The organism is Streptomyces sp. NPDC001848 (genome assembly GCF_042891915.1).
Classification (GTDB): domain Bacteria; phylum Actinomycetota; class Actinomycetes; order Streptomycetales; family Streptomycetaceae; genus Streptomyces.
The window spans coordinates 398,133-455,803 of record NZ_JBIATP010000002.1; the positions used below are offsets into that span (position 1 = coordinate 398,133).

50 protein-coding genes and 1 tRNA gene (2 of these 51 cut by a window edge) are annotated in these 57,671 nt (G+C 70.8%); 27 read left to right on the top strand and 24 right to left on the bottom strand.

Translation table 11 applies throughout. The features are described from left to right. The 4 genes in view from ACFYZJ_RS04880 to ACFYZJ_RS04895 are tightly spaced (each overlapping or abutting the next) and all read right to left on the bottom strand, a layout consistent with a single transcriptional unit that may run on beyond the window. Positions 1-938, bottom strand: partial view of an NAD(P)H-dependent flavin oxidoreductase gene (locus ACFYZJ_RS04880; protein WP_388562890.1) — the 5' portion only. The gene continues 121 nt to the left of window position 1, outside the view; 938 of the gene's 1,059 nt are visible here — the first part of the coding sequence; the start codon lies at positions 936-938; the stop codon falls past the left edge of the window. Further along, the gene (locus tag ACFYZJ_RS04885) at positions 938-1,693 is read right to left on the bottom strand and encodes a CoA-transferase subunit beta (protein WP_388562892.1); all 756 of its coding nucleotides are present in this window, start codon (positions 1,691-1,693) and stop codon (positions 938-940) included. Before ACFYZJ_RS04885 ends, ACFYZJ_RS04880 begins: the two co-directional genes overlap by 1 nt. Next, on the bottom strand, positions 1,690-2,583 hold the full coding sequence (locus ACFYZJ_RS04890; RefSeq protein ID WP_388562894.1) for a CoA transferase subunit A: 894 nt from the start codon (positions 2,581-2,583) through the stop codon (positions 1,690-1,692). The genes ACFYZJ_RS04885 and ACFYZJ_RS04890 overlap by 4 nt, the downstream gene beginning before the upstream one ends. Further along, positions 2,584-3,327 (bottom strand): enoyl-CoA hydratase family protein, encoded by a 744-nt coding sequence (locus ACFYZJ_RS04895; RefSeq protein WP_388562896.1) that lies wholly within the window; start codon positions 3,325-3,327, stop codon positions 2,584-2,586. A 92-nt stretch (positions 3,328-3,419) separates the two neighbouring features. Between ACFYZJ_RS04895 and ACFYZJ_RS04900 the strand changes: the two genes are divergently transcribed. Further along, a complete protein-coding gene (locus ACFYZJ_RS04900; RefSeq protein ID WP_388563378.1) occupies positions 3,420-4,175 on the top strand; it encodes an SDR family oxidoreductase in 756 nt (251 codons plus the stop codon). After that, entirely contained in the window at positions 4,172-5,080 is a 909-nt protein-coding gene (locus ACFYZJ_RS04905; RefSeq protein WP_388562898.1) for an SDR family oxidoreductase, read from the top strand. Before ACFYZJ_RS04900 ends, ACFYZJ_RS04905 begins: the two co-directional genes overlap by 4 nt. Positions 5,081-5,161: 81 nt before the next feature. Here the strand turns inward: ACFYZJ_RS04905 and ACFYZJ_RS04910 are convergent, their stop codons facing one another. Continuing rightward, the gene (locus ACFYZJ_RS04910; protein WP_388562900.1) at positions 5,162-5,905 is read right to left on the bottom strand and encodes an ankyrin repeat domain-containing protein; all 744 of its coding nucleotides are present in this window, start codon (positions 5,903-5,905) and stop codon (positions 5,162-5,164) included. A 114-nt stretch (positions 5,906-6,019) separates the two neighbouring features. Then, positions 6,020-6,916: a hypothetical protein gene (locus ACFYZJ_RS04915; protein WP_388562902.1), complete on the bottom strand. Its 897-nt coding sequence runs from the start codon at positions 6,914-6,916 to the stop codon at positions 6,020-6,022. Between the two features lie 197 nt (positions 6,917-7,113). Between ACFYZJ_RS04915 and ACFYZJ_RS04920 the strand changes: the two genes are divergently transcribed. The 6 genes from ACFYZJ_RS04920 to pyk all read left to right on the top strand — a co-directional run bounded on the left by ACFYZJ_RS04920 (position 7,114) and on the right by pyk (position 16,121). Next, complete coding sequence (locus ACFYZJ_RS04920) at positions 7,114-7,464, top strand: chorismate mutase (RefSeq protein WP_388562904.1); 351 nt, start codon at positions 7,114-7,116, stop codon at positions 7,462-7,464. A gap of 802 nt (positions 7,465-8,266) precedes the next feature. Further along, positions 8,267-8,824 carry a two-component system response regulator gene (locus tag ACFYZJ_RS04925; protein ID WP_388562906.1) on the top strand — a complete coding sequence of 186 codons (558 nt, stop codon included), beginning with the start codon at positions 8,267-8,269 and terminating at the stop codon, positions 8,822-8,824. A gap of 56 nt (positions 8,825-8,880) precedes the next feature. Beyond that, on the top strand, positions 8,881-11,373 hold the full coding sequence (gene pepN, locus ACFYZJ_RS04930) for an aminopeptidase N (protein ID WP_388562908.1): 2,493 nt from the start codon (positions 8,881-8,883) through the stop codon (positions 11,371-11,373). A 193-nt stretch (positions 11,374-11,566) separates the two neighbouring features. Then, positions 11,567-13,057 (top strand): pyridoxal phosphate-dependent decarboxylase family protein, encoded by a 1,491-nt coding sequence (locus ACFYZJ_RS04935; protein WP_388562910.1) that lies wholly within the window; start codon positions 11,567-11,569, stop codon positions 13,055-13,057. Further along, positions 13,054-14,466 (top strand): lysine N(6)-hydroxylase/L-ornithine N(5)-oxygenase family protein, encoded by a 1,413-nt coding sequence (locus tag ACFYZJ_RS04940; protein ID WP_388562912.1) that lies wholly within the window; start codon positions 13,054-13,056, stop codon positions 14,464-14,466. The genes ACFYZJ_RS04935 and ACFYZJ_RS04940 overlap by 4 nt, the downstream gene beginning before the upstream one ends. Before the next feature lie 218 nt (positions 14,467-14,684). After that, positions 14,685-16,121 (top strand): pyruvate kinase, encoded by a 1,437-nt coding sequence (pyk, locus tag ACFYZJ_RS04945; RefSeq protein WP_388562914.1) that lies wholly within the window; start codon positions 14,685-14,687, stop codon positions 16,119-16,121. Positions 16,122-16,125: 4 nt separating this feature from the next. Here pyk and ACFYZJ_RS04950 read toward each other — a convergent pair whose 3' ends face one another. Further along, entirely contained in the window at positions 16,126-16,899 is a 774-nt protein-coding gene (locus ACFYZJ_RS04950; protein ID WP_388562916.1) for a transcriptional regulator, read from the bottom strand. 108 nt (positions 16,900-17,007) lie between these two features. Continuing rightward, positions 17,008-17,082, bottom strand: a tRNA-Leu gene (locus ACFYZJ_RS04955). Positions 17,083-17,181: 99 nt separating this feature from the next. Here ACFYZJ_RS04955 and ACFYZJ_RS04960 point away from each other — a divergent pair. Next, entirely contained in the window at positions 17,182-17,832 is a 651-nt protein-coding gene (locus ACFYZJ_RS04960) for an ANTAR domain-containing response regulator (RefSeq protein ID WP_388562918.1), read from the top strand. An 88-nt stretch (positions 17,833-17,920) separates the two neighbouring features. Here the strand turns inward: ACFYZJ_RS04960 and ACFYZJ_RS04965 are convergent, their stop codons facing one another. The 8 genes from ACFYZJ_RS04965 to ACFYZJ_RS05000 form a co-directional block, all read right to left on the bottom strand. Further along, complete coding sequence (locus tag ACFYZJ_RS04965) at positions 17,921-18,637, bottom strand: ABC transporter ATP-binding protein (protein WP_388562920.1); 717 nt, start codon at positions 18,635-18,637, stop codon at positions 17,921-17,923. After that, entirely contained in the window at positions 18,634-19,494 is an 861-nt protein-coding gene (locus tag ACFYZJ_RS04970) for an ABC transporter ATP-binding protein (protein WP_388562922.1), read from the bottom strand. Before ACFYZJ_RS04970 ends, ACFYZJ_RS04965 begins: the two co-directional genes overlap by 4 nt. 5 nt (positions 19,495-19,499) lie before the next feature. Further along, a complete protein-coding gene (locus ACFYZJ_RS04975; protein WP_388562924.1) occupies positions 19,500-21,317 on the bottom strand; it encodes a branched-chain amino acid ABC transporter permease in 1,818 nt (605 codons plus the stop codon). Positions 21,318-21,322: 5 nt separating this feature from the next. Continuing rightward, positions 21,323-22,252 (bottom strand): branched-chain amino acid ABC transporter permease, encoded by a 930-nt coding sequence (locus ACFYZJ_RS04980; RefSeq protein WP_388562926.1) that lies wholly within the window; start codon positions 22,250-22,252, stop codon positions 21,323-21,325. 117 nt (positions 22,253-22,369) lie between these two features. Next, a complete protein-coding gene (locus ACFYZJ_RS04985) occupies positions 22,370-23,596 on the bottom strand; it encodes a branched-chain amino acid ABC transporter substrate-binding protein (protein WP_388562928.1) in 1,227 nt (408 codons plus the stop codon). A gap of 539 nt (positions 23,597-24,135) precedes the next feature. Continuing rightward, the gene (locus ACFYZJ_RS04990) at positions 24,136-24,558 is read right to left on the bottom strand and encodes a hypothetical protein (protein ID WP_388562930.1); all 423 of its coding nucleotides are present in this window, start codon (positions 24,556-24,558) and stop codon (positions 24,136-24,138) included. Positions 24,559-24,622: 64 nt separating this feature from the next. Continuing rightward, positions 24,623-25,111 (bottom strand): PaaI family thioesterase, encoded by a 489-nt coding sequence (locus ACFYZJ_RS04995; RefSeq protein WP_388562932.1) that lies wholly within the window; start codon positions 25,109-25,111, stop codon positions 24,623-24,625. Positions 25,112-25,165: 54 nt separating this feature from the next. Then, positions 25,166-27,445, bottom strand: a complete 2,280-nt coding sequence (locus ACFYZJ_RS05000) for an FdhF/YdeP family oxidoreductase (protein WP_388562934.1) — start codon at positions 27,443-27,445, stop codon at positions 25,166-25,168. Between the two features lie 285 nt (positions 27,446-27,730). Between ACFYZJ_RS05000 and polA the strand changes: the two genes are divergently transcribed. Beyond that, positions 27,731-30,457, top strand: a complete 2,727-nt coding sequence (gene polA, locus ACFYZJ_RS05005) for a DNA polymerase I (RefSeq protein ID WP_388562936.1) — start codon at positions 27,731-27,733, stop codon at positions 30,455-30,457. A 140-nt stretch (positions 30,458-30,597) separates the two neighbouring features. Here the strand turns inward: polA and ACFYZJ_RS05010 are convergent, their stop codons facing one another. Further along, positions 30,598-31,452, bottom strand: a complete 855-nt coding sequence (locus tag ACFYZJ_RS05010; protein ID WP_388562938.1) for a DUF4184 family protein — start codon at positions 31,450-31,452, stop codon at positions 30,598-30,600. Positions 31,453-31,723: 271 nt separating this feature from the next. Between ACFYZJ_RS05010 and ACFYZJ_RS05015 the strand changes: the two genes are divergently transcribed. From ACFYZJ_RS05015 to ACFYZJ_RS05025, 3 genes are all read left to right on the top strand, one after another. After that, a complete protein-coding gene (locus ACFYZJ_RS05015) occupies positions 31,724-33,460 on the top strand; it encodes a lytic murein transglycosylase (protein WP_388562940.1) in 1,737 nt (578 codons plus the stop codon). 147 nt (positions 33,461-33,607) lie between these two features. Further along, positions 33,608-33,742 carry an SPW_0924 family protein gene (locus ACFYZJ_RS05020; protein ID WP_388562942.1) on the top strand — a complete coding sequence of 45 codons (135 nt, stop codon included), beginning with the start codon at positions 33,608-33,610 and terminating at the stop codon, positions 33,740-33,742. Between the two features lie 24 nt (positions 33,743-33,766). After that, on the top strand, positions 33,767-34,759 hold the full coding sequence (locus tag ACFYZJ_RS05025) for a DUF3068 domain-containing protein (protein WP_388562944.1): 993 nt from the start codon (positions 33,767-33,769) through the stop codon (positions 34,757-34,759). Here the strand turns inward: ACFYZJ_RS05025 and hrpB are convergent. The 3 genes from hrpB to ACFYZJ_RS05040 all read right to left on the bottom strand — a co-directional run bounded on the left by hrpB (position 34,749) and on the right by ACFYZJ_RS05040 (position 38,624). Then, a complete protein-coding gene (gene hrpB / locus ACFYZJ_RS05030) occupies positions 34,749-37,268 on the bottom strand; it encodes an ATP-dependent helicase HrpB (protein ID WP_388562946.1) in 2,520 nt (839 codons plus the stop codon). The genes ACFYZJ_RS05025 and hrpB overlap by 11 nt on opposite strands. A 25-nt stretch (positions 37,269-37,293) precedes the next feature. Then, positions 37,294-37,620, bottom strand: a complete 327-nt coding sequence (locus tag ACFYZJ_RS05035; protein WP_388562948.1) for a hypothetical protein — start codon at positions 37,618-37,620, stop codon at positions 37,294-37,296. Between the two features lie 143 nt (positions 37,621-37,763). Further along, positions 37,764-38,624, bottom strand: a complete 861-nt coding sequence (locus ACFYZJ_RS05040) for a class I SAM-dependent methyltransferase (protein WP_388562949.1) — start codon at positions 38,622-38,624, stop codon at positions 37,764-37,766. 342 nt (positions 38,625-38,966) lie between these two features. On the opposite strand from ACFYZJ_RS05040, the gene rpsA reads away from it, so the two are divergent. The 4 genes from rpsA (at position 38,967) to ACFYZJ_RS05060 (ending at position 42,689) form a co-directional block, all read left to right on the top strand. After that, on the top strand, positions 38,967-40,457 hold the full coding sequence (gene rpsA, locus ACFYZJ_RS05045; protein ID WP_103839640.1) for a 30S ribosomal protein S1: 1,491 nt from the start codon (positions 38,967-38,969) through the stop codon (positions 40,455-40,457). A gap of 184 nt (positions 40,458-40,641) precedes the next feature. Further along, entirely contained in the window at positions 40,642-41,580 is a 939-nt protein-coding gene (locus ACFYZJ_RS05050) for a PAC2 family protein (RefSeq protein WP_388562952.1), read from the top strand. 70 nt (positions 41,581-41,650) lie between these two features. Further along, positions 41,651-42,259, top strand: a complete 609-nt coding sequence (gene coaE, locus ACFYZJ_RS05055; protein ID WP_388562954.1) for a dephospho-CoA kinase — start codon at positions 41,651-41,653, stop codon at positions 42,257-42,259. A gap of 49 nt (positions 42,260-42,308) precedes the next feature. Continuing rightward, positions 42,309-42,689, top strand: a complete 381-nt coding sequence (locus tag ACFYZJ_RS05060) for a tetratricopeptide repeat protein (RefSeq protein WP_366027749.1) — start codon at positions 42,309-42,311, stop codon at positions 42,687-42,689. A 102-nt stretch (positions 42,690-42,791) separates the two neighbouring features. Here ACFYZJ_RS05060 and ACFYZJ_RS05065 read toward each other — a convergent pair whose 3' ends face one another. After that, on the bottom strand, positions 42,792-43,064 hold the full coding sequence (locus tag ACFYZJ_RS05065; protein ID WP_388562957.1) for a DUF6343 family protein: 273 nt from the start codon (positions 43,062-43,064) through the stop codon (positions 42,792-42,794). Positions 43,065-43,175: 111 nt separating this feature from the next. On the opposite strand from ACFYZJ_RS05065, the gene ACFYZJ_RS05070 reads away from it, so the two are divergent. After that, complete coding sequence (locus tag ACFYZJ_RS05070; RefSeq protein WP_388562959.1) at positions 43,176-44,162, top strand: acyltransferase domain-containing protein; 987 nt, start codon at positions 43,176-43,178, stop codon at positions 44,160-44,162. Between the two features lie 83 nt (positions 44,163-44,245). Then, a complete protein-coding gene (locus tag ACFYZJ_RS05075) occupies positions 44,246-44,938 on the top strand; it encodes a class I SAM-dependent methyltransferase (protein WP_388562961.1) in 693 nt (230 codons plus the stop codon). Position 44,939: 1 nt separating this feature from the next. On the opposite strand, the gene ACFYZJ_RS05080 is transcribed toward ACFYZJ_RS05075, so the two are convergent. Then, on the bottom strand, positions 44,940-45,443 hold the full coding sequence (locus tag ACFYZJ_RS05080; RefSeq protein ID WP_388563380.1) for an RNA-binding S4 domain-containing protein: 504 nt from the start codon (positions 45,441-45,443) through the stop codon (positions 44,940-44,942). A 364-nt stretch (positions 45,444-45,807) separates the two neighbouring features. Here ACFYZJ_RS05080 and ACFYZJ_RS05085 point away from each other — a divergent pair, with 364 nt between their 5' ends. Further along, positions 45,808-46,509 (top strand): uracil-DNA glycosylase, encoded by a 702-nt coding sequence (locus tag ACFYZJ_RS05085; RefSeq protein ID WP_388562963.1) that lies wholly within the window; start codon positions 45,808-45,810, stop codon positions 46,507-46,509. Positions 46,510-46,518: 9 nt separating this feature from the next. On the opposite strand, the gene ACFYZJ_RS05090 is transcribed toward ACFYZJ_RS05085, so the two are convergent. Next, a complete protein-coding gene (locus tag ACFYZJ_RS05090; RefSeq protein WP_388562965.1) occupies positions 46,519-47,175 on the bottom strand; it encodes a GntR family transcriptional regulator in 657 nt (218 codons plus the stop codon). A gap of 149 nt (positions 47,176-47,324) precedes the next feature. On the opposite strand from ACFYZJ_RS05090, the gene ACFYZJ_RS05095 reads away from it, so the two are divergent. Both ACFYZJ_RS05095 and ACFYZJ_RS05100 read left to right on the top strand, forming a co-directional pair. After that, positions 47,325-48,803 (top strand): NCS1 family nucleobase:cation symporter-1, encoded by a 1,479-nt coding sequence (locus ACFYZJ_RS05095; protein WP_388562967.1) that lies wholly within the window; start codon positions 47,325-47,327, stop codon positions 48,801-48,803. 2 nt (positions 48,804-48,805) lie between these two features. After that, entirely contained in the window at positions 48,806-49,516 is a 711-nt protein-coding gene (locus tag ACFYZJ_RS05100) for an aspartate/glutamate racemase family protein (protein ID WP_388562969.1), read from the top strand. A 50-nt stretch (positions 49,517-49,566) separates the two neighbouring features. Here ACFYZJ_RS05100 and ACFYZJ_RS05105 read toward each other — a convergent pair whose 3' ends face one another. After that, on the bottom strand, positions 49,567-49,965 hold the full coding sequence (locus ACFYZJ_RS05105; protein ID WP_388562971.1) for a RidA family protein: 399 nt from the start codon (positions 49,963-49,965) through the stop codon (positions 49,567-49,569). A gap of 354 nt (positions 49,966-50,319) precedes the next feature. On the opposite strand from ACFYZJ_RS05105, the gene ACFYZJ_RS05110 reads away from it, so the two are divergent. From ACFYZJ_RS05110 to ACFYZJ_RS05130, 5 genes are all read left to right on the top strand, one after another. Then, on the top strand, positions 50,320-51,105 hold the full coding sequence (locus tag ACFYZJ_RS05110; RefSeq protein ID WP_388562973.1) for a nucleotidyltransferase domain-containing protein: 786 nt from the start codon (positions 50,320-50,322) through the stop codon (positions 51,103-51,105). A 41-nt stretch (positions 51,106-51,146) separates the two neighbouring features. Beyond that, positions 51,147-51,878: a hypothetical protein gene (locus ACFYZJ_RS05115; RefSeq protein ID WP_388562975.1), complete on the top strand. Its 732-nt coding sequence runs from the start codon at positions 51,147-51,149 to the stop codon at positions 51,876-51,878. A 503-nt stretch (positions 51,879-52,381) separates the two neighbouring features. Then, on the top strand, positions 52,382-53,572 hold the full coding sequence (locus ACFYZJ_RS05120) for a serine/threonine-protein kinase (RefSeq protein ID WP_388562977.1): 1,191 nt from the start codon (positions 52,382-52,384) through the stop codon (positions 53,570-53,572). A gap of 103 nt (positions 53,573-53,675) precedes the next feature. Beyond that, complete coding sequence (locus tag ACFYZJ_RS05125) at positions 53,676-56,663, top strand: SNF2-related protein (protein ID WP_388562979.1); 2,988 nt, start codon at positions 53,676-53,678, stop codon at positions 56,661-56,663. Between the two features lies 1 nt (position 56,664). After that, positions 56,665-57,671, top strand: the 5' portion of a protein-coding gene (locus tag ACFYZJ_RS05130; protein WP_388562981.1) for an Eco57I restriction-modification methylase domain-containing protein. It continues 4,393 nt past the right edge of the window; 1,007 of the gene's 5,400 nt are visible here — the first part of the coding sequence; it begins with the start codon at positions 56,665-56,667; its stop codon lies beyond the right edge, outside the window.

Below are 57,671 nucleotides of genomic sequence, written 5' to 3' on the forward strand. Positions count from 1 at the left end.
GCCATCACCCCGAGATCCGTCCGGCCCTCCACCATCGCGGCCCTGAGCAGCATCGGTGTGTTCGCCGCGAGCAGGACCTGGCCCCAGCTCAGGTCCTTGCCGTGCTTCAGGGCGAGCCCGTCACGGATCATCCGCGACCATGTCAGACCCGACAGCCTCCGGAACGCCGACGCCCGGCGCACCGCCTGCAGCAGCGCCCGCACCCGGCCCGCGCCCTCCAGCGAGTCCACGAACGGTGTGCGCAGCATGCGGTGCGGCAGCCCGTCCACCGCCCTCGTCACCGTCACCTCGTTCACCGTCGCCGCCAGGTAACACGCCTTCACCGCATCGGGCACCGTCGACTCCCGGGTCAGCAGGAACCGCGTGCCCATCGCGATGCCCGCCGCCCCGTACGCCAGCGCCGCGACCAGTCCGCGCCCGTCGTGGAAGCCGCCCGCCGCCACCACCGGGATGTCGACCGCGTCGACCACCTGCGGCAGCAGCACGCTCGTCGCCACTTCACCGGTGTGACCGCCCCCCTCGCCGCCCTGCACGATCACCGCGTCCGCGCCCCAGGAGGCCACCTTCTCGGCGTGCCGCCGCGCTCCCACGGACGGGGTCACGACGACCCCCGCCGCCTTCAGCCCGGCAATCAGCTCACCGGACGGCGCCAGTGCGAAGGACGCCACCCGCACGCCCTCCTCCACGAGGAGCCGCACCCGCTCGCCCGCATCGTGGGCGTCCGCCCGCAGATTCACCCCGAACGGCGCGTCCGTCCGGGCCCTGACCTCCCGTATCGCCTCTCGCAGCTGGTCGAGCGTCATGGTCGCGGAGCCCAGGATCCCAAGTGCGCCCGCGTTCGCCGCGGCGGAGACCAGACGGGGCCCGGCCACCCAGCCCATGCCCGTCTGCACCACCGGATGCCGGACCCCGACGAGCCGGGTGAACGCGGTGTCCATCAGCGCCCACCGCCCTCACCGACCCGATCGGGCACCTCCCGCTCCCGTATCCCCTGAGGATCGATCACTTCACGGATCAACCGCCGTTCCTCAGACGTCGGTTCACGGGTGCAGGCAACGTCGTCCGGGACCGTCAGCTCGAAGCCCGTCGCCTGCCGCACCACCTCCACCGTCACCCCGGGATGCAGCGAGGCCAGCCGCATCGAACGGTCCGGGGTCTCGAAGTCGAAGACACCGAGGTCGGACACGACACGCGCGATGTGGTGGAAGCGGGCGGTGCCCGGGTGCCGGGCCGCGCGGTCGTACCCCACCCCGCACACCATGTCGACCCGCTCGACGAACACCCGCCGTGAATGCCGCGGTACCCAGTAACTGGTCGCATGGTTGAGGGTGTTGACCGGCGCTCCGCGCACCCCCAGCAACTGCCGCCGGGGTCTGGCCCAGTCCCCGACGCACGAGATGTTCTGGTTGCCGAAGCGGTCGATCTGGCTCGCGCCCATCATCACGTGCCGCCGTCCCCCGGTCACCAGCGTCAGATGCTGCCGGTACGGCAACCAGCCCTCCACCGTGCCGTCGACGTCCACCAGCATCGCCTCGCCGTCGGTGAGCAGCAGGTCCGGGGAGAAGGTCCGCCGCGCGAGCCGCGCCGCGATCGACGGGACCGGGCCCATGGGGCTCGCGAGGATCTCCCCGGCGCCGCGCCAGACCTCGGCGCACGCGATCACGCAGTACTCCGCGCGGCTCACTCCGCTCATGACCGCTCCTCGTGCCACGTGCGGACGGCCGACTGATAGGCGTGTTCGTCCCCGGCGAGGAACCGCCCGGCGAACGCGGACCACTCCGTGGTCGCGTAGTGCCTCTGGAACGCCTCGTCCCGGTCGTGGTCGGGTGCGCAGGCCGTGAAGTGCGCGCCGTTCGGAGCTTCGACCACCCCCGTCACGGTGTGCCGCCTGATCAGCAGGGTCTGTGGTGCGGCCTCCTTCGTCAGCTCCGCGGTGTCCACGATCCGCTCGCACGAGACGTACGCCGCGTCGGCCGCCTCGCAGAACAGGTCGTCGAAGTACGGGTCCGCCCCCAGGTACTGGCCGTTGCCCAGCCGGTCGGCACGGTTGACGTGCACCAGGGCGGCGTCCATCCGCAGTGCGGGCATCGCGACGAACTCCTCCGGCGGGCCGGGCCGGGCGGTCCTGCCGTCGCCGGTGAAGGACCACCCGTCCTCGTACGGCGACGTCACCGTCCGCAGGCCGGGGTTGACCCGCAGCACGTCCGAGCCGATGCCCGCCCGCACCGGCAGGAACGGCAGCCGGTTCGCCGCCGCGCGCAGTCCCCACATGAACATCGCCTCGTCGACCTCCACCAGCTGAAGCGCACCGCTCTCCCGGGCCGCCCGGAAGTGGGGCTCGAGCGGGATCGAGTCGAGGGTCGTGAACGCGGCGACCAGCCTCCGGATCCGCCCCGCGGCCGCGAGCATGCCGACGTCCGGACCGCCGTAGGAGACGACCGTCAGATCGGTGATCCGGGAGCGGAGCAGCGCCCGCACCAGGGCCATCGGCTTGCGACGCGAACCCCAGCCCCCGATGCCGAGCGTCATGCCGCTCTCCAGCCGCGAGACGACCTCCTCGGCGGTCATCGTCTTGTCCCCCACCTATCCGCCCTCCTTCCCGAAGGTGTCCCGGACCCGGCCGGCCACACCGCTGAGGTTCGCCTCGAACGTGAAGCCCTGCTCATAGCGGTAGCTGCGGCGCACGTCCACCGGGTCGATGCCGCTGAGGGCGGCCTTGGCCAGCCGGAGCAGCTCACCGTCCTTGGCCGCGATCTCACCGGCCAGCTCCAGCGCCGCCGCCGTCAGCGCGTCACGCGGCACCACCCGCCACACCGAGCCGTGCGCGTGCAGCTCGCCCGCCGTCACCGTGCGCGCGGTGTAGTACAGGGCCCGCATGAGATGCGGTGGGACCAGCCGCGCCAGATGTGTGGCCGCGCCCAGGGCGCCCCGGTCCAGCTCGGGCAGCCCGAAGACGGCGTCCTCGCTGGCCACGATCGCGTCCGCGTTGCCGACGAGCCCTATCCCGCCGCCCAGGCAGAAGCCCTGCACCGCCGCGACGACCGGCACCTCGCACTCGTACACCGCCGCGAACGCCTCGAAGCACCCCCGGTTGGCCCCGACCAGCGCGCCGCTTCCCTCGGCCTGTATCTGCTTGATGTCCACGCCCGCGTTGAAACCGCGCCCCTGCGCGGCCAGCACGACACAGCGGACCTCCCGGTCGCGGCCCGCCGACCGCACGGCGTCGGCCAGCGCGAACCAGCCGGCCACCGGCAGCGCGTTCACCGGCGGGAAGTCGACCGTGACGACGGCGACCCCTTTTTCCGGGCACGAGGTGGAGACACCCATGGGCACATCAGCTACCTTTCCACCAAACGTTTGTTAGGTGCGATGTCGAAGCTAGCAGTCGCCGGGAGCTGGTGGGAGGGCCTGTGGAAAACCTGCGCGGCCGTACGGTCGTCGTCACCGGCGGCACCCGGGGCGTGGGCGCCGGAATCGCCCGCGCGTTCGTCGCGGCCGGCGCCCACGTCGTCGTCTGCGCCCGCCGGCCGCCCGAAGTCGCCCTGCCCGGAACCCGGTTCGCCCCGCTCGACGTACGGGACCCGGACGCCGTACGCGACTTCTTCGCCGCGCTGCCCCGCGTCGACGTACTGGTCAACAACGCGGGCGGCACCCCCTACCGGACCCTCGCCGACGCCGGAGCCGAACGGCACGCCCGGGTCGTCGAACTCAACCTCCTCGCACCCCTGACCGTGTCCCTCGCCGCCTACGAGCACCTCCGGCGCGTCCGGGGAGCGGTCGTGATGATCGGCAGTGTGAGCGGCAGTCGCCCCTCACCGGGCAGCGCGGCCTACGGGGCGGCCAAGGCCGGGCTGGAGAGCCTGGCCCGCTCCATGGCTGTGGAGTGGGCACCAGAGGTGCGGGTCAACACGCTGGTCGTCGGCATGGTCCGCACCGAGCTGTCCTGCCTCCACTACGGCGACCGGGACGGCGTCGCGGCCGTCTCCCGCACCGTCCCGCTCGGACGTCTCGCCGAGCCGTCCGACATAGGCGAGGCCGCCGTCTTCCTCGCCTCGGACGCCGCCGCGTACATCACCGGCGCGAGCCTCCTCGTCCACGGGGGAGGGGAGCGCCCGGCGTTCCTCGATGCGGCGACCGTCGACAAAAGTGCTGCAGAAGAAGGGGACATGCCGTGACCGGCGTTGCCGACGGCCGCGTAGTGGTCGTCACCGGTGCGGGCCGCGGTCTCGGACGCGCCCACGCGCTGGCGTTCGCCGCAGAGGGCGCGAGGGTCGTGGTCAACGACCTCGGAGTCGGCCTCGACGGCACACCCGGCGCCGGGAGTCCGGCAGGGCTGGTCGTCGAGGAGATCCGCGCGGCCGGTGGCGAAGCGGTCGCACACGGCGGTGACATCGCGACGAGCGCGGGGGCCGCGTCCCTGGTGGCGGCCGCCCTGGAGGCGTACGGGCGCCTGGACACCCTCGTCAACAACGCCGGCTTCCTGCGCGACCGGATGCTGGTCAATCTCGACGAGGACGACTGGGACGCCGTCGTGCGCGTCCACCTCAGGGGACACTTCCTGCCGTTGAAGCACGCGGCGGCGCACTGGCGGGCCGAGGCGAAGGCGGGGCGCCCCCCATGCGCCCGGGTCGTCAACACCAGCAGCGGCGCGGGGCTGCTGGGCTCGGTGGGACAGGGTAACTACAGTGCGGCCAAGGCCGGCATCGTCGCTCTGACGCTGGTCGCGGCGGCGGAACTCGGACGCTACGGAGTGCAGGTCAACGCCATCGCGCCCGCCGCGCGCACCCGGATGACCGAGCGGACGTTCGCCGAGACGATGGCGGCGCCCGCCGCCGGCTTCGACACGATGGCCCCGGAGAACGTCTCCCCCTTGGTGGTCTGGCTCGGCTCCGCCGCGAGCGCCGGGGTCACCGGCCGGGTCTTCGAGGCGGAGGGCGGGCGGATCAGTGTCATGGAGGGCTGGCGGCGGGGCCCGACAGTGGACAAGGGCGCACGGTGGACCCCGGCCGAGGCGGGGGAGACGGCGCTGACACTCCTGGCGGAAGCCGAGGCGCCGGGGGCTGTGTACGGGGCAGGCTGACGCCGAGGGCCGGAGGCCGAGCGCCCCGGGCCGGAGCCGTGGGGGCGCGGGCCGCGAGGCCCGCGCCCCCGCTCGCACGCCTCACCCGGTGAGGGCGCCGGGTCCCGCCTCCAGCAGGTCCACGATCAGACGGTGCCCCGTCTGCTGGTCGTTCCCCGCCGCCGGCCGGCCGTCGCGCACCAGGGCGACCTCGACCGTCACCGTGCCGGGCTCCTGCTCCCAGCGGCGCGTGACGTACTCCTGCCCCGGGCCGTACGCCGCCTCAAGGCCCGCGCGGAGCTCCGCCGCGATGTCCAGTGCCAGCCAGCGCCGCGCCTCCGCGAGGGCTTCGCGCCGCGCCCGCGCGCCATGGTCCAGCAGGGCCCGTACACAGGCGGGGGAGCCGCGACGGGCGGCCGCCACCAGCGGCGGTTCCCCGGTGGGACCGGGCAGGTCCGGCTTCGCACCGGCCGCGAGCAGCTGCCGGACGACCTCGGCGTGGCCCCGCTGCACCGCCCATGTCAGCGCCCGGAACCCGTATCCCTCCTCCAGATCCGGATCCGCGCCGGCCGCCAGCAGCGCCCGTACGACCTCGGTGTGGCCCCCGCAGGCGGCGCCGCACAGGGGAGCGTCGGCGCCCGCGCTGAGACGGTCGGGGTCGGCGCCTGCCGCCAGCAGCAACCGGGCGATGGCCGGCGCGTCGCTCACCGCCGCCAGATACAGGGCCGTCTGACCCTCCTCATCCGTCGACTCGGGGCTCGTACCCGTGCGCAGCAGCCGGAGGACCGCGTCCTCGTCCCCTGCGTACACCGCCGCGAACAGCCCCGGCGGCTCGTGCGTGTTCATGCCTCGACCCTCGCTCCGAGAGGGCCGCCGGTGCAAAGACTTATGAGGTGTTCTGTGCCACCTCTGCCCTGCCGCCCAGCTGCCGCACAGGTAGCACCGGGGGACAGCCGCACCTCATGTGTCGCACTCGAGTACGGTGCGGCACAGCCCGCAGCGCGCCCGCACCCGCCCCCGCACCGGCACCCGGATCCGTTGGTGGCAGGTCGGGCACGGGAAGCAGACGCGCAGCGGGCCGCGGCCGGCCGGGGTGAAGGAGTAGGGGACACCCGGGTGCGGGCCGACGGGCAGGTGGTCCTGCGCGGAGCGGCGGTCCCTGGCGTAGCGGCGGCGGCCCGCCCAGCCGGCCGCCGTCAGCGGCGGCTGTTGCTCGTCGCGGCGGGCCTGCGCCATGCCCTTCGTGTACGCGGTGTACGCCTGTGGGCTGGTGAACCACACCGCGGGGTCCTCCCCGAACAGCAGCGCCCGCTTGGCGAGGACGTAGCCGAACTCCTCAGGCGTGAGGTAGCCGAGCTTCTGCGACGACACCCCGTCCTCGCGGAAGGCGTCCAGCAGCAGCCAGCCCGCGCCCAGGTAGGTCGCCGCCGTGTCGGTGAGGATCTCGTTGTCGCGCGTACCGGGGAAGGACAGGCCGAGACGGTGCAGATAGACGTGCATCACCTCGTGCGCGAGAGCGGCGCCGATGTCCCGGCGATGGGTGCGGAACCGGTCGTTGAGCTCCACGAAGTACTCGGGACCCGCGGCGAGTTCGACGTTCGCCGCGTGCGTCATCTCACGGAAGCTGACGATCATCCTGGCGTCCGGCAGCCGGTAGTGCCTCACCAGTTCGCGTGCCACCCGCTGTGCCCCGAGGTGCAGGTCGTCCTGGTCGCAGAAGGCCACGTCGGCGGGGAGCACGCTGGTGGCGAAGGAGCGGATGGTGTCGTACGAGAGCCGCTTGTACAGCGCGGTGATGGCCGCCCGCACCGTGTCCAGATGTGGATAGCCGTGCTCGACCGGTCCGCCGTTCGCCACGTCCGCACCCCCTGAAGACGCCGGCTGTGCTTCCACTGTAGGCGTGCTCGCGGTGAGTGGCGGAGCGTACACGCGGGCCCACGCCACCGCAGTGGTGCGCCCCGGCGAGCGGTCGTGCGCGGGGCGCGCGGAGGGGAACGATCCGCACTTCGGACGCCGACGATCGAGGAGCGGCACGCCCCGTAGGGTGGTCGCCCATGACCACCCGCCACAGCACCACCTCAGGCGTCGACCCGGCCGTCCGCGCCGAACTGGCCCGGCTGCGTGACAGCATCGACAACATCGACGCCGCCGTCGTCCACATGCTCGCCGAGCGCTTCAAGTGCACCCAGCAGGTCGGCCACCTCAAGGCCGCGCACCAGCTGCCGCCCGCCGACCCGGCCCGGGAGGCCGCTCAGATCGCCCGGCTGCGCCGGCTCGCCGAGAGCGCGAAACTCGATCCCGCGTTCGCCGAGAAGCTGCTCAACTTCATCATCGCGGAGGTCATCCGCCACCACGAGCGCATCGCCGAGGACGTCACGCCGGCGACGGGCACCCCCACGGAGTGACATGCCGGGGCCGGCCAAGCCTCTCCCGGACCGGCCCGCGGCGCCCGCGGCGCCTGCGCGCCGGGCGCACAAGGGTCGGCGCGGCCGGAAGGATCGCCGGCTGTCCCAGAGCCGGGCCCCGAGGCGGCACCGCCGTGGAGACGCCCGACGGGCGGCGCCCGCACCAGCCATCGGCTGCGCGACGGCTGGTGCGTGGTCGGTCGGGTCCGCTGCGGTCGGATCCGCGGCGGTGGGTGTGCGTCGGTCGGGTCCGCGTCGGTCGGGTCCGCGGCGGTCGGATCCGCGTTGGTCGGGTCCGCGTCGGTCGGGTCCGCGTCGGTCGGGTCCGCGTTGGTCGGGTCCGCGGCGGTCGGGTCCGCGTCGGTCGGGTCCGCGGCGGTGGGTGTGTGGCGGTTGCATCCGCTGCGGTCGGATCCGCGGCGGTGGGTGTGTGGCGGTTGCATCCGCTGCGGTCGGATCCGCGGCGGTGGGTGTGCGGCGGACGCATCCGCGGCGGACGCATCCGCGGCGATAGGGCCCGCGGCGGTCGGATCCGCGGCGGTGGGTGTGCGGCGGACGCATCCGCGGCGATAGGGCCCGCGGTGGTCGCAGCCGCTGCGGTAGGGCCCGCGGCGGTCGGAGCCGCGGCGGTAGGGTCCGCCGAACGGAGGTCAGGTGGTGCACATCTGCTCGATCGATCGAACGCCCGTCGGTCACGCGTACGCCTTCCGAATCGGCCGAAAGGCTCTTTGTCCGGTCAAAGGTGCGCGCGGTAAGACGGTTCCGGCATAAGCTGGTTGCCCAAGCGAGGGGACCTCGGGCCATGCCGTCTGATGCCAGGATTCTCATCGTCGACGACCATGTGGACACGCTCTACGCGCTGGAAAGCGCCCTCGCCCCACTGGGCTACCGCGTGACCCGTGCGACCAACGGCGACGCCGCGCTCAAGGAAGTCCTGCGCGGCCAGGTCGGCCTTCTGCTCCTGGACGTGCGCATGCCCAAAGTCAGCGGTCTCGACGTCGTACGCTACATGCGGCGCGTGGAGCAGACCCAGCACATCCCCATCATCCTGCTCACCGGCTTCGGCATCGACGCCGAACTCACCTCCACCGCCTTCGCGCTCGGAGTCGCCGACCTCGTGACCAAGCCCGTCGACCCCTGGGCCCTGCGCACCAAGGTCCGCTACCTCTACAACGCCCACCAGCGCTCCCGGACCCTGGAGCAGGAGGTCCGCGCCCTGCGCGCCCGGCTCAAGGAAGGCACCGCACCCCCCACGCGCGCTCTGCCCCACCCGGAGCCCCGCCTCCCGGGCCAGCGCGACGACCACGCCACCGAGCCGCCCCGCGCACCCACCAGCGCACGCGACGACGGACGGACATAGGCCGTGTACCGGACCGCCCCTGTGCCCGCTCGGCGGCATCGGGCAGCATGTCCCCCATGTCCGTACTCACGCGCGACGAAGCGCAGACCCGTGCCCGGCTCCTCGACGTCCACCGCTACGCGATCTCCCTCGACCTGACCGGCGGCGACGAGACCTTCGACTCCCGCACCGTCATCGGCTTCACCGCCCGCACGGCCGGGGACACCTTCGTCGAACTCAAGCCCGCCGAGCTGCGCTCCGCGACCCTGGACGGACAACCCCTCGACCCCGCCACCCTCGTCGAGAACCGGCTGCCGCTGAAAGACCTCACCGCCGGCGAACACGAACTGCGCATCGAGGCCGTCATGCGCTACTCCCGCACCGGCGAGGGCATGCACCGCTTCACCGACCCCACCGACGGCGAGACCTACGTCTACACCCAGCTGTTCCTGGACGACGTCCAGCGCGTCTTCGCCGCCTTCGACCAGCCCGACCTCAAGGCCGTCTTCGACCTGACCGTCAAGGCACCCGAAGGCTGGACCGTCCTCGCCAACGGCATCACCACCCACGAGGGCGACGGCCTGTGGCACGCCGCCACCACCCCCCTCATCTCCACCTACCTGGTCGCCGTCGCCGCCGGACCCTGGCACTCCGTCACCACCCAACACCGCGGGCTGCCCTTCGGCATCCACTGCCGCCGCTCCCTCGCCCCCCACCTCGACGCCGACGCGGACGAACTGCTGGACATCACCCGCCAGTGCTTCGACCGCTACCACGAGAAGTTCGAGGAGCCCTACCCCTTCGACTCCTACGACCAGGCGTTCGTCCCCGAGTTCAACGCCGGAGCCATGGAGAACCCCGGCCTCGTCACCTTCCGCGACGAGTTCGTCTACCGCTCCGCCGTCACCGACACCCAGCGCCAGACCCGCGCCATGGTCATCGCCCACGAGATGGCCCACATGTGGTTCGGCGACCTCGTCACCCTCCGCTGGTGGGACGACATCTGGCTGAACGAGTCCTTCGCCGAGTACATGGGCTACCAGACCCTCACCGAAGCCACCCGCTTCACCGACACCTGGACCGACTTCGGCGTCGCCCGCAAGGCCTGGGGATACGACGCCGACCAGCGCCCATCCACCCACCCCGTCGCCCCCGAAGCGGTCGACGACACCGCCTCCGCACTCCTCAACTTCGACGGCATCTCCTACGCCAAGGGCGCCTCCGCGCTGCGGCAACTGGTGGCCTGGCTCGGCGAGAAGGACTTCCTCGCCGGCATCAACACCCACTTCGCCCGCCACCGCTTCGGCAACGCCGCCCTCGCCGACTTCATCGACTCCCTGGCGAGCGCCACCGACCGCGACGTGCACGCCTGGGCCGACGCCTGGCTGCGCACCACCGGCGTCGACACTCTCACCCCGCACCTCACCCAGGCAGGGGACGGCACCTACACGCTCACCGTCGACCACGACGGCAGCCGCCCGCACCGCGTCAGCGTCGGCCTCTACGACCGCCACATCGCCGACGACGGCACCCTCGCCCTGCGCGAACGCCTCGACCTCGACATCCCGCAGGCCACGCCCCAGCCCCTCGGCAAGCGCCCCGACCTGCTCCTGCTCAACGACGGCGACCTCACCTACGCCAAGGTCCGCTTCGACCCCGAGTCCTTCGAAACCGTCCGAAGCGCTCTCGCCGGGCTGCCCCAGCCGCTCAGCCGCGCGGTCGTGTGGAACTCCCTGCGCGACGCCGTCCGCGACGGCCGGCTGCCCGCCACCACCTACCTCGACACCGCCCGCACCCACCTGCCGCACGAGACCGACCTGGCCCTCGTCGACGGCGTCCTCGCCTTCGCCTCCGGTCACATCGCCGACCGCTACCTGCCCCCGGCCGCCCGCCCCGCCGCCCTCGCCACCCTCACCGGACTGTGCCGCGACCTCATCCGCCGCACCGAGGACGGCGACAACCCCGGGCTGCGCCTGATCGCGGTGCGCCACTTCATCGACGCCGCCGCCCACCCCGACACCATCGCCGCCTGGCTCGCCGACGGCACCGTCCCCGGCGGACCCGAACTCGACCCCGAACTGCGCTGGCGCATCCTCGGCCGCCTCGCCGTCCTCGGCGCCGTCGACGAGGCCGCGATCGCCGACGAACTCGCCCGCGACCCCAGCGCCACCGGCCAGGAAGGCGCCGCCCGCTGCCGCGCCGCCCTGCCCGACGCGGAGGCCAAGCGGCGCGCCTGGGAGGCGATGTTCACCACCGACGAGCAGACCGACCTGTCGAACTACCTGTTCACCGCCACCGCCCAGGGCTTCTGGCAGCCCGAGCAGGCCGACCTCCTCGAGGAGTACGTCGACCGCTACTGGACCGACGCGCCCGCCGTCGCCGCCCGCCGCGGCCCCGCCATCGCCACCGCCGCCGGCCGCTGGGCGTTCCCGCGCCACGCCGTGAACGAGGACACCCTGCGCCGCGGCGAACAGTGCCTGCGCGAAGCGGACCCCATCCCGGCCCTGCGCCGCAGGCTCGTCGACGAACTCGACGACCTCGCCCGGGCGTTGCGCGTCCGCCAGGCCTAGCCCCCGGCCGACCGGTGCCCGGCTCACCACCGGGCGCCGACCGGTCGCGGCGCACGCCGCCCCCGCCCCGCCTCTTCTCTCCCCGCCGGGGCAGTACCTCCTTTCAGGCCAGATCGTTGTCCTCTTCGGGCGTGTCGAACCGCCTTGCCGCCAGGCTTGACTACCCTTGCCGCGCGCCCCGGGAGGACATCCCATGAGCTTGCCGCCCCTCGCCTCAGGGCCCGACGGACCGAGTGCCCTGCGGCCGTTGCTCGCCACCGTCCTCGACGCCCTGCAGGAGGGCGCACGAGCGCGCGGCGGCCCCCTGCCCGCGGGCGGCCCCGCCACGGTCGCCGCCCGGGTACGCGACGCCGTCGGCGACGTCCTGCCGGAAAAGGGCGACCCCGACGCCCTACGAGCCCTGGTGCGCGCCCTCGCCGAGGGCGCCGCCGACCCCGCCGACCCCCTGTGCGCCGCCCACCTGCACTGCCCGCCCCTGGCGGTCCCCACCGCCGCCGACCTCGCCGCCTCGTCCCTCAACCCGTCCCTCGACTCCTGGGACCAGGCCCCGGCCGCCTCCGAACTCGAAGCACTCGTCACCCGAGCCCTGGCCCACGAGGTCTACGGCGACACGGTGGCCCACGACGGCCATGGCGACACCGTGGTCCACGGCGTCAACCGCGACACGGTGGCCCACGAGGTCCACGGGGACACGGTGGCCCACGAGGTCAACGGCGACACGGGCGCCCCGGAGGCGAAAGACGCCGCCGCCCTCGTCACCACCGGCGGCACCGAAGCCAACCAACTCGCCCTCCTCCTCGCCCGCGAGGCCACCGGCACCGTCCACCTCGTCTGCGGAGCCAACGCACACCACTCCCTCACCCGCGCCGCCTGGCTCCTCGGACTGCCCCAGCCCGTCGTCCTGCCCACCCCGCGCGGCACCCTCGACCCCGCCGCCCTCCACACCGCCCTCACCGACCTGGCCGGCCCCGTACTGGTCGCCGCCACCGCCGGCACCACCGACGCCGGCCTCATCGACCCCCTGCCCGCCCTCGCCGACCTGTGCGCCACCCACGGCGCCCGCCTCCACATCGACGCCGCCTACGGAGGCGGACTCCTCTTCAGCGACCACCACCGGCCGAAACTCACCGGCCTGGAACGCGCCCACACCGTCACCCTCGACCTGCACAAACTCGGCTGGCAACCGGTCGCCGCAGGCCTCCTCGCCGTCCGCGACCCCCACGACCTGCACGCCCTGCACCACCGCGCCGACTACCTCAACGCCGACGACGACACCGACGCCGGCCTGCCCGACCTCCTCGGACGCTCGCTGCGCACCACCCGGCGCCCCGACATCCTCAAGATCGCCGTCACCCTCAAGACGCTCGGCCGCACCGGACTCGGCACCCTCGTCGACGAGGTCTGCTCCCTGGCGCACGAGTTCGCCGACCTCCTGGCCGCCCACCCCGGCTTCGAGCTGCACGCCCCACCCACCATCAGCACCGTCCTGTTCCGGCCCACCGGAGCCACCGACGACACCGTCGCCGCCGTCCGCCGCACCCTCCTGAACGACGGCCGCGCCGTCCTCGGCCGCGCCCGCCTCGACGGCCGCCTCTGGCTCAAAGCCACCCTCCTCAACCCCCACACCCGGCCCGGCGACCTGGCCGCACTCCTGAACCTGGTGGAAGGAAGCACGCCCCGATGACCACCCCGACCCACCACGAACCCGACGACGCACCCCGCGACCTCGTCGGCATCGGCATCGGCCCGTTCAACCTCTCCCTCGCCGCCCTCGCCCACCCCCTCGCCGAACTCGACACCGCCTTCTACGAACAACGCCCCGGCTTCGACTGGCACCCCGGCCTCCTCATCGACGGCGCCACCCTCCAAGTCCCCTTCCTCGCCGACCTGGTGACCCTCGCCGACCCCACCAGCCGCTGGTCCTTCCTCAACTACCTCAAGACCCGCGACCGCCTCTTCCCCTTCTACTTCGCCGAACGCTTCCACATCCAGCGTGCCGAATACGACGCCTACTGCCGCTGGGTCGCCGGCAACCTCCCCGGACTCCACTTCGGCCACCAGATCGACGCCGTCCGCTGGAACCCCGAGACCGACGTCTTCGAAGTCGACTACACCCAACTCGACACGGACGGCCGAGCCCACGCCCTCGGCCGCACCCACGCCCGCAACATCGTCCTCGGCGTCGGCACCGAACCCCACGTGCCCGAACCGCTCCAACCCCTCGTCAAAGCCCCCGGCATCCCCGTCATCCACGCCGCCGACTACCTCCGGCACCGCGACACGATCCTCGCCGCCGACCACATCACCGTCATCGGCGCCGGCCAGTCAGGTGCCGAAGTCTTCCTCGACCTGCTGCGCCACCGCCCCGCCGGCCGCGAGAGGATCCACTGGATCGGCCGCACCGAAGCCTTCGCCCCCATGGAGTACTCCAAGCTCGGCCTCGAACACTTCACCCCCGACTACACCCGCTACTTCCACGGCCTCGCCGAACCCGTACGCGACCGCCTCGTCTCCGCCCAATGGCAACTCCACAAGGGCATCGACGCCGGCACCATCGCCGCCATCCACGACGAGCTCTACCGCCGCACCCTGCACGGCGGCTGGCCCGACACCGTCCTCACCCCCGCGGTCCGCGTCCGCACCGCCGGACGCGTCGGAACCACCCGAATCGAACTCCACCTCGAACACGTCCAGCAGAACACCCGGTCCCGCCTCACCACCGACGCTGTCGTCCTCGCCACCGGCTACCGCGAACGCCCCCTCGGCCGCCTCCTCGCCGGACTCCACCCCTACCTGCGCCGCGACGCAGGCGGCCGCCCTCGCATCGACGACCACTTCCGCATGGTCCTCGACCCCACCGTCACCGGACACGTCTACGTCCAGAACGCCGAACTCCACACCCACGGCGTCGGCAGCCCCGACCTCGGCCTCGCCGCCTGGCGCAGCGCCACCATCCTCAACTCCCTCACCGGCAAAGAGCCCTACCCCCTACCCCGCCGAACCGCCTTCACCACCTTCGGACTCCAGCAACCCGACCGCATCCCGCCCACCCGACGGCCCGAAATCCTCACCCCGCTGGTCGACGAACGGTGACCGGCCGGACGCACCGAACAGCTCCTTGGCCGAGAGGGCCACGCCCGATTCACCATGTCACCGCCGCGACTGCGAATATGCCACGGAAACTTCTCCGGATGCTCATCGGAGCGGGCCATTGCACAATTCAACACTTGATGGCAAGCCTTCACTTAAAGGTTGTTGAGTGGTCACGCAGGACGAATTCTCTACCCGTTGGTAAGTCATAGGCTCAGACCATGCGCCGAGCAAAGATCGTCTGCACTCTGGGCCCCGCCACCGACTCGTACGACCAGATCAAGGCACTCGTCGAAGCCGGAATGGACGTCGCCCGCTTCAACCTCAGCCACGGCACCCACGCCGAACACGAGGAGCGCTACCAGCGCGTGCGAAAGGCCGCCGACGAAACCGGCCGCAGCGTCGGAATCCTCGCCGACCTTCAGGGCCCGAAGATCCGACTCGGCCGCTTCACCGAAGGTCCCGTACTCCTTGAACGCGGAGACACCTTCACCATCACCGTCGAGGACGGCGTGGAGGGAGACCGCCAGACCTGCGGAACCACGTACGCCGGCCTGGCCGCCGACGTCACCCCCGGCGAACGCATCCTCGTCGACGACGGCAAGGTCTGCCTCCAGGTCACCTCCGTCGACGGCCCCCGAGTCCACACCACGGTCGTCGAAGGCGGCGTCGTCTCCGACCACAAGGGACTCAACCTCCCGGGCGTCGCCGTCTCCGTCCCCGCGCTCTCCAAAAAGGACGAGGACGACCTCCGCTGGGCCCTGCGCACCGGCTTCGACATCATCGCGCTCTCATTCGTCCGCAGCGGCCGGGACATCAAGGACGTCCACCGCATCATGGACGAAGAAAGCCGCCACCTCCCCGTCATCGCCAAGGTGGAAAAACCCCAGGCCGTCGAGAACATCGACGACATCGTCGCGGCCTTCGACGGCATCATGGTCGCCCGCGGCGACCTCGGCGTCGAAATGCCACTCGAACAGGTCCCGCTCGTCCAAAAGCGCGCCATCAAGCTCGCGAAACGCAATGCCAAACCCGTCATCGTCGCCACCCAGATGCTCGACTCGATGATCGAGAATTCCCGCCCCACCAGGGCGGAGGCGAGCGACGTCGCGAACGCGGTCATCGACGGCACGGACGCCGTGATGCTCTCCGGCGAGACCAGCGTCGGCAACCACCCCATCGAAACGGTCAGGACGATGGCCCGCATCGTCGAGGCGGCGGAGGAGGACCTCCTCGCCAAGGGCCTGCCGCCCCTCACCGACAACAACAAACCCCGCACCCAGGGCGGCGCCGTCGCCCGCGCCGCAGCGGAGATCGGCGACTTCCTCGGCGCCAGGTTCCTCGTCGCCTTCACCCAGTCCGGCGACACCGCCCGCCGCCTCTCCCGCTACCGCTCCCCGATCCCGCTCCTCGCCTTCACCCCCGAGCCGGCGACACGCTCGCAGCTGAACCTGACGTGGGGCGTGGAGACGTTCCTGGGCCCGCACGTGGACTCCACGGACGCGATGGTCGACCAGGTCGACGAGCTGCTGCTCAAGTACGGCCGCTGCGAGAAGGGCGACGTGGTGGTGATCACGGCCGGCTCGCCCCCGGGGGTGTCGGGCTCGACGAACCTGGTCCGGGTCCACCACATCGGGGAGGACGACAGCCCGAAGTAGGGGGTCAGTATTTCGGGCCTACGTGGGCGTCGAGGAGGGCGACGGAGGCTTTGCGGGCGATGGAGATGTTGAACGGGTCGTTGCCGCGGGCGAGGGTGGTCCATTCGACGCCCACTTTGTGGAGGGCGTCCGTGAAGAGCTTCCGGATGTCGTCCGACTTGTTGGAGAAGAAGTAGCGGGGATATTCGTAGCGCTTGCGCTCACCGCCGACGAGCCGGGTGGTCCAGTTGGTGATGCGGCAGCCGTCGGAGTGGATGAGACCTCGGATGAACTCCCAGGGGTGGGCGTCGACGATAATTTGCTGCCAGGGTTCGAGAGCGATCTTTCGCGTGTGCTTCATGCCTGGGCCGCGCTGGGGGAAGAGGCAGGGCCAGTGCTTGCTGCTACTGCTGACTGCTACGCACCCCTGCTTCTGTACCCGGAAGACGCTGTTGTCCGGGCGTACGGCGCGCATTGCCACCTCGCACGCGTCGATGATGCCAGGCCAGGCGTTGTCCAGGACAACGCGCATGAAGTAGACGCCTCTGTGATGCGCGTTGATGCAGCCGTCGCCGAGGTAGAGGCCGAGGAGGTACGCGTAGGCGGCTGGGTTCTGAGGTGGACCGGGGACCTCCTGGCATCGCGGGCAGGGCCTGCCTGCGCGATCGAGGGGCTCGATGCGTGTCTGCCAGGAGCGAATCGCGTAACGGGATATCCCCATCTCCCTGCTGACGGAATTCAAGCTGCGGCCCTGCCCCACCAGCGCGAGCGCTCGCTTCCGTGTGCCCATGTCGTACATGTGGTCACTCTGTGCTACCGGAAAGCCTCCGGGTGCAGCAAAAAGCGGAGGTCCACACGAACGTGGACTTCCGCTTTGCGATTCGAGACCTTGGAATCTAAGGAAAAGTGCCCCGGGTGGGACTCGAACCCACACTGTATGGTGTTTGAGACCATCGTCTGCTGCCAATTGGACTACCGGGGCCCTAGGAATCGAAGGTTAACGCCGACTCCGTGCTCACTACCTTACCGCAGCTAGGTAGGCTCATGTCAGCAGTACCCCTGCCCTGAACGAGGAGCCCCCGTGACCGCCGCCGAGTCGCCCCAGCCCGTACCCGACGACGACAAGTCGCACGTGCCTCCGCTGACGACCCGTGTCGTCATCGCCGAGGACGAGGCGCTCATCCGGCTCGATCTCAAAGAGATGCTCGAGGAGGAGGGCTACACCGTGGTCGGTGAGGCCGGCGACGGTGAGCAGGCCGTCGAGCTGGCCCGTGAGCACAAGCCCGACCTCGTGATTCTCGATGTGAAGATGCCGAAGCTCGACGGTATCTCCGCGGCGGAGAAGATCGCCGAGGAGCGTATCGCCCCGGTGCTGATGCTGACCGCGTTCTCGCAGCGCGACCTGGTGGAGCGGGCGCGGGACGCGGGTGCGATGGCGTATCTGGTGAAGCCGTTCAGCAAGAGCGATGTCGTTCCGGCCATCGAGATGGCCGTCTCGCGGTTCACGGAGCTGAAGGCGCTGGAGAAGGAGGTCGCGGACCTCTCGCAGCGGCTGGAGACGCGGAAGCTGGTGGATCGGGCGAAGTCGATCCTTCAGACGGAGTACGGGCTGACGGAGCCCGCCGCCTTCCGGTGGATCCAGAAGACGTCCATGGACCGTCGTATGTCGATGCAGCAGGTGGCGGAGGCCGTGATTCAGGACGCGGCGGAGAAGAAGGCCGCCAAGGGCTGACCTCCGTGACCGGAGCGGCGGAGAGGCCCGCATTCCCGTGGGCGCGGGATGCGGGCCTCTTCGTACGGCGTGTGGCCGGGAGGTGTGCTCAGTCCTCTCCGAGGTATGCCTTTCGTACGGATTCGTCGTGCAGGAGGTCCTGCCCGGTGCCGGAGAGGACGATCTTGCCGACTTCCATGACGTGGCCGTGGTCGGCGAGGGACAGGGCTGCCTGGGCGTTCTGTTCGATGAGCAGGATGGTGGTGCCCTGGGCCTTGAGTTCCTGGATCGTCGCCATGATCTTCTGCATCATGATCGGGGAGAGGCCCATGGAGGGTTCGTCGAGCATGAGCAGTTTGGGCTGGGACATGAGTGCGCGTCCCATGGCGAGCATCTGCTGCTCGCCGCCGGAGAGGGTGCCGGCGGCCTGCTTCCTGCGTTCTCCGAGGATGGGGAAGAGGTCGTAGGCGCGCTGGATGTCCTTTTCGATGCCTTCCTTGTCGGTGCGGAGGTAGGCGCCGAGGCGGAGGTTGTCCTCGATGGTCATGCGGGGGAAGATGTGCCGGCCCTCGGGGGAGTGGGCGAGCCCGAGGGAGACGATCTTGTGAGCGGGGATCTTCTTCAGTGACGTGCCGTCGAACCTGATGTGGCCGGAGACGGGCTGGAGCAGACCGGAGAGGGTTCTGAGTGTGGTGGTCTTGCCGGCGCCGTTGGTGCCGATGAGGGTGACGATTTCTCCGGCTTCGACCTTGAAGGAGATGCCCTTGACGGCTTCGATCTTGCCGTAGGCGACTCTGAGGTCTTCGACCTCGAGCAGTGCGGTCACTTGCCGTCCCCTTCTGTGGTGCTGTGGGCTTCGGCGGCTTCGACTTCGGCGACCTCGTCCTTGCCGGGGGCGCCTTCGAAGGGTGTGCCGAGGTAGGCGGCGATGACGCGTTCGTCCGCTTGGACGACTTCGGCGGTGCCTTCGACGAGTTTTTCGCCTTGTACGAGGACGGCGACGCGGTCGCAGAGGTTCATGATGAACCGGATGTCGTGTTCGATGACGAGGACGGCGATGCCTTTGTCGCGGATGGCGAAGACGAGTTCCTCGGTGGCCCGGGTTTCCTGCGGGTTCATGCCGGCGGTGGGTTCGTCGAGGAGGAGCAGGCCGGGTTCGCTGGCGAGGGCGCGGGCGATTTCGAGTTTGCGCTGTTCGCCGTAGGCGAGGTTGCGGGCCAGGTGGTCGGCTTTGGCGGCGAGTCCGGTGAACTCGAGGAGTTCCATGGCTCGTCGGCGGGATTCCTCTTCGGCTTTCTTGAAGCTGGGCAGGCGCAGCAGTGCCGACCAGAGGCCTTCCTTGGTCCGGGTGTGGCGGCCGACGAGCACGTTTTCCAGGACGGTCATGTTGGCGAAGAGCCGGATGTTCTGGAAGGTGCGGGCGATGCCGGCCTGGGTGACCAGGTGGGGTTTGGGGGGCAGGACGGTGCCCTTGTACTGGACCTTGCCTTCGGTTGGTATGTAGAGGCCGGTGAGGCAGTTGAAGAAGGTTGTCTTTCCGGCGCCGTTGGGGCCGATGAGTCCGACGATTTCTCCGCTGCCGACGGTGAGGTCGACGCCTCGTACGGCGGTGAGGCCGCCGAAGCGCATGGTGACTCCGGATGCGTCGAGGACCGTCTGGGTGGTGGTCGTGGTGGTGGTCATGGTGGTCACGCTCCTGCCTTGGCGACGCCGGTGGCGTTGTCGGGCAGTGGCTGGTCCTCGGGGATGTCGAGTTGGCCGGTCTCGTGGAATTCGAGTTGTTTCCTGCGGTCGGCGACGAGGCCTTCGGGGCGGAAGCGCATGAGGAGCATGAGCGCGAAGCCGAAGAGGAGCAGTTGGTAGTCCTGCATGAACTGGAGTTTGGCCGGGATGAGGTAGAGGAGTGCGGCGCCGATGAGGGGGCCGCTGATGGTTCCCATTCCGCCGAGGATGACGGCGGCGAGGAGGAAGGCGGAGTTGGGGGGTACGGAGCCGGCGAACTGGTATTGCTCGGGGGTGATGCTGTACGAGACGTGGGCTTGGACGGTGCCGGCGAGGCCGGCGAGGGAGGCGCCGAGGGCGAAGGCGAGGAGTTTGAGGCGGAAGCCGTTGATGCCCATGGCGGTGGCGGCGGTTTCGTCTTCGCGGATGGCGACCCAGGCGCGGCCGATGCGGGATTCCGCCGAGCGGCGGAAGACGAGTACGACGACGGCCGTGGCCAGCAGCATCAGCAGGTAGTAGTTGCCGGATCGGGTGAGTTGGGTGCCGAGGACGTTGTGGGGGAGCCCGAGGTTGAAGCCGAAGAGTTGCAGGTCGGGGATGTTGGGGATGCCGTTGGATCCGTTGGTGACGTCGGGTCCGCTGTTCCCGTTGAGGTTGTTCATGGTGATGCGGAAGATCTCACCGAATCCGAGGGTGACGATGGCGAGGTAGTCGCCGCGCAGCCGCAGGGTGGGGGCGCCGATGACGACGCCGAAGATGAGTGAGGCGGCGGCGCCGGTGAGGACGGCTGCCCAGAAGGGGAAGTGGACGCCGATGGTGGACTGGGGTGAGCCGGAGACCAGGGCGGCGGCGTAGGCGCCGACGCCGAGGAAGGCGACGTAGCCGAGGTCGAGCAGGCCGGCGAGGCCGACGACCACGTTCAGGCCGAGGGCGACGGTGGCGAAGATGAGGATGTTGGCGCCGATGAGGGCGTACTGGTCGTTGCTCTGTGTGAAAGGGAAGCAGATCGCCGCGACGAAGGCGGCGGCCATGGTGATGTTGCGGTGTTTGGCGGTCAGGGCGGAGAGCCGCTTGATGAGGCCTGCGCGGACCACGGCGGTGAAGCCGAAGCCGGCGGTGATGAGGAATCCGATGAACAGTTCGGAGTATTCGGTGCCGATGCCGTAAGCGAAGACGTACAGGCCGATGCCGAAGCCGACGGCGATGACGAGGATCTCGGCCCAGGAGGGGAGTTCCTTGGCGCGGCGGGGTTCGGGGGCGCTGAAGGAGTGGCGGATCCGGCCCCAGAGACCCGGGGTCTCGTCGTGTGGGTGGGGCTGGTCGGCGGGGAGGCCGAGGGCGCCGATGACGGCGAGGAGGGCTCCGATGCCGGAGACCCAGGCGCCTGGTTCGAGGTTGACGAGACCGCCGAGTTCGTAGGAGATGGCGCCGATGGTGTAGCCGGTGGTGCCGAGGAGGCCGAGGGCGAGGAGCCTTACGGGGCTGTTGGTGCCGCCGGGGGTGAGCCAGGTGAGGCCGCGGATGCTGTAGCCGGACAGCGTGAACAGCGCGGTGAGTGCGGCGCCGAGGAGGGTGAGGACCTGTAGTCCGCCGGGGTAGCCGGGGATGGTGAGGTTGCCGGGGAAGTCTTCGGTCCAGGTCCAGGCGAGGAAGGTGCCGACGAGGGCGATGACGGAGCCGGCGATCGTTGTGGCGCGTGCGGCGGCGGTCGGCAGGGGGATGACGGAGGCCGGTTCCGTGCCGGGGGACGTGGTGGTGTCCGTGGTGGTGGTGTTGGTGGTCATGAGTATCACGCCCGGTCCGCGACGCGTTCGCCGAGCAGGCCCTGTGGCCTGAACAGCAGGACGAGGATGAGCAGCGCGAACGCCCAGACGTCTTTCCAGGCGCCGCCGCCGAAGAGGTCCATGCCGGGGATGTCGCCGATGTAGCCGGTGGCGAGGGATTCGGCGATTCCGAGGACGATGCCGCCGAGCATGGCGCCGTAGATGTTGCCGATGCCGCCGAGTACGGCGGCGGTGAAGGCTTTGAGGCCCATGATGAAGCCCATGCGGAAGCCGACCTGACCGTTTTTCAGGCCGTAGGCGACGGCGGCGATGGCGGCGAATGCCGCGCCGATGGCGAAGGCCATGACGATGATGCGGTCGGTGTTGATGCCCATGAGCTTGGCGGTGTCGGGGTCCTGGGCGGTGGCCTGCATGCCGCGGCCGGAGCGGGTCTTGGTGACGAAGAGGCCGAGGGCGACCATGCAGACGGGGGCGGCGATGAGGACGAAGAGGTCACCGCGCTGGATGTTGGCGCCGAGGACGTCGATGGGTCCGCCTGTGAACTGGGGGAAGGGGTGGTCCTTCTTGGCGTTGGGGTACCACTTCCACACGATCTGCTGGAGGACGATGGACAGTCCGATGGCGGTGATCAGCGGGGCGAGTCGTGGTGCGCCGCGCAGGGGCCGGTAGGCGAAGCGTTCGGCGGCGGTGGCGACGGCGACGGAGACGATGATGCCGCCGATGATCATGAGGGGGACGGCGGCGCCGAGCGGGAAGCCGCCGGGGAGCCAGAGGTAGACGGTGAGGGCCCCGAAGCCCCCGACCATGAAGATCTCACCGTGGGCGAAGTTGATGAGCTGGACGATTCCGTAGACCATCGTGTAGCCGATCGCGATGAGTCCGTACATCGCGCCGAGGATGAGTCCATTGGCCAGCTGTTGCGGCAGTTCGTTCACCGCAGGGCCTCCGTGGAGTGGTTCGGATACGGCGCCGCGCGGGAGCGCTGGTGGGCGCTCCCGCGCGGCCTGGATCAATGTGTGAGGTGGGGAGTGCTCGTTGCTCGCCCCGCTCGGCTAGATCTTGGGGGCGCCGCTGTACTCGGGCGCCCACGCGTTGTTCTTGATCTTGTATGCGGTCATGGTGTGGTTCGTGGTGTCACCGAACTGGTCGAAGGAGATGGTGCCGGTGACGCCGTCGAACTTGATCTTGCTCATGGCGTCCAGGACCGCCTTGCGGCCGTCGGACGGGAGCTTGCCGTTGTTGCCCTCGACGGCGAGCTTGACGGCCTCGATGACGGCCCAGGTGGCGTCGTAGGTGAGGCCGCCGTAGACCTCGTACGCGTCCTTGTAGCCTGCGGCCTTGTAGTCCGCGATGAACTGCTTGGCGGACGCGAGCTGTTCGACGGGCTTGCCGACGGAGGTGCCGAGGTCGCCTTCGGCCTTCTTGTTCAGCTTGGGGTAGTCGCCGGAGACGATGCCGTCGCCGCCCATGAGCGGGATGTTCTGGCCGCTGTCCTTGAGCTGCTGGCTCAGGGGGGCGGCGGCCGGGTATTCACCGCCGTAGTAGACGGCTTGGGCGCCGGTCTGCTTGATCTTGGCGACGACGGAGTTGAAGTCGCGGTCGTCGGGGTTGACGTGGTCGCTGCCGACGATCGTTCCGCCGAGCTTGGTGAAGTTCGTCTTGAAGGAGGCGGCGAGGCCGGCGCCGTAGGTCTTCTGGTCGTCGATCAGGTAGACCTTCTTCTTGCCGGCCTTGGAGTAGAGGTACTCGGCGGCGAAGGCGCCCTGGATCTCGTCCGTGGTGGCGGTGCGGAAGAAGGTCTTGAACTGGCGGACCCGGTTGCCGGTCTTCCAGCCGGCGCCCTGGGTCAGTTCCGTGCCGGTGTTGGCGGGGGAGATCTGGACGAGGCCGGCGTCGTTGAACGGCTTCTGCATCGACTGCGAGACGCTGGAGTTGAGCGGGCCGACGACGCCGAGGACCTGGTTGTTGCTGATGAACTTCTGGGCGTTGGCCTGGCCGACGGAGGGCTGCGCCTGGTCGTCGAGGGGTTCGAGCTTGAACTCGATGCCCTTGACGAATCCCTGCTTGTTGGCCGTCTTGACGGCGAGGTCGGCGGAGTTGCGGATGCCGAGGCCGAGGGCGGAGAGGTCGCCCGTCAGCGGGGCGTCGACGCCGATCACGACAGTGGTCTTGCTGCTGCCGCCACCGCTGCCGTTGTTGTCACGCGACCCGCAGGCGGTGAGGGTCAGCGATCCCGCCGCGAGCGCGGCGGTGATGGCTATGAGCGAACGTTGACGCACGGATGAGGTCCTTTCCCTGGCACGGTGACTCCCCGTGGAGTCAGCCGAGTCGAGCGCTGACCGAAGTGGCTTCGAATCCGATGGCGCGGTGACTGGCCGTGACTCTAAGCGTGTGTGGGGAACGTGGAGGAGGGTCTGAACAAGGCTGTGACGCTCTTGTTATGACACCGGGTAATGCACAGCGGTACCGGGAGGGTTGAACAGTGAAATTCAGGCCGATTCGCCCGGTCCGCATAGTGAGAACCCGCAGGACGTACGCCTGTGTGTTCAGGCGTGTCGGCGGTTTTGCTGATTACACGGAATCGTTGCTGGAGGCTACTGGAAGGCCGGTGCGGGCGTGTGTACATAGCATGGGCCAACGACCGTGCTTTGCACCTGCATTACATCTGTATTACGCACAGTTACATGCAGGAAAGGGAATCCGGGGTTCTACGGTACTTTTCCGCGTTCCGTCACATGCGTGGGACGGTGATCTCGGGATTTCAGGTCGGAGCCGTCCGGTGTCTGCCGGTGTCCGCTCGAGGGGACACCGGCATCGCTCACTTCCACGGCCCCTTGCTCGGACCGCCGGTGCGGTACCAGTCGGCGCAGCCCGCGCGGGCCATGCGGTCGATCAACTCGTCCGCCGCCCGGGCGCCGTGGCGTTCCTTCTCGGCCCGCGTGGCGCCCACGACGTTCCGCAGGATGTCGTACTGCCCGTCGGACAACCCCATGGACTGGTAGTCCCCGTACGTCTGGGAGGCCAGCACCTTGCGCGACCAGTAGGCGACGACCCGGGCGCACAACTCCTCGGGAGGCGTGGGCCGCGGTGACGGCGAGGCGGAGACGGGCCGCTCGGTGCTCGCCGCCTCGCCGGAGCCGGACCGGTCGCAGCCGGTCGTCAACCCGCCCGTCAGGAACGCCAGTCCCAGCCAGCATCCGAGCGCTGTCAGCCCCGGCCGGGCGCCCCCTCCCGTTCTCATGTCATGACGCTAAGCGGCAGGGTGTGGCCGGGGCAACGGCGGTGCGGGCGTGGGCTTTCGCGGCTCAGTCCGCCGTGCGCAGGTGTGCCTCGTCGCCGGGCCTCACCTCGCGCAGCAGGCAGGTGAGGCGCGCAGTGCACACGCGCTTGCCGTTCTCCTCGCTGATCACGATTTCGTACGTCGCCGTGGAGCGGCCCCGGTGGACGGGGGTGGCGACGCCGGTGACCAGGCCGGAGCGCACCCCGCGGTGGTGGGTGCAGTTCAGGTCGACACCGACGGCGATCTTGGAGCTGCCGCCGTGCAGCATGGCGCCGACGGAGCCGAGGGTCTCGGCGAGGACGGCGGAGGCGCCGCCGTGGAGCAGTCCGTACGGCTGGGTGTTGCCCTCCACCGGCATGGTGCCGACGACGCGCTCCGCGGACGCCTCGACGATCTGGACGCCCATCCGCGTGCCGAGATGCCCGGCGGAGAAGAGGGCGGGCAGGTCGACGCCGAGCGAGGCGTACTCGTCGACGACTTCCTGGGGGAACTTCACGGTGTGCTGCTCGCCCATGAGGCACGGCTCCGTTCGTGGTGATCGGTCACTCGACTGTGGCTGAGCAAACGCTCAGTCGGTCGCCGATTGTTCCAGGCGGACCACCACGGACTTGCTCGCGGGGGTGTTGCTCGTGTCGGCGGTGGCGTCCAGCGGGACCAGCACGTTGGTCTCCGGATAGTAGGCGGCCGCGCAGCCCCGCGCGGTGGGGTAGTGCACGACGCGGAAGCCGGGGGCGCGCCGGTCGACGCCGTCCTGCCACTCGCTGACCAGGTCGACGTACGAGCCGTCCGCCACGCCGAGCGCACGGGCGTCCTCGGGGTGGACGAGGACGACGCGGCGGCCGTTCCTGATGCCGCGGTAGCGGTCGTCGAGGCCGTAGATCGTGGTGTTGTACTGGTCGTGGGAGCGCAGGGTCTGCAGCAGCAGCCGGCCCTCGGGCAGCTCCGGGTACTCCACGGGGGCCGCCGTGAAGTTGGCCTTGCCGGTGGCCGTGGGGAAGCGGCGCTCGTCGCGGGGGGCGTGGGGGAGCGCGAAGCCGCCGGGGCGGGCCACGCGCGCGTTGAAGTCCTCGAATCCGGGGATCACGCGCGCGATGCGGTCGCGAATGGTCGCGTAGTCCTTCTCGAACTCCTCCCACGGCACCTTGCTGCCGTCGCCGAGCACCCGGCGGGCGAGGCGGCACACGATGGCCGGCTCGGAGAGCAGGTGGGGGCTCGCGGGCTCCAGACGGCCACGGGAGGCGTGCACCATGCCCATGGAGTCCTCGACGGTCACGAACTGCTCGCCGCTGCCCTGAAGGTCGCGCTCGGTGCGGCCGAGGGTGGGCAGGATCAGGGCGCGGGCGCCGGTGACCGCGTGCGAGCGGTTCAGCTTGGTCGACACGTGCACGGTGAGGCGGGCCCGGCGCATGGCCGTCTCCGTCACCTCGGTGTCGGGCGAGGCGGACACGAAGTTGCCGCCCATCGCGAAGAAGACCTTGGCCTCGCCGTCGCGCAGGGCGCGGATGGCGCGGACGACGTCGTAGCCGTGCTCGCGCGGCGGCGCGAAGCCGAACTCCTTCTCCAGGGCGTCCAGGAAGGCGGGCGCGGGCCGTTCGAAGATGCCCATCGTGCGGTCGCCCTGCACGTTCGAGTGACCGCGCACCGGACACACGCCCGCGCCGGGGCGGCCGATGTCGCCGCGCAGCAGCAGGAAGTTGACCACCTCGCGGATGGTGGGCACCGCGTGCTTGTGCTGGGTCAGTCCCATCGCCCAGCACACGATGGTGCGCCGGGAGGCGAGGACCATCCGGAGGGCCTTCTCGATCTCCTCGCGGGTGAGGCCGGTCGCCCTGAGCGTCTCGTCCCAGTCGGCGGCGCGGGCGGCCTCGGCGAACTCCTCGAAGCCGTACGTGTGTTCGCGCACGAACTCCTCGTCGACCGCGCCCTCCGTCTCGAGGATCAGCTTGTTCAGGAGACGGAAGAGGGCCTGGTCGCCGCCGATGCGGATCTGCAGGAACAGGTCGGTGAGCGCGGCGCCCGTGGTGAGGCCCTTGGGTGTCTGCGGGTTCTTGAACCGTTCCAGGCCGGCCTCGGGCAGCGGGTTGACGCTGATGATCCGCGCGCCGTTCGCCTTGGCCTTCTCCAGGGCGGAGAGCATGCGCGGATGGTTCGTGCCGGGGTTCTGCCCGGCCACGATGATCAGGTCTGCCTTGTGGAGGTCCTCGAGCAGGACGCTGCCCTTGCCGATGCCGATCGTCTCGGAGAGCGCGGAGCCGGACGACTCGTGGCACATGTTGGAGCAGTCGGGCAGGTTGTTGGTGCCCAGCTCGCGGGCGAACAGCTGGTAGAGGAAGGCGGCCTCGTTGCTGGTGCGGCCGGAGGTGTAGAAGACGGCCTGGTCGGGGGAGTCCAGGGCGGCGATCTCCTCGGCGATGATGTCGAAGGCACGCTCCCAGGTGACCGGCTCGTAGTGGTCCGCACCCTCCGGCAGGTACATGGGGTGCGTCAGCCGCCCCTGCTGGCCCAGCCAGTAGCCGCTGCGGCCGGCGAGGTCGGCGACGGAGTGCGCGGCGAAGAACTCGGGGGTGACCCGGCGCAGCGTGGCCTCCTCCGCCACCGCCTTCGCGCCGTTCTCACAGAACTCGGCCTTGTGCCGGTGGTCCGGCTCGGGCCAGGCGCAGCCAGGGCAGTCGAAGCCGTCCTTCTGGTTGACGCGCAGGAGGGTCAGCGCGGTGCGGCGCACGCCCATCTGCTGCTGGGCGATCCGCAGGGTGTGCCCGATCGCCGGCAGCCCTGCCGCGGCGTGCTTGGGCCCGGCGACCTGCGGCGCGTCCTGAACCGGATCGCCCGTGGGCGGCTTCGTTGCCATCGCTGCGCTCTCCTTCACCAGCACCCGTGAACTACGTCTCCGATCCTCGCACGCGCTGCCGACAACGACGGGAGTGCGTGCGAGGACAGAGGCCATAGTTCCGTATCATGCAATCGTTGCGGAAGAGGCAACGGTGGGTCTCGGCCGCGACGGGCGGCGCCGGTCCCTGCGCCTGGCCTCGCGGGGTGCTGCCCCCACCGCCCGCGCAGCGCGAGGCCCCGTACGGCCGCCGGAGGAGCCCTCGGCCGGGGCCGAGTGTCAGTGGGGCGTGGCAGGATCGGGGGCGTGGCAGAGACAGCATCGAAGCAGACCGACAAGACCACCGGCGGCGACCGTCCCCGGCTGATGCTCATGGACGGGCACTCCCTGGCCTACCGCGCGTTCTTCGCGCTGCCCGCGGAGAACTTCACCACCGCGACCGGCCAGCCGACGAACGCGATCTACGGTTTCGCGTCGATGCTGGCCAACACGCTGCGCGACGAGGCGCCCACGCATTTCGCGGTGGCGTTCGACGTCTCCCGCAAGACCTGGCGCTCGGAGGAGTTCACCGAGTACAAGGCGAACCGCTCGAAGACACCGGACGAGTTCAAGGGCCAGGTGGAGCTGATCGGCGAGCTGCTGGACGCCATGCACGCTGCCCGCTTCGCCGTCGAGGGGTACGAGGCGGACGACGTGATCGCCACGCTCGCCACCCAGGCCGAGGCAGAGGGCTTCGAGGTGCTGATCGTCACCGGCGACCGCGACTCCTTCCAGCTGGTCAGCGAGCACACGACGGTGCTGTACCCGACCAAGGGCGTCTCGGAGCTGACCCGGTTCACCCCGCAGAAGGTGGTCGAGAAGTACGGGCTGACGCCGGCGCAGTACCCGGACTTCGCGGCCCTGCGCGGCGACCCGTCGGACAACCTGCCGGGCATCCCGGGCGTCGGTGAGAAGACGGCGGCGAAGTGGATCAACCAGTTCGGCTCGTTCGCGGAGCTGGTCGAGCGCGTCGACGAGGTCAAGGGCAAGGCCGGGCAGAACCTGCGCGACCACCTGGAGTCGGTGAAGCTGAACCGCCGGCTGACCGAGCTGGAGCGGCAGGTGCAGCTGCCGAAGGCGGTCGCCGATCTGAGGCGGGCCGCGTACGACCGCAAGGCCGTCGCCATGGTCCTGGACACCCTGGAGATCAGGAACCCCTCGCTGCGCGAGCGGCTCTTCGCCGTCGACCCCGGCGCCGAGGAGGCCGAGGTACACCCGGTCGTGGCGGACGGTGTCGAGCTGGACGGCACCGTGCTGGGCGCGGGGCAGCTGAAGCCGTGGCTCGCCGAGCACGGCACACAGGTCCTGGGGGTCGCCACGGTCGACTCGTGGGCGCTGGGCACGGGCGCGGTGGCCGAGATCGCGCTCGCCGCTGCCGACGGGGCGGCGGCCTGGTTCGATCCGGCGGAGCTGGACGAGGCCGACGAGAGGGCGTTCGCGGAGTGGCTCGCGGACCCGGCCAGGCCCAAGGTGCTGCACAACGCCAAGGGCGCGATGCGCGTCCTCCCCGAGCACGGCTGGTCCCTTCAGGGCGTGACCATGGACACGGCGCTCGCCGCGTACCTGGTCAAGCCGGGCCGTCGCTCCTTCGCGCTGGACGCGCTCTCACTGGAGTACCTGGGCCGTGAGCTGGCGCTCGCGGCCACGGCGGACGGGCAGCTGGCCTTCGGCACGGACGAGGGCGCCGAGGCCGAGGCGCTGATGATCCAGGCCCGGGCGATCCTGGACCTCGGCCAGGCGTTCGAGGAGAAGCTGCGGGAGGTCGGTGCTGCGGATCTGCTGCGCGACATGGAGCTGCCCACCTCCGCGCTGCTGGCCCGGATGGAGCGGCACGGCATCGCTGCGGACCGTACGCATCTGGAGGCCATGGAGCAGATGTTCGCGGGCGCCGTCCAGCAGGCGGTGAAGGAGGCGTACGCGGCGGCGGGGCACGAGTTCAACCTGGGCTCGCCCAAGCAGCTCCAGGAGGTCCTCTTCGGTGAGCTGGGCCTGCCGAAGACGAAGAAGACGAAGACGGGCTACACGACGGACGCGGACGCCCTGGCATGGCTGGCGACCCAGACGGACAACGAACTGCCGGTGATCATGCTGCGCCACCGTGAGCAGGCGAAGCTGCGGGTGACGGTCGAGGGCCTGATCAAGACGATCGCGACGGACGGCCGCATCCACACCACCTTCAACCAGACGGTCGCCGCGACGGGCCGGCTGTCGTCGACGGACCCGAACCTGCAGAACATCCCGGTGCGCACGGACGAGGGCAGGGCGATCCGCCGGGGCTTCGTGGTCGGTGAGGGCTTCGAATCCCTGATGACCGCGGACTACAGCCAGATCGAGCTGCGCGTGATGGCTCACCTGTCGGAGGACGAGGGTCTGATCGAGGCGTTCACCTCCGGGGAGGACCTGCACACCACGGTCGCCTCCCAGGTGTTCGGGGTCGGCCGGGACGCGGTGGACGCGGAGATGCGGCGCAAGATCAAGGCGATGTCGTACGGCCTGGCGTACGGGCTGTCGGCATTCGGCCTGTCCCAGCAGCTGAACATCGAGGCGGCCGAGGCACGGGCGCTGATGGACACCTACTTCGAGCGGTTCGGCGGGGTGCGGGAGTATCTGCGCCGGGTGGTGGACGAGGCGAGGGCGACGGGTTACACCGAGACGCTCTTCGGCCGCCGCCGCTATCTGCCCGACCTGAACAGCGACAACCGCCAGCGCCGGGAGATGGCGGAACGCATGGCGCTGAACGCCCCGATCCAGGGCACGGCGGCGGACATCGTCAAGATCGCGATGCTGAACGTGGACCGGGCGCTGCGTGAGGCGGACCTGAAGTCCCGGATGCTCCTCCAGGTCCACGACGAAATCGTGCTGGAGATCGCCCCGGGCGAACGGCAGCAGACGGAGGAACTGGTCCGCCGGGAGATGGCCGGAGCGGTACGGCTGAGGGCACCACTGGACGTCTCGGTGGGCTACGGGACGGACTGGGAGTCGGCGGCGCACTAGTGCCGGGCACTAGCCGTTCGGCCGGCGTCGGCAGCCGACCTCGGGCGAGCGGCGGGCGGGGGGAGCCTCGACCGGTGACCGGCCGGCCGGCACCGAGGCGGCCCGGTGGGCCGCCGGCCCACCCGGGTCACCGGGAGCGGTCAGCCTGACGCCGGTCGGGTCGGTTCCCGGTGCGGGTCCTGGCGGTCGGGGGCCGTGCGGCGCAGGGCCCTGACACTCGTCACGTAGAGCGCGAGCCCCACCGTGAGGCCCGCGCCCGCGCCGAAGCACGCCGACGGGATGACCTCCCACGGTTTCGCGTGGGCTCCCCAGTAGGCCCACCACCGGGACGCCCGCTGCACCGCCCCCGCAGCCGCGCACCCGCCGATCACCGCCGCCGCCAGCCACCGGTCCGCCCATGTCAGCACCGGAACCGCCGGTACCGCCGGCGAACCGGCCGGAGTCCGCCGCAGCGCTACCGCCACGAACACGGCGATCACCACGGCCGCCACCGCCGAACTCCCGTACTGCAGATACGTGTACAGCGGCGTACCGGCCATCGGCCGCGCGAGCCCGGGCACCAGCCGCACTCCCCACCGGCCGACATGCGTGAACGCGTCCCACACGACATGTGTCAGCGCGCCGAGCGCCGCGGAGACGTACCACCGCGCCACCAGTGCGAACGTGACCTCGCGCAGTGGTGTACCGCAGCGCACCAGCGCCGCCACCCGGCCCTGCGCCACCGGTGACAGCAGCGCCACCAACGGCTCCCGGACCACCAGCCACACCCACACCAGCGCCCACGCGATGAGCACATCGACGGTGAACACCCCGCTGAAGGAGTGAGTGACCGTGCCGAACTCCATGCCACCGGACACCACACTCGCCGCGAAGTAGGTCATGTCGGGCGCGAAGGATCCCGCGACGAGAACGGCGGGCACCAGCCGCCCGCGTCCCGACCCGTCCCCGCGCACGGCCGGCAGGACGGCCGCGGCATGGCTGAGGGTGAACGGCACGACGCCTCCTGCCGCAGATGTTGACCGAGCACAACCACTCGGCGATCACGAACGTCCAGTATGAGGGATGCATGAGAAAGGTGAGGCGACCCGCCCTGCTTCTGGGTCCACCCCAAGGCGACATGACCAACTGGTGAAAAACGGGCGCCAACAGGTGTCGGCGCGAGGCAAGTTGTCGTAGGGTCACTTGGTCGCCGCGCGGGTGCGTGGTCGAACACACCGACACAACAGAGCAGCACACACCAGGTCGTCGACGGGAGGGGTTCACTCAATGGCGGCGCGTTTCGGCAGGAGGCTGCGCAAGGGGGCGGCAACCACAGCTGTGGCCGCGGCCGCGGTCGCGGCTCTGGCGGCGTCCCAGGCTCCGGGGGCCACCACCGACGGCCAGGGCAGACAGGCCACCGGCGCGCAGTCCACCCCCGAGACGACCGGCAACGCGAGCGGTGGTGACACCGCCACCGGCAACGGCGGCTACTACACCGACCTGCCGCCGCTCAACAGCCCCACCGAGTCGCCCGGCCCCAGTGCCACGCCGACCACGGGCACCCCGGGCGCCGCGGAGGCCGGCATACCCGCCACCGTCCTCGACGCGTACGAAAAGGCCGCGGCGGAACTCCAGCGCTCCAAGCCGGGCTGCAATCTGCCCTGGCAACTCCTCGCCGCCATCGGCCAGGTGGAGTCCGGCCAGGCCGAGGGCGGCCGGGTCGACGCGGACGGCACGACGTACACGAAGATCCTCGGCCCGGTCCTGAACGGCAACGGCTTCGCCACCATCAAGGACACCGACCACGGCGTCTACGACGGCGACAGCACCTACGACCGCGCGGTCGGGCCCATGCAGTTCATCCCGTCCACCTGGGCGTGGGCGGGCCGCGACGGCAACGGCGACGGGGTAAAGGACCCCAACAACATCTACGACGCCGCCCTGGCCACCGCGCACTACCTGTGCCGCGCGGACCGTGACCTGTCGGTCCAGGCCGACATGAACGCCGCGATACTCAGCTACAACAACTCGCAGGACTACCTCAACACCGTTCTGTCCTGGTACGAGTACTACCGCAAGGGCACCCACTCGATCCCGGACGGCACCGGCACCGTGCCCTCGCGCCGCAGCGACCGGAACTCGGGTGCGAGCCCCGACCTGAAGCCGGGGAAGACGAGCAAGCCCGGCGACTCCAAGCCCGGCGGCGGTACCAGCCCCAGCCCCACCCCCACCCCGCCGTCGACGGGCAAGCCCCCCACCCCGAAGCCGACGCCGCCCACTCCCACCGACACGGTGGACCACCTGGCCGACAGCGGCACCGGCACGCTCTCCGCGAAGACGGGCGACACCTTCGACCGCAAGATCGTGGTGAAGGCCGTCACCAAGGCCGGCAAGGCCGTGCCGAAGATCCGCGTGCGATTCACGATCATCGGCGACACGGACACCGCCTTCACCGGCGGGGAGTCCGTCGCGACCGCCGTCACCGACAGCTCGGGCAAGGCCACCGCGCCCGCGCTCGTCGCAGGGCAGAAGGCCGGCGGTTTCAAGGTCCGCGCGCTGGTGGTGGGCCGCACGATCACCGGTCTCGACTACTCGGCCACCGTCGTCGAACGCCAGGCCGACACCCTCGCCCGTACCAGCGACACCGAACCGACCTGCACGCCGGGCGGCGAGTTCGCGGACCAGGTCGAGGTGAAGGCCACCTACAAGGGCGCCGTCGCGGACGGTGTCGCGGCCACCGCGACCCTCGTCAAGTCGGCCGAAGACCCGACCGAGAACGACAAGGGCCCCTACTTCAAGGATGCGAACGGCAAGACGGTACGCACCCTCACGGATCTCAAGACCGACGCGAACGGCCTGCTGAAGCTGCCGAAGCTGTACGCCGACGACACGACCGGCACGTTCCTGCTCCGCATCACCACCGCGGGCGGGGCCACTTTGACGATCGAGCTGAAGGTCGCGCCGGCCGACTCGTCGCCGAGCCCCAGCCCCAGCCCCAGCCCCACGCCCAGCCCGAGCTCGTAGCCGGCCTGGACCGCGGGAACGTACGACGGCGGCGCCCCTCCACCGCGGAGAGGCGCCGCCTTTCGTGCGCCCTGTTCTCATCTCGCACGCCCATTGCTACGGTGCCGACCTGACGATGTATCAGCTTCCGCTCCCGGGGAGGCCCGTATGCGCGCCCTCGTCGCCGCCGCGCTCGGCCTCGCAGCGGCGTTCGCCCTGGTGTTCGGCCTGACGGCCCTGGTCTCGCCGTCGGGCACGACGTCCCCGAAACCACTGCTGACCACGGTCCCCAGCCATCCGTGACGCACGCACAGGGAGGACGCCGAGATGCGCCGCAAGGCCGGCCTGATCCTGCTCGCCCTCGCCGTGTTCTGTACGGCGCTGTCCCCACTGCTGCGCTGGTACGCCTTCCCGCACCTGGCCAAGGTCCCCGCGAACCAGTACCAGACCATGGTCCTCCAGGCGAGGAACGCGACCCTCCTCGACTACGGCACCATGACGTCCCGCACGGTCCCCGAGGTCACCATCGTGCAGACCCTGAAGGGCGATGTGGAGGCCGCTGAGAACATCGAGAAGACCGCGGGCCGGGACGTGGTCGTCTGGGACGGCCTGTCCTATGTGCAGGGACCCGACGGCGCCATGGTGTCCCGCATCCCGGAGCGTTACATCTTCGACGCCCACAGCCAGGAACCCGTCCACGCCACCGGCGAGACGGTCGACGGCGACCCCGTCCACCGTGACGGCATCGAGTTCAAATGGCCGTTCCTGACCCAGAAGCGGGACTACGAGTACTTCGACGCGCAGGCCCGCGTCACCCGTCCCATCCACTACAAGGGCACGCAGACCTTCCGGGGCGTCAAGGTCTACTACTTCGAACAGACGATCCCGTGGACCAAGGTGCCCTTCCCGAAGGTCATGCCCGTCAAGGGCATCACCCCCCAGTCGGTCGCGAAGACCGGCACGACCCGCTGGTACACCACGGTCCGCAGGTTCTGGGTCGAACCCCTGACCGGCGCACCCGTCTACGGCGAGGAGATCCACAAGGAGGAACTGCGCGGCGGCACGCTCCTCGGGGGCCGTGACAGGGTCACGGTCTTCGCAGGGGACGTGAAGATGCGCGAGGACTACATCGCCTCGACGGTCGCCCTGGTCAAGCACAACCGCCTGCTGATCCTGCTGCTGACGTCCTTGCTGCCCTGGGGCTTCCTGATCCTCGGCGCCGCCCTGCTGTCGCTTTCCCTCTACCTGGAGGCGCGCGGCCGCCGCCCGGACGACCCGGAGCCCACCGCGGTCGTGGAGCCCGAGCCGGTCACCGCCTGAGCCGCGCGTTCGTGTGCCGCGTCGGCTCCGCGGTGGCCGGGTCCTCGGGCCAGGGGTGCTTGGGGTAGCGGCCGCGCAGCTCCGCCCGTACGGCCTTGTAGCCGTCCCGCCAGAAGGAGGCCAGATCGGCGGTGACGGCCGCGGGGCGCCCGGCGGGGGAGAGCAGATGCACGACGACGGGCACACCGGCGATCTCCGGGGAGGCCTGCAACCCGAACATCTCCTGCAGCTTCACCGCGAGGACGGGCCGCTCGGGGTCGGCGTAGTCGATCCGGATCGCGGACCCGCTCGGCACGGTGATCCGCTCCGGGGCGAGTTCGTCGAGCCGCGCCGCCTCCCCCGTCGACCAGGGCAACAGCCGGGCCAGGGCCTGTCCCGCGTCGATCCGGGCCAGTTCGGCCCGCCGCCGGGCACGGCTCAGCTCGGGCTCCAGCCACTCGTCCACGCGCGCGTGGAGCGCGTCATCACGGACGTCCGGCCATGGCTCGCCCAGGTGCAACCGGAGAAAGGCGAGCCGCTGCCGCAGCACACGAGCCTGAGGTGACCACCGCAGCAGACCGAACCCCTCCTGCCGCAGCCCTTCCAGCAGGGCCCGACGTACGAGGGCGGGTGACGGGTCCCGCAGCGGCCGCACCGCCAGTTCGACGGCCCCGAGCCGCTCGACACTCCGGGCGACGACGTCCCCCTCGACCCAATGCACCTCCTCGCCCCTGGAGTACAGGGCCCCGGCCGCTCGCCGCGCCACGTCCTCGTCGACCACGGCGGCGAGCCCCACGCGCGCGTGCCCCGCACCGACGGGCCGGTCCGCCACGGCCACCGCCAGCCACGGGGCGCCGCGCAGCGCCGACCCCTCCCTCAGCTCGGCGCGGGTGCCGTTCAGCATGAGGCAGGAGCCACCGTCGGCGCGCGCGAGCCGCTCCGGAAAGGCGAGCGCGGCGACGACACCCACCACGTGGTCGTCGCCGACCTCATGGTCGTCGCCCACCTCAGCCGCACCGGCAGGCGCGTCGCCCGCCGCGGCCCGCAGTCGGCGTACCTCCTCCCGCCAGCGCGCCGCGTAGGCGTCGCCCCCGCGCCGAGCCGCCCGCCACACCGCCGCCAGGTCGTCGCCGTACTCGCGCGGCGGCTCTTCGCTCAGCAACCCCACCACCTCCGCGGCCTGCTCCACCCCGACCAGCGGGGCCGCGTCCAGCAGCGCCCGCGCCAGCCGTGGATGCAGCCCCAGCCGGGACATCCGTACGCCCCGCTGCGTGACCCGCCCCGCCGCGTCCACCGCGCCGATCGCCATCAGCACCGAGCGTGCCGCGGCCATCGCCCCGGACGGCGGTGCGTCGAGGAGCGCCAGCCCGGACGCGTCCGGTTCGCCCCAGCACGCCGTCTGCAACGCGAACGCCGTCAGATCGGCCAGCCGGATCTCCGGCGCCGGGAAGCGCGGCAGCCGCGCGTCCTCCGCCTCGGACCAGCAGCGGTACACCCGGCCCGGCGCCTCACGACCCGCCCGCCCCGCGCGCTGCCGCCCCGCCGCCTGCGAGGCCCGTACCGTCGTCAGCGCGCTCAGCCCCCGCGCATGGTCGACCCGAGGCTCGCGCGCGAGCCCCGAGTCGACGACCACCCGCACGCCGGGCACGGTCAGTGACGACTCCGCCACGGCCGTCGCCAGCACCACGCGCCGCGCCGAACCCGGCGACAACACGGCCTCCTGCACGGCCGCCGGCGCCCGACCGTGCACCTGGAGCACCTGGGTGTCGCCAGGATCCCCCAGCTGACCCGCCACCCGCGCGATCTCCCCGACACCGGGCAGGAAGCACAGCACGTCCCCCTCGCACTCGGCGAGCGCCCGCCGCACCACCGACGCCACATGCGCGAGCAGCGCCGGATCCACCCGCATCCCGTGCGGCGGCCGGACGGGGCGCGCGGGAGGCGCCCACACCACCTCCACGGGGTACGACACGCCCTCCGCCTCGACGACCGGTGCCCCGCCCAGCAGCCGTGCCCAGCCCTCCGCGTCCGTCGTCGCGGAAGCAGCCACCAACTGCAGCTCCGGCCGCAGTGTCTGACGCACATCAAGCAGGAAGGCGGCGACCGTGTCGGCGTCCAGATGCCGCTCGTGGACCTCGTCGAGGACGACCACGTCGACGTCCGCCAGCTCCTGGTCCCGCTGGAGCCGCTGCAGCAGCACACCGGTCGTGACGACCTCCACGCGCGCGTGCCGCCCGACCACCCGCTCCCCGCGCACGGTGTAGCCGACGCTCCCGCCGGTCTTCTCGCCCAGCAGCCACGCCATCCGCCGGGCCGCCGCGCGCGCCGCGATCCGCCGTGGCTCGGCCACCACCACCCGCCGAGCGGGGCCGCCACCCAGCAGCCCCGCCAGCGCCAGTGGCACCAGCGTCGTCTTGCCGGTACCGGGCGGCGCGCACAGCACCGCCGTACCGTGCTCGCCCAGAGCGGCCCTGAGAGCGGGGACGGCAGATCGGACGGGCAGGCGGTCGAGGGCGTCGTGGCGGATCACCGCACCAGTGTTCCAGGAGGCCGCGTCAGGGGAGGAAGACGTGGTGGCAGCGCAGGCAGAACAGCTGCCTGCGCCAGTCCGCCCGTTGCCTCGCCGCCTGCGCGACGCTGCCGCGCAGGGCCACCAGCCACAGGCCCCCGCCGACCAGCCCGACGAACCCCAGCCACACCTCCGAGACGAGCAGGGCGCAGCCCACGGTCAGCAGCCCGAAGGGCGCCGCCCAGCGCTCCTCGTCCAGTGCGGGCCGCGCGAGGTGCGGTGCCCCGGCCCGCGCCTCGGGCGACAGCGTCCTCCAGTAGGTGCGGAGCAGAGTGGTCCTGTCCGCTCGCCGGCAGACCGGGCAGACGTGCATACGCGTACCCCCCACCGCCTGGCACCGCGGACCGCGGCCTTGAGGGTGACATGTCGACTCATCGTTTGTGCCCCGCCGCTACGCCGGCATACGCGCACGGCCGGCACCCTTCCCGGATTGGCCGGAACCGCCCCCTCGGTACCTCAGTCCCGCTCGCACACGAAGATCGCCGTCCCCGGGATCAGGCCGCCGCGCAGCGGCGACCACCCACCCCATTCGGACGTGTTCCAGGCCGGCCACTCCGGCTCGACCAGGTCGAGGAGCCGGAAACCGGACGACACGACGTCCCGCACCCGGTCGCCGAGCGTGCGGTGGTGCTCGACGTACACCGCCCGGCCCTGCTCGTCCTGCTCGACGTACGGCGTGCGGTCGAAGTAGGAGGCCGACACGGTGAGGCCCTCCGGACCCGGTTCGTCCTGGAACGCCCAGCGGATCGGGTGGGTCACCGAGAAGACGAATCGGCCGCCGGGCCGCAGCACCCGGTGCACCTCGCGCAGTACCAGTCGCGGGTCCGCCACGAAGGGCAGCGCCCCGTAGGCCGAGCACGCCAGGTCGAAGGAGGCGTCCCGGAAGGGCAGGACACAGGCGTCGGCCTGCACCAGGGGGAAGCCGGCGCCGATCCGCAGAGCGTGCTGGAGCTGGCGGTGGGAGAGGTCGAGGGCCACCGGGCGGGCGCCCTGCCCGGCGAGCCAGCGGGAGCACTGCGCCGCGCCGGCGCCGATCTCCAGGACGTCCTTGCCCTTCAGCTCCTCGGATGGGCCGAGCAGCTCGGCCTCGACCTCGTCCAGGCCCTCGGGCCCCCAGACGAAGCGGTCGTCGCCGAGGAACCTGCCGTGCTCGATCTGGTACTCGTCCGCGTTCCGGTCCCACCAGCCCCGGTTGGCCCGGGAACTCTCCGTGACACCCGCCGCACGTCGGGTGGCTTCCGGTTCGAACTGTTCGGGCTCTTGGATGATGGGCTCCCTCGTCGTACTCTTCCGTCCAGCCTGACCCGGCGGTGTCACAAAAGGGTCCTGCGGCCTGCGCGGTCTCGTGGCATCGGCCGGTTGGGGCCGGTGGCGCACGACGACTTGTGCCGGGAATGCGGCGATCCGCCCCGGGTGTGCGCCTTCGCGCATTGACCCTGTCCGGCTGCCCCCGTATGCTACAAGTTGCGCTGCGGGCCTGCGCACCTCAGACGTAGCAGGCTGCGCTCGCATCTGTTGTATGTCCCCTCGGTTGTCGAGGCGCCATCACCAGTCGGCTGGTGAGGCGCTTCCTTGGCTGTCCGGCTTCTGCAGAGCGAAACGGGCTCCAGCGTGAGCAGTACCTACGACTTCAATGTCCGTACCGGAGCCCTTTTCCACATGACGAGCAGCACCGAGACCACCGCCACCACCCCGCAGGTAGCGGTCAACGACATCGGTAACGAGGAAGCGTTCCTCGCAGCGATCGACGAGACGATCAAGTACTTCAACGACGGCGACATCGTCGACGGCGTCATCGTGAAGGTCGACCGGGACGAGGTCCTGCTCGACATCGGTTACAAGACCGAAGGTGTCATCCCGAGCCGCGAGCTCTCGATCAAGCACGACGTCGACCCGAACGAGGTCGTTGCCGTGGGCGACGAGATCGAGGCCCTGGTCCTCCAGAAGGAGGACAAGGAAGGCCGCCTGATCCTCTCGAAGAAGCGCGCCCAGTACGAGCGTGCCTGGGGCACCATCGAGAAGATCAAGGAAGAGGACGGCATCGTCACCGGTACCGTCATCGAGGTCGTCAAGGGTGGTCTCATCCTCGACATCGGCCTCCGTGGCTTCCTGCCGGCCTCCCTGGTCGAGATGCGTCGCGTCCGCGACCTCCAGCCGTACGTCGGCAAGGAGCTCGAGGCCAAGATCATCGAGCTGGACAAGAACCGCAACAACGTGGTCCTGTCCCGCCGCGCCTGGCTCGAGCAGACCCAGTCCGAGGTCCGCCAGACCTTCCTCACGACCCTGCAGAAGGGTCAGGTCCGGTCCGGTGTCGTCTCCTCGATCGTCAACTTCGGTGCCTTCGTGGACCTCGGTGGCGTCGACGGTCTGGTCCACGTCTCCGAGCTGTCCTGGAAGCACATCGACCACCCGTCCGAGGTCGTCGAGGTGGGCCAGGAGGTCACCGTCGAGGTCCTCGACGTCGACATGGACCGCGAGCGTGTCTCCCTGTCGCTGAAGGCGACCCAGGAAGACCCGTGGCAGCAGTTCGCCCGCACCCACCAGATCGGCCAGGTCGTGCCCGGCAAGGTCACGAAGCTGGTTCCGTTCGGTGCGTTCGTCCGCGTGGACGAGGGCATCGAGGGTCTGGTCCACATCTCCGAGCTGGCCGAGCGCCACGTGGAGATCCCGGAGCAGGTCGTCCAGGTCAACGACGAGATCTTCGTCAAGGTCATCGACATCGACCTCGAGCGTCGCCGGATCTCGCTGTCCCTGAAGCAGGCCAACGAGTCCTTCGGTGCCGACCCGACCGCCGTCGAGTTCGACCCGACCCTGTACGGCATGGCCGCGTCCTACGACGACCAGGGCAACTACATCTACCCCGAGGGCTTCGACCCGGAGACCAACGACTGGCTGCCGGGCTACGAGAAGCAGCGCGAGGAGTGGGAGCGCCAGTACGCCGAGGCGCAGGCCCGCTTCGAGCAGCACCAGCAGCAGGTCATCAAGTCCCGCGAGGCGGACGCCGCTGCCGCTGCCGAGGGTGGCGAGGCCGCCGCTCCGGCCGCGACCGGCGGTTCGTACTCCTCCGAGGGTGGCGACAACTCCGGCGCCCTGGCGTCGGACGAGGCGCTGGCGGCCCTGCGTGAGAAGCTGGCCGGCGGCCAGAGCTGATCGCTCGCCGCCAGGCGTCAGCGGGTGACCGAGGGCCCGCCCCCACCGGGGGCGGGCCCTCGGCGTGTTTCGGCCCCGGGTCGCGGATCTCGCTCAAAACAGTGCGGACCGAGGAGGCATCCGGGAATGACCGTGCCCCCGGCCCGCGTTGTACTCGTACGAACACGAGGAGGAGCGGTCTACAGTGCTTGATCCGCAGGGTTTGTACGCATGGGAGCCGAAGGGCCTCGCCGTCGTCGACATGGCGCTCGCCCAGGAATCGGCCGGACTGGTCATGCTCTACCACTTCGACGGATACATCGACGCGGGTGAGACCGGCGACCTCATCGTCGACCGGCTCCTGGACGCGCTGCCCCAGCAGGTCGTGGCCCGCTTCGACCACGACCGGCTCGTGGACTACCGCGCCCGGCGTCCCCTGCTCACCTTCCGGCGCGACCGCTGGACCGACTACGAGGTCCCCAGCATCGAGGTGCGCCTCCTCCAGGACGCCACCGGAGCGCCCTTCCTGCTGCTGTCGGGGCCCGAGCCGGACGTGGAGTGGGAGCGGTTCGCCGCGGCCGTTGAGCAGATCGTGGAGCGGCTCGGCGTCCGGCTGTCGGTGAACTTCCACGGCATCCCGATGGGCGTGCCGCACACCCGGCCGGTCGGCCTCACCCCGCACGGCAACCGCACCGACCTGGTGCCGGGCCACCGCAGCCCCTTCGAGGAGGCGCAGGTGCCGGGCAGCGCCGAGTCCCTGATCGAGTACCGGCTCGCGGAGGCCGGACACGACGTCCTGGGCGTCGCCGCGCACGTCCCGCACTACATCGCCCGCTCCCCGTATCCGGACGCCGCGCTCACCGTCCTGGAGGCCATCACGGCCGCCACCGGACTCGTCCTGCCGGCCGTCGCGCACTCCCTGCGCAACGACGCGCACCGCACGCAGACGGAGATCGAGCGGCAGATCCGGGAGGGCGACGAGGACCTGGTGCGGCTCGTCCAGGGGCTCGAGCACCAGTACGACGCCGCCGCGGGTGCCGAGACGCGCGGCAACATGCTCGCCGAACCCATCGAGATCCCGTCCGCGGACGAGATCGGACAAGAGTTCGAGCGCTTCCTCGCGGAGCGCGAGGGCGACAGCTGAGCCCCGGGCGGACAGCCCGGCCCACGGCCTGCCATCGGCACCGTCAGTGGCAGGCCGTAAGCTTCCGGGCATGTTGAAGGTGGGCCTGACCGGCGGTATCGGCGCCGGCAAGAGCGAGGTGTCGCGGCTGCTCGTGGAGTGCGGCGCCGTACTGATCGACGCGGACCGCATCGCGCGCGAGGTCGTCGCTCCCGGCACTCCCGGGCTCGCCGCGGTCGTCGAGGCGTTCGGGGAGGACGTCCTCGCCCCGGACGGCAGCCTGGACCGTCCCAGGCTGGGCTCCATCGTCTTCGCCGACCCGGACAAGCTGGCGGCCCTGAACTCGATCGTGCACCCCTTGGTGGGCGCCCGCTCCCGCGAACTGGAAACCGCCGCTCCCGACGACGCCGTGGTCGTCCACGACGTCCCCCTCCTCGCCGAGAACGGACTCGCCCCGCTCTACGACGTCGTGATCGTCGTGGACGCGAGCCCTGCCACCCAGCTCGACCGGCTGGTCCGCCTACGGGGTATGACCGAGGAGGACGCCCGCGCCCGCATGGCCGCCCAGGCGTCCCGCGAGAAGCGTCTGGACGTCGCGGACATCGTGATCCACAACGATGTACCCCTGGAGGAGCTGAAGCAGCGGGTGAGGGACGTATGGGAGGAACTCGTCCGCAGGGCGCGGCGTTCACAGGAATAGCGCCGTCCCCGGGGGCGTTGAACCGGTGCAGCAAGGGAAGGAATCTGCCGTGCCCGAGACCAGCGATTCCACCGGACCCACTCCGGAGACGCATGTCATCGACTTCCGCGCCGCGGAGCAACTCCTCGCCGCACGGGACCCGCGGGGCGCGGTCAAGCTGCTCGACGGAGTGATCGCGGCCCACCCCGAGAACACCGCGGCTCGACTGCTGCGCGCCCGTGCCTTCTTCGCCGCCGCGCAACTGCGGCCGGCCGAGCTGGAGTTCAGCATCGTGCTGGAGCGCGAGCCGGACAACGCGTACGCGCACTTCGCACTCGCCCGCACCTATGAGCGCCAGGCCCGGCCCGACGAGGCGAAGCGGCACTTCCGGCTCGCCGCCGCACTGGACCCGAACCCGCAGTACCTGAAAGCGGCACGCTTCGACTCCTAGTGCCTGGTGGGTACCGGCGTCTGCCGGGGCCCGCGGCGCCGAGCTGGTGGAAGGACAGGTCCTGGGGCGTGGGCCCGCACGCCGACAGGGTCCCCTCAGTGGCTACCGGCCGCGGCCTTCCGGCGGCGGGTACGGCGGGACATCGCGTCCCGGCTGCCAGTGAGGGCCCTGACGGATGTGCCGCACGATCATGGTCATGTCCGCGGCCACGACCAGCCACAGCGCACCGCACGCTGCCGCCCAGCCCGGCCGGCCGAGGAGCGCGAACACCACCATGCCGAAGGTGGCCCACACCAGACCCCACAGGCTCAGCCAGAAGCGGGCCCGCAGTGCACTGCGGGCCGTCGTCGGTTCACTGCCCGTACGCATCGCCATCACTGCTCCTCAAGGCACCAGTACCCTCCGTGGTGCATGTTCACCATGGGACGGCGACCGGAACCGGGCGTCCGCGAACAGCGAGGGCCGGGTCCGTGCGGGGAGGCGACGGTGCTGCTTCGGACGCTGCGGGCTGACGCGCGGCTCGCCGAGTGGCTGAGCGACCTCGACAGCGACGGTGAGACGCGCGTGCGGGCCGCCCTGCCCGACGCGGACGAGCTGCCCGACGTCCTGCTGGAGCTGTCCGTTCCGCACGAGGACATCAACGAACTCGTCGCCCAGTGCGCCCGGCTCCGCCGGGACCCGGAGGCGGTGACGCTGCTGGAGCGGTGCGTCGCCCGCTTGGTCCGGGACATGGGGGAGATCGGCAAGGGCTGGGAGCCACCACAGTTCCCCGCGTCGGCGGGACCACTCGGACGGCTGTTCCCCGTGTTCGTCTTCGTCGCGGCGCTGCCGTACGTGCGGGCGTACCACCGCGAGCGCGGCATCCCGGAGGAGGTGTCCCGGCGCACGCTCGCCGACCTCGGCCGGCACATGGCGGTGCACCGCCGACGCCGCGGCACGGGCGGTTTGCCGTTCCCCTGGTGGATCGCGCTGCACTTCCATGGGGAGCTGTTCCAACTGGGGCGGCTGCAGTTCCAGCGGGCGCGGCTGGGGCGACGCACGGGGCAGGCCGTCGCCGCGGCGGGCCGGGCGCTCGGGCCCGGCGACCACTGTCTGAGCCTGCACATACCCGACTTCCGGGGCCCGCTGTCGCCGTCCGCCTGTGAGCGGTCCCTGACACTGGCCCGGGCCTTCTTCGCCGAGCACTACCCGGACGAGCGTCACGAGATCGCCGTGTGCCACTCCTGGCTGCTCGATCCGCAGCTCAGGCGGTATCTGCCGGCGGACTCCAACATCATCCGCTTCCAGGACCGATTCCAGCTCGCCCACCAGGACACGACACCGGACGACGGGGCACCGGTCGGCTTCGTCTTCGGCGACCCGGAGCTGCCGGTCGGGGAGCTGCCCCGGCGCAGCAGTGTGGAGCGGGCGGTGGTGGATCATCTGCGGGCGGGCGGGCACTGGTACGGGGGTCACGGCTGGTTCGCGCTGTGACACCGCTCAACCCTCGAACCTTTCACCCCATCGGGTGACAGCGGTTGGGGAACGGGGCACATGCGGCGGCCCGTTGGACGGGCATGGAGCAGAAGACGCGGACCGGCTACGGGGGCACGGGCCCCGGCGTGATCACACCCGATGGCTGTGCGGTCGAGCTGTACTCACGATTACCGCCCGGGGACGAGCCGGACATCGTTGCCGCGGCCGCACCGGTGGGCGCCCACATCCTGGAACTCGGCAGCGGGGTGGGCAGGGTGACCCATCCACTGCTGGAGCGCGGCTTCGCGGTCACCGCGGTGGACGAGTCACCGGAGATGCTGGAGCGGGTGCGCGGCGCGCGCACGATATGCAGCCCGATCGAGGCCCTGGACCTGGGTGAGAGGTTCGATGTGGTGCTGCTCGCGTCGTTCCTCGTCCACGCCGGGGATGTCGAAGTGCGCAGAGGTTTGCTGCGGACGTGCGCCCGGCACGTGGCCGACGGCGGGTGCGTGCTGATCCAGCGGGAGGGCGAGGACTACCACACGAACGTGCCACGTGAGCGGGTGGACCCGAGTGGCTTCACGGTGCGGATCGTGTCCGCGGAGCCGGTGGGAGACGGGGTCGACTCGGTGCGCGCCGAGTACGACTTCCCGGACGCGACCTGGACTCAGACGTTCCTCTCCCGGCCGTTGAGCAGACAGCAGTTCGAGGAGGCGCTGGCGGAGGCAGGGCTGCGCGTGGACAGGTATCTGACGGATGACCGGATATGGGTGAGGGCGATGCGGGAGGGGTAGCTCAGCTCCCACCCTTGGTCCGGCTCCGGCCGCCGGACCGGCCCTGCGTGCCCGAGCCGCTCGCGAAGCCACCGCCCGCGGTCGCGGCCAGGCCCCGGAGGCGCTCGATTTCGCGGCGGTCGCGCTTGGTCGGCCGGCCCGTGCCTCGGTCGCGGACACCTGCGGGGGCGACGGTCTCGCGGGGCGGCGGGGGCGGGCTGTTGTCGATGTAGCACTGCACGGCCACCGGGGCGCCGACGCGCTTGCGGATCAGACGCTTCACGACGACGACCCGCTCCCGGCCCTCGTGCCTGAGGCGCACCTCGTCGCCGATGCGCACGTTGTACGCGGGCTTCACGCGCTCACCGTTCACCCGCACATGCCCGCCCCGGCAGGCGGCGGCACCGATCGAGCGGGTCTTGACGAGCCGTACGGACCAGATCCAGCTGTCGATGCGGACACTCTCCCCGTTCCCGGGGCCGGCCGCCTCGGCGGCGGCCACCGCGGCGGCGGCCTTCGGGTCCACGGCGGCCGGTTCGGCGCCCGTCGGTCCAGCGTCCTTCGGCTTGGCGTCCTTCGGCTCGGCGTCCTTCGGCTTGGCGTCCTTCGGCTCTGGGGAGGGCCGTGCGTCGGTGGCTCGGACGTCCGGGTCCGTGCTGCCGGAGCCCCGCCGGCTCCCCTCACCACTGCGACGCGCCTCGGCGTTCCGCCCGGTCGCAGCCGCGCGGGTCCCCTCGGTCCCGACCGTCGTCTCCTGGTCCGCACCTTCCCAAGCCATGCTCCCGACCTTAGCTCGCCGAGCCGGGTGGACCGGACGCCTTTTCCGCGAGTGAGGCGCCTGGCAGCCGGGTGCCGGTCGGGTCGCCCTCGCTCGGCCCTACCGTGGAGGCATGGACAGCAGCAGCCTCGCCCGGTTGGACGAGCGGATCACGGGATGCCGTGCCTGCCCACGCCTGGTCGCATGGCGCGAGGAGGTGGCCTCCACCAAGCGGGCCGCGTTCGCCGACTGGACGTACTGGGGGCGGCCGGTGCCGGGCTTCGGGCCGCCGGATGCCCGGCTGCTCGTCATCGGCCTCGCCCCCGCGGCCCACGGCGGAAACCGGACCGGGCGGATGTTCACCGGAGACCGGTCCGGGGACGTGCTGTACGCGGCGCTGCACGAGGTGGGCCTGGCGTCGCAGCCCACGTCGGTGTCCGCCGACGACGGCCTGGAGCTGTACGGCGTGCGCGTCACCGCCCCAGTGCACTGCGCCCCGCCCGCCAACAAGCCGACGCCCGAGGAGCGGGACACCTGTCGACCGTGGCTCGTGCAGGAGCTGCGGCTGCTGCGCCCGTCGCTGCGGTCCGTGGTCGCGCTGGGCTCCTTCGGCTGGCAGGCCGCACTGACCGCGCTCGGTGAGGCGGGCTGGGCGGTGCCCCGGCCGAGGCCCGCCTTCGGGCACGGGGCCCGGGTGTCACTGGAAGGACTGGAACTCTTCGGCTGCTTCCACGTCAGCCAGCGCAACACCTTCACAGGACGGCTCACGCCTCAGATGCTGCGGGACGTACTGCGCGCCGCGGCGGACGCGGCGGGGTTGCCGGTCAAGCCGTAGGCGACGTGTCTACGGCAGCACGCCGTCTCCGAACAGGTGCCGCACCGTGGAGCGGTAGTTGGCGCGCACATGGGCGAGGGCGTGGGCGCGGGCACGGTCCGGGTCGCCGGAGGCGATCGCCTCGTACAGCTCGCGGTGTTCGGTCAGGAGTTGGGGCCACTCCTCGTTCTGCCGGGTGAGCCAGCGCAGTCGTCCGTCGACCGGTTCCATGACCGAGATCAGCAGGCTGTTGCCGGCCATGGCGAGGATCCGGTCGTGGAAGCGGGTGTTGATGTCGGTGATCGTCTCTGCGTCGCCGGCGGCGGTCGCGGCAGCCGCCTGGTCCAGCAGCTCCGCCAGTTCCATCAGGTCCTTCTCGCTCGCCCGGGCCGAGGCGAGCCCGGCCGCGTAGACCTCGAGGGCCTCACGCAGCTCGAAGAGCTCCTTGACGTCGGTCGGGGTCAGTCGCCGCACGACGGTTCTGCGGGGTGTCTCGAAGAGCACGAACCCCTCGGCGACCAGTGCGCGGATCGCCTCGCGGACCGGGACGCGGGAGACCCCGAACCGCTCGGCGAGGTCCCGCTCCACCAAGCGGTCACCGGGGCGCAGCCGGCCGGCGATGATCTCCTGCCGCAGCGTGGCCAGCACCCGCTCGCGCACCGCACCCAGGGGTTCGATCTTCGTCATGGGGTCATCTTCGCCGACTCGGGGGGCCTTTTACGGAGCCGTAACGGGGCGGACATCGGTCGGAACGGTTGACGGCGAGACCATGACCGCAGTTTGGTATACCAAACGAGTCGCTGGAGCCCCTCCGTCCCCTCGCCCATGGAGGCCCCGTGTCCCTCGCCGACCGCGCCGAAGCCACCGGCGCCCCAGCGTTCGTCCCCGACCCCCGCCTCACCAACGAAGACCTGGCCCCCGCCGCCGAGCGCAAGTGGAAGGTGTTCGATCTGTTCGCCATGTGGATGTCCGACGTCCACAACCTCGGCAACTACACCTTCGCCGCCGGCCTGCTGGTCCTCGGCATGAACGTCTGGCAGATCTTCACCTCCCTGCTCGTCGGCTTCGTCCTCATCTACCTCGGAATGAACATGATGGGCAGGATCGGCCAGCGGCACGGGGTCCCGTTCCCGGTCGTCAGCCGGATCAGCTTCGGGGTCTGGGGCGCCAACATCCCCGCCCTGATCAGGGCCGTGATCGCCATCATGTGGTACGGCATCCAGACCTACCTCGCGTCGGTCGCCGTCAACGTCATGCTGCTCGCGGCCTGGCCGGGCCTGACGTCGTGGACCCACCACTCCTTCCTCGGCCTCAACGCGCTCGGCTGGACGTCGTTCGTCGCGCTGTGGCTGATCCAGGCTCTGATCATCAGCCAGGGCATGGAGTCGGTACGGAAGTTCCAGGACTTCTGCGGTCCCGCCATCTGGCTGGTGATGATCGCGCTGGCGGTCTGGATCCTCGCGAAGGCCGACTGGAGCATCTCGCTCACCTCCACCCCGCACCCGGTCTCCGTGGGCGAGCAGTGGCGGCAGTGGTTCGGCGCCGTCGGGCTCATCCTCGCCACCTACGGCACCCTGATGCTCAACTTCTGCGACTTCTCCCGCTTCGCGCCCGGCTACAGGACCGTCAAGCGCGGCAACTTCTGGGGCCTGCCGGTCAACTCGACGGCCTTCGTGATCGTGTCGGTCATCGTCACGGCCGGTTCCATCAAGGTGTTCGGCGAGGCCGTCACCGACCCGGCGATGCTCGTCGCGAAGATCGGCAACACCTGGGTGCTGGTCCTGGCGGCCTTCACCTTCGCCGTCGCCACCATGGGCGTCAACATCGTCGCCAACTTCGTCTCACCGGCGTACGACCTGGCCAACGTGTGGCCACAGAAGATCAGCTTCAAGGTCGGCGGCATGATCAGCACGGTCGCCGCGCTGGTCGTCACCCCCTGGAACCTCTTCTCCAACCCCACCGTCGTCAACTACTTCCTCGGCGGCCTCGGCGCCTTCCTTGGCCCGCTGTTCGGTGTGATCATGCTCGACTACCACTGGGTCAAGCGCGGCCGCATCGACGTCGACCAGCTCTTCAGCGCCGAACCCGGGTCCCGCTACCACTACCGCAAGGGTGTCAACCCCAAGGCGCTCTGGGCCTTCCTGCCCTCGGCGGCGGTCGCGGCGGTACTCGCGCTGGTCAAGGACTTCAGCGCCGTGGCCCCGTACTCGTGGTTCATCGGGACAGCGCTCTCCGCGGCGCTCTACGCGATTCTCTGCCGCTCCGAACGCGCCGCGGCCCAGCCCGCCCCGGCCGCCGTCGTCGTGGAGGGCTGAGCGTGCGGATCGTCGTCACCAACTGCAACACCACGCAGGAGATGACCGAGGAGATCCTCCGTGGTGCCCGGGCCGCCGCCGGCCCGGGCACCACCGTGACCGGACTGACCCCCGCGTGGGGGCCGGAGTCCGCGGAGGGCTGGCTCGACAGCTACCTCTCGGCCGCCGCCGTCCTTGACGCACTGCGCACCCACGAGGGCCCGTACGACGCCGTGGTCATGGCAGGCTTCGGAGAGCACGGCCGCGAGGGCGCGCGGGAACTGCTGGACGTGCCGGTCGTCGACATCACCGAAGCCGCGGCCCATCTGGCGTGCCTGCTCGGGCGGCGGTACGGGGTCGTCACCACCCTGGAACGCTCACGTGGCCAGATCGAGGACAGCCTGTACACGGCGGGCGTCCTGCAGAACTGCGCCGCCGTGGTCGCGACCGGCATCGGCGTCCTGGAGCTCGGCGACACGGCCCGCACCGAGGAGGCCTTCGTGATCGCCGCGGAGCGGGCCCGCGAGGCCGGCGCCGAGGTCCTGATCCTGGGCTGCGCCGGGATGACCGGGCTGCAACGGGCGGTGAGCGACAAGCTGGGGCTGCCGGTGGTCGACGGAGTGGCCGCGGCGGTGAAGCTGGCGGAGTCGCTGGTGTCCCTGGGCCTGACCACGAGCCGAGCCGGCAGCTGGGCAAAGCCACTGCCGAAGCGGAGGGAGTGGGGGCGGAGGTGAGGTCCCCCCGCCCGACGCCAGGCGCTCTGAGGACCTTCCACGACGGAACCCTAGGGAACGACGGCCGTCGCCGTGATCTCCACCAACTGCCCGGCATACCCCAGGCACGCCACGCCGATCAGCGTCGAGGAGTGCGGCCCGGTGCTGAGCCCCGAGGCCTCGACGACCTCCCAGACCGCGGAGAGCACCGCGGTGTCACCGCTCACCACGTACACCTCCGTCGACACGACGTGCGCCATGTCACTGCCCACCGCCCGCAACTGCTCCTCCAGGTTGGCGAGCACCTGCCGCGTCTGGCGCACCGGATCGCCCTCACCGACGAGCTTCCCGTCGGCGTCGAGCGGCACGGACCCGGCGAGGAATGCGAGCCGGGTCCCCGCCTCCACCACGGACGCGTGCGCGTAGCGGGGCGGCGGGAACAGGGTGGGCACGGTGACGCGCTTCAGCATGAGGCCTCCCGAAGAACGGCTGTCGGTTCGGACGGACCGTGCGGCGATCGAACGGCCGCCCACCGATCATCCGGATTCGGCACGCCGCCCGCACCCGAATTCCCCGCCCGCACCGCCTCCCGCGCCCGTGCCCGAATTCCCCGCCTGCACCCGCCTCCCGCGCCTGCGCCCGAATTCCGCGCCTGCGCCCGCCTCCCGCGCCCGCCTCAGGATTCCGGCCACCCGACCCGGAATCCCGGCGGACGTACGCCCGCCGCCTGGCTACCTTGGGTGTCCGTACCTCCGACGAAGGCGCTTGGTGCACGAGACGGCGGAGGCGGCGACAGGTGACCCGACCTTGAGGGAGACGCGCAGGTGACCAGAGACGACGACGCGTTCCTCGCTGACGTCGCGGACTGCCTGGCCGCACTCCCCACCGTCCGCGCCGTGGCCCTCGGCGGATCCCGCGCCCAGGGCATCCACGGCCCGGACAGCGACTGGGACCTGGCCATCTACTACCGGGGCCGGTTCGATCCCGGGGACCTCCGGGCCGTCGGCTGGGAGGGAGAGGTGTCGGAGATCGGCGGCTGGGGCGGCGGAGTCTTCAACGGCGGCGCATGGCTGACGATCGAAGGCCGGCGTGTCGACGTGCACTACCGCGACCTCGACGTCGTGGAACATCAGCTCGCGGAGGCCGAGCAGGGCCGCTTCCACGTGGAGCCGCTGCTGTTCCACCTCGCCGGTATCCCGAGCTACCTGGTGGTGGCGGAGCTCGCCGTCAACCGCGTGTTGCGGGGCACACTGCCGTGCCCGCAGTCCTACCCCGGGAAGCTGCGTGCCTCCGCTGCCGAGCGCTGGTACGACACGGCCCGCGCCACGCTCGCGTACGCGCAGGCCAACCACGCCCCGAAGGGCCGTCTCACGGAGGTCGCGGGCGCCCTCGCGGTGGCCTCCGCCCAAGCGGCGCACGCCGTTCTCGCCGCACGAGGGGAGTGGGTGACCAACGAGAAACGGCTGCTGGAGCGGGCGGGTCTGAGGAGCGTCGACGGGATCGTGGCGGGTCTGGAGGCCGACCCGGACAGGCTCGTGGAAGCAACCGCGTCGGCCGGGGAACTCTTCGGGAACGCCCTCTCCGCGGCGAGCAAATCCGCCGCCCGATAATCCTTCGAGATGGCAGCCTTCTCGCTGCTACCTTCTGCGCCGTGGCGAAACTCAACCAGATCATCGCAGTCGAGAAGGGCATCAAGTCCAAGGCGCATCAGGACCTGACGGCCGCTCACCACGGGCTGCAGAAGCCCGCACTGCTGGCCGGTATCTCGCGGACGTACCAGCCGAAGGACGAAGAGGGCGAGCAGCTGCCGCCCGAGTCGACGCGGGTCCAGGTGAAGGCCGAGGACGTGCTGCGGCAGACCGCGGCGACGCTCACGCGACTGTTCGATGTGACCGCCACCAAGGACTGGGCCAACTGCACGGCCAAGGCCGATGTGAAGGTGGACGGACGCGTGCTCGTCGCCGACGTCCCGGTGGCGTATCTGCTCTTCCTGGAGAAGCAGCTCGTCGACCTCAACGCCTTCGTCCGCAGGCTGCCGGTCCTCGACGCGTCCGAGTCCTGGGTGCAGGACCCGTCCACCGACGCGTGGAAGACCGAGCCGGTACGGACGCTGCGTACCAAGAAGGTGCCCCGCAACCATGTGAAGGCAGAGGCCACCGACAAGCACCCGGCCCAGGTCGAGGTGTACTACGAGGACGTGCCCGTCGGCTACTGGACGACCGTGAAGTTCTCCGGCGCCCTGCCCGCCCGGAGGGTCAACGAACTCCTCGACCGCGTCGAGAAGCTGCAGCAGGCCGTCAAGTTCGCCCGCGAGGAGGCGAACGGCCAGGACGTCGTCGACCAGCGCGTCGGGGACGCCGTGTTCGGCTACCTGTTCGGGTAGCCTCGAGAACTCCCCGGCCACGAGGAACGACGGCCGGGGTGCGCGAGGAGCGCAAGCTGAAGCTGAAGCTTGTCGTGACTGCGCGGTCCCAGCGGAGGTTCGAATCCTCCCCGCGGCGCTTCCGGGCCGCGGTAGCCCAATTCGGCAGAGGCAGACCGCGATCAATCTCAGACTCTCGCTCCAGACTCAGCATTCGCCGCCGATCGCCGGATCGACCGGGCCCAGGCCCCGGGACGTCGAAGTGCTGGTTCAAGTCCAGCCCGCGCAGCTCGATGCGCGGTGGTCCAAAGGCAGGACGCGGCGACATGACGACTGACCTGGGTCCTCAAGCGTGCCGGCGTGCCGATATGGGTGGCATCTCAGGGCCCGGGGGCCGGCTACGCCCTCGGGCCCGTTCCTTCGCCACGGGACGGACACAAGGGGAAGCGCCTCACTAGACTGCCTGCTGAGGCACGACCGGAACGCCGCGCGTGGCCAGATACTCAGGGGGAGGCAGACGGCCGGTGGAACCACTGCGGGACGACGACCCGGCGCAGATCGGCGGGTACACGCTGCGGGGCCGGATCGGGGCCGGCGGTATGGGGCAGGTGTACCTCGGCGAGTCGATCGGTGGCTCCCTGGTGGCGGTGAAGGTGATCAAGCGGTCGGTTCTCGACGAGGAGACGCGGGCGCGGTTCGTCGTCGAGGTGGACAACCTCAAGACGGTCTTCGGCTCCTGCGTCGCGGCCTTCGTCGCGGCGGACGCCCATGCCGACCAGCCGTGGCTCGCCGTGGACTACGTCCACGGCCCCGACCTGCGGTCGTTCATCACCGCGGGCGGTCCGCTCCCCCTCGCCGAGACGGCCAGTCTCGGCGCGCTGCTGGCCGAGGGGCTGGACACCGTCCACCGGGCCGGACTGCTGCACCGCGACCTGAAGCCGCAGAACATCCTGCTGTCGGAGCGGGGCCCCAAGCTCATCGATTTCGGCCTCTCCGTGCTCGCCGAGCGCCGCACCCAGCTGACCGCCACCGGCTTCGTCGTCGGGTCCGTGCTGTGCATGCCGCCCGAGCAGGCCCGGGGCGAGCACGATCTGCAGCGGTCCGCAGACGTCTACGCCCTGGGCGCCGTGCTGCTGTACGCCGCCACCGGCCACTACCCCTACACCGGCGACACCTGGCAGGCGGTCGCGCTGCGCATCGAGGACCCGGACACACCTCCCGACGTGTCCGGACTGCCGTCGGCGCTGCGCCCTGTGATCGAGGAGATGCTCGCGTACGACCCCGCGGACCGGCCCCCGCTGGACGAGGTCACCCGACGGCTCGCGGCCGTCATCCGCGGCTGCGGGCTGAAGCCGATGCAGGCCAGGCGGCGGCTGGAGGGACTGACGCCGTTCGTGCCGCTGCCCGAGTTCCCGCCGCTGCCCCCACAGCCCGACGAGACCTACGCACCCGCCGTCACCGACCCCGCCGTCACCGAGGACGACGAGCCCGCTCCATCCGACCGGCAGACGGAGCAGGACGAGGAGACGGAGCGGGACCCGAACGAGGACGAAGTCGGCGCCGCACCCGCCCCCGATGTCGAGCCGGTTCGCGTCTCCGCAGGTTCCCCCAGCTCCCTCGGCCGCCTCTCCACCCCGCTGCAGATCGCCGAGAGGATCCGCGCCGCCTATGCCCGCGATGCTCCTTTCCAGCCGAGAGCCCGACCGAGGCGCTGATCGGGGGGCGGCACCTGCCCCACGAGCCCCCCGCCCCCACTCCACCTCGTGAAAGACTCTGCACAGCACGCGACGGAACACGCAGGCCACGGAGGAAGAACGGGTGGCAGACCAGGGGAGCGCCCGCGCTCAGGGCGAGGGGGAGACCAGGTACCCACCGGGCGCGCAGATCCTTGTGCGCGACGAGGAGTGGCTCGTCAGACAGGCCAGGACCACACCCCACGACGGTGACATGATCGAGGCCGTCGGGGTGTCGGAGTTCGTCCGGGACGAGGAGGCCGTCTTCTTCACGGAGATCGACAGAGTGGACCTCCTCAAGCCCGAGGACACCCGCTTGGTCCCCGACACCTCTTCCTACTTCCGCCGCAGCCGCCTGTTCCTCGAAGCCGTCCTGCGCAAGACACCCCTCCCGCAGGCCGAGCGCGGCCTGGCACTCGCCGGGCGCTTCCTGCTGGACCCGCTCGTCTACCAGCAGCGACCGGCCGAGCTGGCGCTGTCCATGCGCAACCTCCAGCCCCGGATCCTGATCGCGGACGTGGTCGGTCTCGGCAAGACGCTGGAGATCGGCCTGCTGCTGGCCGAGCTGATCCGCCGTGGCCGGGGCGAGCGCATCCTCGTCGTGACCCCGCAGAGCGTCCTCGAGCAGTTCCAGCACGAGCTGTGGACCCGTTTCTCCATCCCGCTCGTGCGGCTGGACTCGCTCGGCATCCAGCGCATCCAGCGCGAGATCCCGGCGGGTCGCAATCCGTTCACGCACTACAAGCGCGTGATCATCTCCGTGGACACGCTGAAGAACATCGGCCAGTACCGCCACCATCTGGAGCGCATCGAGTGGGACGCCGTCGTGATCGACGAGTCCCACAACCTGATCAACCCAGGCAGTCAGCGCCGCGCCCTCGCCGAGATCCTCGCCCCGCGCACCGACGCCCTGGTGCTGGCCAGCGCCACCCCGCACAACGGCGACAAGCGGTCCTTCGCCGACCTGATCTCCCTGCTGGACCCGGCCGCCATCGTGAACCCCGACCACTACGACCCGGAGAAGGACCTCGGGCACCTCTTCATCCGGCGTACGAAGATCAGCCCCGAGGTCCGCGACGAACTGGGCGACGAATGGGCGGACCGCGGCCCCACCCTCTCCCTGCACTGCCCGGCCACCGAGGCGGAAGTGAAGATCTTCGCGGAGCTGACCGAGCACTGGCTCCCGCCGGCGCCCACCAGCACCGAGTTCGGTACGGCGGAGCAGGACAGGAGGTCCGTCAGCACGGACCGGCTCTTCTCCTTCAACCTGCTGAAGACCTTCCTGTCCTCGCACGTGGCTCTCAAGGAGACGGTCGCCACCCGCGAGAAGACCCTCGCCAAGCGGATCGGCGAGGCCGCCGAGAAGGGCCTCGCGCCCGATCCCGCCGTCGAGCGCGAGCAGGAGGCCCTCGCCCGGCTGCGTACGCTCACCGAGTCCATCGGCGACGGCGGCGCCCCCGGGGACTCGGCGAAGCTGGACAAACTGGTCGAGCAGCTGAAGGAGATCGGTGTCGGCCCCGGCAGCGACAGGCGGGCCGTGGTCTTCTCCGAGCGCGTCCAGACCCTCAAGTGGCTCGCCAAGGTCGTGCCGCCGCGGCTCGGCTTCCCGCCGTCGGAGGCCACGGAGAAGGCGACCGCCGTGCGCCTGATGCACGGCGGTCTCAGCGACGACGAGCAGCAGAAGGTCATCGCCGCGTTCGGCCTCGCCGACAACCCGGTACGGCTGCTGTTCACCGGCGATGTCGCTTCCGAGGGTGTCAACCTGCACCGGCAGTGCCACGATCTGATCCACTACGACATCCCGTGGTCGCTGATCCGCATCGAGCAGCGCAACGGCCGTATCGACCGCTACGGCCAGAAGCACGAGCCACGCTTCCGTGCCCTGATCCTCACCTCCGCCGTCCCCGGCGCCAAGGACGACCGCACGGTCGCCGAGAAGCTGCTCCGGCGCGAGGAGGAGGCCCACAAGCTCAACGGCACGGCCGAGGCGGAGACCGGCTACTACCGTGCCGAGGAGGAGGAGCGCAGGCTGATCCGCGAACTCGTCGAGGGCGGGACCGTCGAGGACTTCCTCGACGCGGCGCCGGGCGCCGAGGACGACGGCTTCCTCGCGGACCTCTTCGGCCAGGTGGACACCGTCACCGAACAGGAACTGCCGGCGCGCGCCGAGGTGCCGAGCCTCTTCGGCGGCGACACGGCCGCCTTCGTGGACGCGGCCCTGGCCGAGCTGTACGAGGACCGGGCCGAGGACCTGATCGGCCTGTCCCGCGCCACGGACCCCAAGGTCGAGGGCGGCGGCGAGTACCTGTCCCTCTCCCCGGCCAAGGCCCCCGACCTGCTGCACCGCCTCAAGGCCCTGCCGCCCTCCTACCTCAAGGAGCAGGGCGTGGCCGAGCGGATGCTGGTCACCTTCGACCGCACCCTCGCCCTGCGCAAGCTGAAGGACGCCCACGACAGCCGGGACACGAACTGGCCGAACGTCTCCTTCCTCACCGACATCCATCCCGTGGTGGAGTGGCTCACGGACAAGGTGCTCGTGCAGTTCGGCCGGCAGGAGGCGCCGGTCATCGCCTCCCCGTACGTCCGCCACCCCACGTTCCTGGTCCAGGGCATCTACTCCAACGCCCTCGGCCGTCCCACGGTGGTGCAGTGGATGGCGGTGACCGGGCTGCCCAGCACGCCCGTGGTCAGCTCCCTGTCCGCCGCGCTGGACGCGGCCCAAGTGGACCCCCGGCTCGCGGTGACGGGCGAGCCCAGGGACATATCGGGCCTCACCGCCCTTGTTCCCGCGGCCGTTTCGGCGGCCCGCGACCACCTGGAGCGGTCCCGGAAGGCCTGGGACGCGCTCATCGAGGAGCCCCTCGCGGAGTACCGCAAGCAGCTCACCGAGTGGCACCAGGACTCCCTGCCAGGCACGGCCGGCCGTAGGCGGCACCAGATCGAGGAGACCGCGCAGAAGCAGTCGCGTCTCCTGAGCGAGCTGCAGACCACGGGCCGCCCCCTGCTGAGGGTCCTGGCCGTCCTCGACAAACCGGCCCGGCCCGCCACCCCGGCGACCATCGCGGAGAGCTGACGTGACGTACGACTCGCTGGTCAACCACGGCGACTACCTTTCGGCGCACTACCTGGCCGAGGTTCTGCCCAAGGACCTCAAGGCCAGGGACGGCCTGCTGGCCCGCTGGGCGGCGGCCGAGGAGGCGGAGCGTCGCCGACACCAGGACGCCGTCGAGGACGCCAAGCGGCTGGGGGAGGACCCGGCCACCGTGCCTCCGCGCGTCCGCACGCCCCGCGAGGGCCTACGCGCCCTGCACGGCCCGTACTTCGCGAACCGCGCCGCGCTGCAGCAGGACGCCCCGTCCGCCGTCGACCCGGACGCGCCCGCTCCGGCCGACTGGGCGAAGCGGCTGACCGACCTCCATTTGGCCACCCTGCGCGCCCTCGGCTTCACGCAGGCCCACGAGCAGACCGTGACCGTGCACCGCTCGGGCCGCGAATACCCCGTCCAGGTCCTCCACCACGAGCCCGGCCTGGTCACCGCGGTCTCCTGCGGCTGGGCCACCACGCCCGACGCGGCCCTGGACCCGGACGGACCCGGCCGCCTGCTCCACCCGGTCCGCCTCGAGGCGTCCGCCCTCATCACGGACGGCAAGGCACTCACCGACTTCCTCCTCGAATGCGACGATCCTCCGCGTTACGTCCTGCTGCTGGTCGGCGGCGTGATCGTGCTCGCCGACCGCATGGCCTGGCACGAGGGCCGCTACCTCGCCGTCAGCCTGGACATCGCGCTGGACCGCCGCGACGACCGGAACGGCGGCGAACTCGACACCATCGCCGCTCTGTTCGGTGCCGACTCGATGCGGCCCCCGACGGAGGGTGGCACGGCTCCGCTCGCGGACTTCGTCGACAAGTCCGGCAAGCACGCGGTGGGCGTCTCGACCGAACTGCGCGAGGGCCTGCGGCAGTCGGTGGAGTGGATCGCCAACGAGGTGCTCGCGAGGCTGCGCGAGCAGGGCGTCACCCCGGAGCAGCTGGACGACCCGGCCCGCCTCGCCAAGCGCCTGGGCCGCGAGTCGCTGCGCTA

Coding starts and splice junctions, on each gene's coding strand:
- ACFYZJ_RS04970 (WP_388562922.1), bottom strand. CDS start 19,494: ATGACCACCACCACGACCACCACCCAGACGGTCCTCGACGCATCCGGA.
- ACFYZJ_RS04920 (WP_388562904.1), top strand. CDS start 7,114: ATGACCACCCGCCACAGCACCACCTCAGGCGTCGACCCGGCCGTCCGC.
- ACFYZJ_RS04990 (WP_388562930.1), bottom strand. CDS start 24,558: ATGAGAACGGGAGGGGGCGCCCGGCCGGGGCTGACAGCGCTCGGATGC.
- ACFYZJ_RS04895 (WP_388562896.1), bottom strand. CDS start 3,327: ATGGGTGTCTCCACCTCGTGCCCGGAAAAAGGGGTCGCCGTCGTCACG.
- ACFYZJ_RS04950 (WP_388562916.1), bottom strand. CDS start 16,899: ATGTACGACATGGGCACACGGAAGCGAGCGCTCGCGCTGGTGGGGCAG.
- ACFYZJ_RS04935 (WP_388562910.1), top strand. CDS start 11,567: ATGAGCTTGCCGCCCCTCGCCTCAGGGCCCGACGGACCGAGTGCCCTG.
- rpsA (WP_103839640.1), top strand. CDS start 38,967: ATGACGAGCAGCACCGAGACCACCGCCACCACCCCGCAGGTAGCGGTC.
- ACFYZJ_RS05000 (WP_388562934.1), bottom strand. CDS start 27,445: ATGGCAACGAAGCCGCCCACGGGCGATCCGGTTCAGGACGCGCCGCAG.
- ACFYZJ_RS05015 (WP_388562940.1), top strand. CDS start 31,724: ATGGCGGCGCGTTTCGGCAGGAGGCTGCGCAAGGGGGCGGCAACCACA.
- ACFYZJ_RS04995 (WP_388562932.1), bottom strand. CDS start 25,111: ATGGGCGAGCAGCACACCGTGAAGTTCCCCCAGGAAGTCGTCGACGAG.
- pepN (WP_388562908.1), top strand. CDS start 8,881: ATGTCCGTACTCACGCGCGACGAAGCGCAGACCCGTGCCCGGCTCCTC.
- ACFYZJ_RS05085 (WP_388562963.1), top strand. CDS start 45,808: ATGGACAGCAGCAGCCTCGCCCGGTTGGACGAGCGGATCACGGGATGC.
- ACFYZJ_RS04885 (WP_388562892.1), bottom strand. CDS start 1,693: ATGAGCGGAGTGAGCCGCGCGGAGTACTGCGTGATCGCGTGCGCCGAG.
- ACFYZJ_RS04925 (WP_388562906.1), top strand. CDS start 8,267: ATGCCGTCTGATGCCAGGATTCTCATCGTCGACGACCATGTGGACACG.
- coaE (WP_388562954.1), top strand. CDS start 41,651: ATGTTGAAGGTGGGCCTGACCGGCGGTATCGGCGCCGGCAAGAGCGAG.
- ACFYZJ_RS05020 (WP_388562942.1), top strand. CDS start 33,608: ATGCGCGCCCTCGTCGCCGCCGCGCTCGGCCTCGCAGCGGCGTTCGCC.
- ACFYZJ_RS04975 (WP_388562924.1), bottom strand. CDS start 21,317: ATGACCACCAACACCACCACCACGGACACCACCACGTCCCCCGGCACG.
- ACFYZJ_RS05105 (WP_388562971.1), bottom strand. CDS start 49,965: ATGCTGAAGCGCGTCACCGTGCCCACCCTGTTCCCGCCGCCCCGCTAC.
- ACFYZJ_RS04910 (WP_388562900.1), bottom strand. CDS start 5,905: ATGAACACGCACGAGCCGCCGGGGCTGTTCGCGGCGGTGTACGCAGGG.
- ACFYZJ_RS05065 (WP_388562957.1), bottom strand. CDS start 43,064: ATGGCGATGCGTACGGGCAGTGAACCGACGACGGCCCGCAGTGCACTG.
- ACFYZJ_RS04940 (WP_388562912.1), top strand. CDS start 13,054: ATGACCACCCCGACCCACCACGAACCCGACGACGCACCCCGCGACCTC.
- ACFYZJ_RS05075 (WP_388562961.1), top strand. CDS start 44,246: ATGGAGCAGAAGACGCGGACCGGCTACGGGGGCACGGGCCCCGGCGTG.
- ACFYZJ_RS05025 (WP_388562944.1), top strand. CDS start 33,767: ATGCGCCGCAAGGCCGGCCTGATCCTGCTCGCCCTCGCCGTGTTCTGT.
- ACFYZJ_RS05090 (WP_388562965.1), bottom strand. CDS start 47,175: ATGACGAAGATCGAACCCCTGGGTGCGGTGCGCGAGCGGGTGCTGGCC.
- pyk (WP_388562914.1), top strand. CDS start 14,685: ATGCGCCGAGCAAAGATCGTCTGCACTCTGGGCCCCGCCACCGACTCG.
- ACFYZJ_RS05035 (WP_388562948.1), bottom strand. CDS start 37,620: ATGCACGTCTGCCCGGTCTGCCGGCGAGCGGACAGGACCACTCTGCTC.